The sequence below is a fragment of the Pseudomonas tritici genome, assembly GCF_014268275.3.
Lineage (GTDB): Bacteria > Pseudomonadota > Gammaproteobacteria > Pseudomonadales > Pseudomonadaceae > Aquipseudomonas > Aquipseudomonas tritici.
In genome coordinates, this window is the sequence record NZ_CP077084.1 from 6,190,110 (window position 1) to 6,240,195 (window position 50,086).

General features: G+C 60.8%; 50 protein-coding genes (1 of these 50 running past the window's edge). 23 read left to right on the forward strand and 27 right to left on the reverse strand.

The annotated features are described in order from the left end of the window. On the forward strand, nt 1-24 hold the final stretch of the coding sequence (gene ppx, locus HU722_RS28505) for an exopolyphosphatase (protein ID WP_028618414.1). 1,479 nt of this gene lie to the left of the window's left edge; the window shows 24 of its 1,503 coding nt (coding positions 1,480-1,503); the start codon falls outside the window, past its left edge; the stop codon is at nt 22-24. Between the two features lie 136 nt (nt 25-160). Here the strand turns inward: ppx and ppk1 are convergent, their stop codons facing one another. Both ppk1 and hemB read right to left on the reverse strand, forming a co-directional pair. After that, nucleotides 161-2,383, reverse strand: a complete 2,223-nt coding sequence (ppk1, locus tag HU722_RS28510) for a polyphosphate kinase 1 (protein ID WP_065875421.1) — start codon at nt 2,381-2,383, stop codon at nt 161-163. 18 nt (nt 2,384-2,401) lie between these two features. Then, on the reverse strand, nt 2,402-3,415 hold the full coding sequence (gene hemB / locus HU722_RS28515) for a porphobilinogen synthase (RefSeq protein ID WP_065875422.1): 1,014 nt from the start codon (nt 3,413-3,415) through the stop codon (nt 2,402-2,404). Between the two features lie 207 nt (nt 3,416-3,622). On the opposite strand from hemB, the gene HU722_RS28520 reads away from it, so the two are divergent. Then, nucleotides 3,623-4,258, forward strand: a complete 636-nt coding sequence (locus HU722_RS28520; RefSeq protein ID WP_065875423.1) for a DedA family protein — start codon at nt 3,623-3,625, stop codon at nt 4,256-4,258. Here HU722_RS28520 and HU722_RS28525 read toward each other — a convergent pair. Beyond that, nucleotides 4,239-5,474 (reverse strand): sterol desaturase family protein, encoded by a 1,236-nt coding sequence (locus HU722_RS28525; protein WP_065875424.1) that lies wholly within the window; start codon nt 5,472-5,474, stop codon nt 4,239-4,241. The genes HU722_RS28520 and HU722_RS28525 overlap by 20 nt on opposite strands. A gap of 115 nt (nt 5,475-5,589) precedes the next feature. Here HU722_RS28525 and elbB point away from each other — a divergent pair, with 115 nt between their 5' ends. Then, nucleotides 5,590-6,255, forward strand: coding sequence for an isoprenoid biosynthesis glyoxalase ElbB (gene elbB, locus HU722_RS28530; protein ID WP_065875425.1), 666 nt, complete (start codon nt 5,590-5,592; stop codon nt 6,253-6,255). 173 nt (nt 6,256-6,428) lie between these two features. Here the strand turns inward: elbB and HU722_RS28535 are convergent, their stop codons facing one another. Together HU722_RS28535 and HU722_RS28540 are read right to left on the reverse strand one after the other, a co-directional pair. Continuing rightward, nucleotides 6,429-6,884, reverse strand: coding sequence for a YaiI/YqxD family protein (locus HU722_RS28535; RefSeq protein ID WP_065875426.1), 456 nt, complete (start codon nt 6,882-6,884; stop codon nt 6,429-6,431). 1 nt (nt 6,885) lies between these two features. Continuing rightward, nucleotides 6,886-8,781, reverse strand: a complete 1,896-nt coding sequence (locus tag HU722_RS28540; protein ID WP_065891326.1) for an FTR1 family protein — start codon at nt 8,779-8,781, stop codon at nt 6,886-6,888. Nucleotides 8,782-9,049: 268 nt separating this feature from the next. On the opposite strand from HU722_RS28540, the gene HU722_RS28545 reads away from it, so the two are divergent. The 4 genes from HU722_RS28545 to HU722_RS28560 are packed head-to-tail and all read left to right on the forward strand — an operon-like array spanning nt 9,050 to nt 12,193. After that, nucleotides 9,050-10,444: a COG3014 family protein gene (locus HU722_RS28545; RefSeq protein ID WP_065880237.1), complete on the forward strand. Its 1,395-nt coding sequence runs from the start codon at nt 9,050-9,052 to the stop codon at nt 10,442-10,444. A 10-nt stretch (nt 10,445-10,454) separates the two neighbouring features. Next, the gene (locus HU722_RS28550; protein ID WP_065875429.1) at nt 10,455-10,826 is read left to right on the forward strand and encodes a YcfL family putative periplasmic lipoprotein; all 372 of its coding nucleotides are present in this window, start codon (nt 10,455-10,457) and stop codon (nt 10,824-10,826) included. A 35-nt stretch (nt 10,827-10,861) separates the two neighbouring features. Continuing rightward, on the forward strand, nt 10,862-11,449 hold the full coding sequence (lpoB, locus tag HU722_RS28555; protein ID WP_049710984.1) for a penicillin-binding protein activator LpoB: 588 nt from the start codon (nt 10,862-10,864) through the stop codon (nt 11,447-11,449). Nucleotides 11,450-11,452: 3 nt separating this feature from the next. Continuing rightward, a complete protein-coding gene (locus HU722_RS28560; protein ID WP_065880238.1) occupies nt 11,453-12,193 on the forward strand; it encodes a penicillin-binding protein activator LpoB in 741 nt (246 codons plus the stop codon). A gap of 169 nt (nt 12,194-12,362) precedes the next feature. Here the strand turns inward: HU722_RS28560 and HU722_RS28565 are convergent, their stop codons facing one another. From HU722_RS28565 to HU722_RS28575, 3 genes are all read right to left on the reverse strand, one after another. Then, on the reverse strand, nt 12,363-12,995 hold the full coding sequence (locus HU722_RS28565) for a LysE family transporter (protein ID WP_015886481.1): 633 nt from the start codon (nt 12,993-12,995) through the stop codon (nt 12,363-12,365). A gap of 88 nt (nt 12,996-13,083) precedes the next feature. Continuing rightward, nucleotides 13,084-13,656, reverse strand: a complete 573-nt coding sequence (locus HU722_RS28570) for a mechanosensitive ion channel family protein (protein WP_065875431.1) — start codon at nt 13,654-13,656, stop codon at nt 13,084-13,086. Beyond that, complete coding sequence (locus tag HU722_RS28575; protein ID WP_065875432.1) at nt 13,656-15,566, reverse strand: ATP-binding cassette domain-containing protein; 1,911 nt, start codon at nt 15,564-15,566, stop codon at nt 13,656-13,658. The genes HU722_RS28570 and HU722_RS28575 overlap by 1 nt, the downstream gene beginning before the upstream one ends. A gap of 50 nt (nt 15,567-15,616) precedes the next feature. On the opposite strand from HU722_RS28575, the gene HU722_RS28580 reads away from it, so the two are divergent. Beyond that, nucleotides 15,617-16,084 carry a TIGR02444 family protein gene (locus HU722_RS28580; RefSeq protein WP_065875433.1) on the forward strand — a complete coding sequence of 156 codons (468 nt, stop codon included), beginning with the start codon at nt 15,617-15,619 and terminating at the stop codon, nt 16,082-16,084. Here HU722_RS28580 and HU722_RS28585 read toward each other — a convergent pair. Beyond that, the gene (locus HU722_RS28585) at nt 16,081-17,214 is read right to left on the reverse strand and encodes an AlgP family protein (protein WP_210172770.1); all 1,134 of its coding nucleotides are present in this window, start codon (nt 17,212-17,214) and stop codon (nt 16,081-16,083) included. The genes HU722_RS28580 and HU722_RS28585 overlap by 4 nt on opposite strands. Nucleotides 17,215-17,406: 192 nt before the next feature. Here HU722_RS28585 and HU722_RS28590 point away from each other — a divergent pair, with 192 nt between their 5' ends. Beyond that, nucleotides 17,407-18,084 carry an FKBP-type peptidyl-prolyl cis-trans isomerase gene (locus HU722_RS28590; RefSeq protein ID WP_065891324.1) on the forward strand — a complete coding sequence of 226 codons (678 nt, stop codon included), beginning with the start codon at nt 17,407-17,409 and terminating at the stop codon, nt 18,082-18,084. Nucleotides 18,085-18,137: 53 nt separating this feature from the next. On the opposite strand, the gene HU722_RS28595 is transcribed toward HU722_RS28590, so the two are convergent. The 7 genes from HU722_RS28595 to HU722_RS28625 form a co-directional block, all read right to left on the reverse strand. Then, the gene (locus HU722_RS28595) at nt 18,138-18,596 is read right to left on the reverse strand and encodes an Rsd/AlgQ family anti-sigma factor (RefSeq protein WP_065875437.1); all 459 of its coding nucleotides are present in this window, start codon (nt 18,594-18,596) and stop codon (nt 18,138-18,140) included. Between the two features lie 208 nt (nt 18,597-18,804). Continuing rightward, a complete protein-coding gene (locus HU722_RS28600; RefSeq protein WP_065875438.1) occupies nt 18,805-19,326 on the reverse strand; it encodes a disulfide bond formation protein B in 522 nt (173 codons plus the stop codon). A gap of 237 nt (nt 19,327-19,563) precedes the next feature. After that, nucleotides 19,564-20,805 (reverse strand): heme biosynthesis protein HemY, encoded by a 1,242-nt coding sequence (locus HU722_RS28605; RefSeq protein ID WP_065880240.1) that lies wholly within the window; start codon nt 20,803-20,805, stop codon nt 19,564-19,566. A 5-nt stretch (nt 20,806-20,810) separates the two neighbouring features. Further along, nucleotides 20,811-21,935 carry a uroporphyrinogen-III C-methyltransferase gene (locus HU722_RS28610; protein WP_065891323.1) on the reverse strand — a complete coding sequence of 375 codons (1,125 nt, stop codon included), beginning with the start codon at nt 21,933-21,935 and terminating at the stop codon, nt 20,811-20,813. A 41-nt stretch (nt 21,936-21,976) separates the two neighbouring features. After that, a complete protein-coding gene (locus tag HU722_RS28615; protein WP_065875441.1) occupies nt 21,977-22,726 on the reverse strand; it encodes a uroporphyrinogen-III synthase in 750 nt (249 codons plus the stop codon). Beyond that, nucleotides 22,723-23,664 (reverse strand): hydroxymethylbilane synthase, encoded by a 942-nt coding sequence (gene hemC, locus HU722_RS28620; RefSeq protein WP_065875442.1) that lies wholly within the window; start codon nt 23,662-23,664, stop codon nt 22,723-22,725. The genes HU722_RS28615 and hemC overlap by 4 nt, the downstream gene beginning before the upstream one ends. A gap of 138 nt (nt 23,665-23,802) precedes the next feature. Continuing rightward, nucleotides 23,803-24,549 carry a LytR/AlgR family response regulator transcription factor gene (locus HU722_RS28625; protein ID WP_065875443.1) on the reverse strand — a complete coding sequence of 249 codons (747 nt, stop codon included), beginning with the start codon at nt 24,547-24,549 and terminating at the stop codon, nt 23,803-23,805. 504 nt (nt 24,550-25,053) lie between these two features. Here HU722_RS28625 and argH point away from each other — a divergent pair. Further along, on the forward strand, nt 25,054-26,448 hold the full coding sequence (gene argH / locus HU722_RS28630) for an argininosuccinate lyase (RefSeq protein WP_065875444.1): 1,395 nt from the start codon (nt 25,054-25,056) through the stop codon (nt 26,446-26,448). A gap of 93 nt (nt 26,449-26,541) precedes the next feature. Here argH and HU722_RS28635 read toward each other — a convergent pair whose 3' ends face one another. Then, entirely contained in the window at nt 26,542-27,201 is a 660-nt protein-coding gene (locus HU722_RS28635) for a glutathione S-transferase family protein (RefSeq protein WP_186754427.1), read from the reverse strand. 126 nt (nt 27,202-27,327) lie between these two features. Here HU722_RS28635 and HU722_RS28640 point away from each other — a divergent pair, with 126 nt between their 5' ends. The 3 genes from HU722_RS28640 to HU722_RS28650 all read left to right on the forward strand — a co-directional run bounded on the left by HU722_RS28640 (nt 27,328) and on the right by HU722_RS28650 (nt 30,971). Further along, nucleotides 27,328-27,612: a hypothetical protein gene (locus HU722_RS28640; RefSeq protein ID WP_065875446.1), complete on the forward strand. Its 285-nt coding sequence runs from the start codon at nt 27,328-27,330 to the stop codon at nt 27,610-27,612. Between the two features lie 96 nt (nt 27,613-27,708). Beyond that, nucleotides 27,709-27,963, forward strand: a complete 255-nt coding sequence (locus HU722_RS28645; RefSeq protein ID WP_049710966.1) for a TIGR02647 family protein — start codon at nt 27,709-27,711, stop codon at nt 27,961-27,963. Between the two features lie 167 nt (nt 27,964-28,130). Then, nucleotides 28,131-30,971 carry a class I adenylate cyclase gene (locus HU722_RS28650; RefSeq protein ID WP_065891322.1) on the forward strand — a complete coding sequence of 947 codons (2,841 nt, stop codon included), beginning with the start codon at nt 28,131-28,133 and terminating at the stop codon, nt 30,969-30,971. Nucleotides 30,972-30,983: 12 nt separating this feature from the next. On the opposite strand, the gene rnk is transcribed toward HU722_RS28650, so the two are convergent. The 3 genes from rnk to cyaY all read right to left on the reverse strand — a co-directional run bounded on the left by rnk (nt 30,984) and on the right by cyaY (nt 32,082). After that, the gene (rnk, locus tag HU722_RS28655) at nt 30,984-31,397 is read right to left on the reverse strand and encodes a nucleoside diphosphate kinase regulator (RefSeq protein WP_065880244.1); all 414 of its coding nucleotides are present in this window, start codon (nt 31,395-31,397) and stop codon (nt 30,984-30,986) included. Nucleotides 31,398-31,528: 131 nt separating this feature from the next. Then, nucleotides 31,529-31,747: a DUF1289 domain-containing protein gene (locus tag HU722_RS28660; RefSeq protein WP_082224400.1), complete on the reverse strand. Its 219-nt coding sequence runs from the start codon at nt 31,745-31,747 to the stop codon at nt 31,529-31,531. 2 nt (nt 31,748-31,749) lie between these two features. Continuing rightward, on the reverse strand, nt 31,750-32,082 hold the full coding sequence (gene cyaY / locus HU722_RS28665) for an iron donor protein CyaY (RefSeq protein WP_065875449.1): 333 nt from the start codon (nt 32,080-32,082) through the stop codon (nt 31,750-31,752). 238 nt (nt 32,083-32,320) lie between these two features. Between cyaY and lptM the strand changes: the two genes are divergently transcribed. The 6 genes from lptM to HU722_RS28695 are packed head-to-tail and all read left to right on the forward strand — an operon-like array spanning nt 32,321 to nt 36,903. Next, nucleotides 32,321-32,488 (forward strand): LPS translocon maturation chaperone LptM, encoded by a 168-nt coding sequence (gene lptM / locus HU722_RS28670; protein WP_017845169.1) that lies wholly within the window; start codon nt 32,321-32,323, stop codon nt 32,486-32,488. 9 nt (nt 32,489-32,497) lie between these two features. Continuing rightward, the gene (gene lysA, locus HU722_RS28675) at nt 32,498-33,745 is read left to right on the forward strand and encodes a diaminopimelate decarboxylase (protein WP_065880245.1); all 1,248 of its coding nucleotides are present in this window, start codon (nt 32,498-32,500) and stop codon (nt 33,743-33,745) included. 3 nt (nt 33,746-33,748) lie between these two features. Then, nucleotides 33,749-34,579 (forward strand): diaminopimelate epimerase, encoded by an 831-nt coding sequence (dapF, locus tag HU722_RS28680; RefSeq protein WP_065891321.1) that lies wholly within the window; start codon nt 33,749-33,751, stop codon nt 34,577-34,579. Between the two features lie 13 nt (nt 34,580-34,592). Next, nucleotides 34,593-35,309, forward strand: coding sequence for a DUF484 family protein (locus HU722_RS28685; RefSeq protein WP_065875452.1), 717 nt, complete (start codon nt 34,593-34,595; stop codon nt 35,307-35,309). Between the two features lie 2 nt (nt 35,310-35,311). Further along, nucleotides 35,312-36,211 (forward strand): tyrosine recombinase XerC, encoded by a 900-nt coding sequence (gene xerC, locus HU722_RS28690; protein ID WP_065875453.1) that lies wholly within the window; start codon nt 35,312-35,314, stop codon nt 36,209-36,211. Beyond that, a complete protein-coding gene (locus tag HU722_RS28695) occupies nt 36,208-36,903 on the forward strand; it encodes an HAD family hydrolase (RefSeq protein WP_065880246.1) in 696 nt (231 codons plus the stop codon). The genes xerC and HU722_RS28695 overlap by 4 nt, the downstream gene beginning before the upstream one ends. A 125-nt stretch (nt 36,904-37,028) precedes the next feature. Here the strand turns inward: HU722_RS28695 and sutA are convergent, their stop codons facing one another. The 4 genes from sutA to glnK form a co-directional block, all read right to left on the reverse strand. After that, a complete protein-coding gene (gene sutA / locus HU722_RS28700) occupies nt 37,029-37,361 on the reverse strand; it encodes a dormancy-specific transcriptional regulator SutA (RefSeq protein ID WP_065880247.1) in 333 nt (110 codons plus the stop codon). Nucleotides 37,362-37,464: 103 nt separating this feature from the next. Next, complete coding sequence (locus HU722_RS28705) at nt 37,465-37,890, reverse strand: secondary thiamine-phosphate synthase enzyme YjbQ (RefSeq protein ID WP_049710956.1); 426 nt, start codon at nt 37,888-37,890, stop codon at nt 37,465-37,467. A 211-nt stretch (nt 37,891-38,101) separates the two neighbouring features. Further along, nucleotides 38,102-39,439, reverse strand: a complete 1,338-nt coding sequence (locus tag HU722_RS28710) for an ammonium transporter (RefSeq protein WP_049710955.1) — start codon at nt 39,437-39,439, stop codon at nt 38,102-38,104. Between the two features lie 34 nt (nt 39,440-39,473). Next, nucleotides 39,474-39,812, reverse strand: coding sequence for a P-II family nitrogen regulator (glnK, locus tag HU722_RS28715; RefSeq protein WP_002555808.1), 339 nt, complete (start codon nt 39,810-39,812; stop codon nt 39,474-39,476). 422 nt (nt 39,813-40,234) lie between these two features. On the opposite strand from glnK, the gene HU722_RS28720 reads away from it, so the two are divergent. From HU722_RS28720 to HU722_RS28730, 3 genes are all read left to right on the forward strand, one after another. Beyond that, on the forward strand, nt 40,235-40,495 hold the full coding sequence (locus tag HU722_RS28720; RefSeq protein WP_065880248.1) for an accessory factor UbiK family protein: 261 nt from the start codon (nt 40,235-40,237) through the stop codon (nt 40,493-40,495). 17 nt (nt 40,496-40,512) lie between these two features. Then, nucleotides 40,513-41,793: an MFS transporter gene (locus tag HU722_RS28725; protein ID WP_065891320.1), complete on the forward strand. Its 1,281-nt coding sequence runs from the start codon at nt 40,513-40,515 to the stop codon at nt 41,791-41,793. A gap of 92 nt (nt 41,794-41,885) precedes the next feature. After that, nucleotides 41,886-43,382, forward strand: a complete 1,497-nt coding sequence (locus HU722_RS28730) for a YifB family Mg chelatase-like AAA ATPase (protein ID WP_065875458.1) — start codon at nt 41,886-41,888, stop codon at nt 43,380-43,382. 139 nt (nt 43,383-43,521) lie between these two features. Here HU722_RS28730 and HU722_RS28735 read toward each other — a convergent pair whose 3' ends face one another. After that, nucleotides 43,522-45,498, reverse strand: coding sequence for a methyl-accepting chemotaxis protein (locus tag HU722_RS28735; RefSeq protein WP_065880278.1), 1,977 nt, complete (start codon nt 45,496-45,498; stop codon nt 43,522-43,524). A gap of 176 nt (nt 45,499-45,674) precedes the next feature. After that, nucleotides 45,675-46,595 (reverse strand): LysR substrate-binding domain-containing protein, encoded by a 921-nt coding sequence (locus tag HU722_RS28740; protein ID WP_065875460.1) that lies wholly within the window; start codon nt 46,593-46,595, stop codon nt 45,675-45,677. A gap of 137 nt (nt 46,596-46,732) precedes the next feature. Between HU722_RS28740 and HU722_RS28745 the strand changes: the two genes are divergently transcribed. After that, on the forward strand, nt 46,733-48,136 hold the full coding sequence (locus tag HU722_RS28745; RefSeq protein ID WP_065880279.1) for a NorM family multidrug efflux MATE transporter: 1,404 nt from the start codon (nt 46,733-46,735) through the stop codon (nt 48,134-48,136). A gap of 29 nt (nt 48,137-48,165) precedes the next feature. On the opposite strand, the gene HU722_RS28750 is transcribed toward HU722_RS28745, so the two are convergent. Continuing rightward, nucleotides 48,166-49,830 (reverse strand): putative bifunctional diguanylate cyclase/phosphodiesterase, encoded by a 1,665-nt coding sequence (locus tag HU722_RS28750; RefSeq protein ID WP_065875462.1) that lies wholly within the window; start codon nt 49,828-49,830, stop codon nt 48,166-48,168. Nucleotides 49,831-50,086 lie beyond the last annotated feature (256 nt).

A 50,086-nucleotide genomic window follows, 5' to 3' on the forward strand; every position in this document is an offset into this window, starting at 1 on the left:
GGGTTCAGCCTGAACCTGCGTTAACCCGGCCCAAAGAACACTGCAAAAGCAAATGTGGGAGCGGGCTTGCTCGCGAATGCGGAGTGTCAGTCACTAGATGTACTGACTGATCTACCGCATTCGCGAGCAAGCCCGCTCCCACATTTGGTTTGTGTCGGCTTCAGTTCACCGACAGGATCGGGCTACCCAACTTCTCCAGCAACGTCGCCTGCGCACTGCGCGGGTTCTGGTTGCCGGTCGGCGTGTTGCGAATATAGCGGCCGTCCGACTGCAGGCTCCAGCTGTGGGTGTTGTCGGTGAGGTAGCTTTCCAGCTCCTTCTTGACCCGCATGATCAGCTTCTTGCCTTCCACCGGGAAGCATGTTTCCACACGCTTATCGAGGTTGCGCTCCATCCAGTCGGCACTGGAGAGGAACATCTGTTCTTCGCCACCGTTGAGGAAGTAGAAGACCCGCGTGTGCTCCAGGAAGCGGCCGATGATCGAGCGCACGTGAATGTTGTGCGAAACCCCGACAATGCCAGGACGCAGGCAGCACATGCCGCGCACCACCAGATCGATGCGCACGCCGGACTGGCTGGCCTTGTACAGCGCGCGAATGATCTTCGGATCGGTCAGCGAGTTGAACTTGGCAATGATGTGCGCCGGTTTGCCGTCGAGGGCGAACTGGGTTTCGCGGGCAATCATGTCGAGCATGCCCTTCTTGAGGGTGAACGGCGCGTGCAGCAGCTTCTTCATGCGCAAGGTCTTGCCCATGCCGATCAACTGGCTGAACAACTTGCCGACGTCTTCACACAAGGCATCGTCGGACGTCAGCAGGCTGTAGTCGGTGTAGAGCTTGGCGTTACCGGCGTGGTAGTTACCAGTGCCCAAGTGTGCGTAGCGCACGATCTCACCGGCTTCGCGGCGCAGGATCAGCATCATCTTGGCGTGGGTCTTGAAGCCGACCACACCGTAGATCACCACCGCGCCGGCTGCTTGCAGGCGACTGGCCAATTGCAGGTTGGACTCTTCGTCGAACCGCGCACGCAACTCGATCACCGCCGTGACTTCCTTGCCGTTACGCGCGGCGTCGACCAGGGCGTCGACGATTTCCGAGTTGGCGCCGGAACGGTACAGGGTCTGGCGCACGGCCAACACGTGTGGGTCTTTGGCGGCTTGTCGCAGCAGGTCGACCACTGGCGTGAAGGACTCGAACGGATGCAGCAGCAGGATGTCCTGCTTGCTCACCACGCTGAAGATATTCTCGCTGTTTTGCAGCAATTTCGGGATCTGCGGCGTGAACGGGGTGTATTGCAGTTCCGGATGGCTGTCCAGGCCGGTGATGCTGAACAGGCGTGTCAAGTTCACCGGGCCATTGACCTGGTACAACTCGGATTCGGCCAGGTTGAACTGCTTCAGCAAGTAGTCCGACAGGTGTTTAGGGCAGGTGTCGGCCACTTCCAGGCGCACCGCATCGCCGTAGCGCCGCGAGAACAGCTCGCCGCGCAGGGCACGGGCCAAGTCTTCGACGTCTTCGGAGTCCAGCGCCAGGTCGGCGTTACGGGTCAGGCGGAATTGGTAGCAGCCCTTCACCTTCATGCCCTGGAACAGGTCATCGGCGTGCGCATGGATCATCGACGACAGGAATACATAGTTATCGCCAGCGCCCCCCACCTCTTCCGGTACCTTAATGATCCGTGGCAACAGACGCGGTGCCGGGATGATCGCAAGGCCTGAGTCACGACCGAAGGCGTCGATACCTTCCAGCTCGACAATAAAGTTGAGGCTCTTGTTCACCAGCAACGGGAACGGGTGCGTCGGGTCGAGTCCGATCGGGGTGATGATCGGCGAAATCTCGTCACGGAAATAACGGCGCACCCAGGTTTTGATCTTGGTAGTCCAGTGACGGCGACGGATGAAGCGGACCTGATGTTTTTCCAGTTCCGGCAACAGAATGTCGTTGAGGATCGCATATTGGCGGTCCACATGGCCGTGTACCAGTTCGCTGATCCGCGCCAGTGCCTGATGCGGCTGCAGGCCATCGGCGCCGGCTTGTTCGCGGGCGAACGTGATCTGCTTCTTGAGGCCGGCGACGCGGATCTCGAAGAACTCGTCCAGGTTGCTGGAGAAGATCAACAGGAACTTCAGCCGCTCCAGCAACGGATAGGACTCATCCAGCGCCTGTTCCAGCACGCGGATGTTGAATTGCAGTTGTGACAGCTCGCGGTGGATGTACAGGCTGCTGTCATCCAGGTTGGTCACAGCGACCACCGGGACCGGCGCGGGCGGCTCAGCCACCACGACAGGCACGGCGGGCTCGTGCTCCGGCGGCGTTTCGGTGACTTGTTCAACCACCGGGTGAGCGTCTTTTACGGCAACTTCTGTGAGTCCTTCGGTATTCATCGAGTGTTCCTGTGAGGGCTATTGTTGCTCTCTAAGCAATTGGGCGGCGCGGGCGGCGAAGTAGGTCAGAATGCCATCAGCCCCGGCGCGTTTAAAGGCTGTAAGGGATTCAAGGATCACCCCTTCACTCAGCCATCCATTCTGTATTGCTGCCATGTGCATGGCGTATTCGCCACTGACCTGATACACAAAGGTCGGCACCTTGAATTCTTCTTTGACCCGATAAAGGATGTCCAAGTAGGGCATCCCCGGCTTGACCATCACCATGTCAGCGCCTTCGGCCAAGTCGGCCGCCACTTCGTGCAGGGCTTCATGGCTGTTGGCCGGGTCCATCTGGTACGAAGCCTTGTTGGCCTTGCCCAGGTTAAGCGCCGAGCCCACCGCATCGCGGAACGGGCCGTAATAGGCGCTGGCGTACTTGGCCGAATAGGCCATGATCCGCACGTTGACGTGGCCAGCCAGCTCCAGGGATTCGCGGATCGCCTGGATGCGGCCGTCCATCATGTCCGACGGTGCAACCACCTGGGCACCGGCTGCTGCGTGGGACAGGGCTTGCTTGACCAGGGCATCCACGGTGACGTCATTTTCAACATAGCCGTCCCGGTCAAGAATGCCATCCTGGCCGTGGGTGGTGAACGGGTCCAACGCCACGTCAGTGATCACCCCCAGCTCCGGGAAACGCTCGCGCAGCGCACGCGTGGCACGCTGCGCGATCCCTTCCGGGTTCCAGGCTTCGGCAGCGTCCAGGGACTTGAGTTCAGGAGGCGTGACCGGGAACAGCGCCAGCGCGGGAATCCCCAACTCAACCCAGCCCGCGGCTTCTTCAAGCAGCAGATCAATGCTCAGGCGTTCCACACCTGGCATCGAAGCCACCGCTTCCCGACGATTTTCACCGTCCAGCACAAACACCGGCAGGATCAGATCGTCGGTCGTCAGTACATTTTCACGCACCAGACGACGAGAAAAATCATCACGACGATTGCGACGCAGACGAGTGGCGGGAAACAGGCGATTGGCAGGGGTAAAGCTCACGACAGACTCCTGAGCCCGGGTTCACGGGCGAGCGTTGCAGTTATAAGCGGCCATTATGACGAAGGTATGACAGTTGTGCTTAACGATGCGACCTGTAGTCGCATTCGCGATTTACGTAGGAATTGTTCACTTCGTGACACATCTCGATACTTTCATGAATCTTCGTGAAGGCGTAGGCTGCGCGTTCATTTCGCCAGCACCCAGACCATGCTTCAACAATTTCTGCATGACTTCGGCTACTTTGCCCTCTTCCTAGGCACCTTCTTTGAAGGCGAGACCATTCTTGTTCTCGCAGGCTTCCTGGCGTTCCGTGGGTACATGGATATCAACCTGGTGGTGGTGGTTGCCTTTTTCGGTAGCTACGCCGGCGACCAGCTTTGGTATTACATGGGCCGCAAGCACGGCCGCAAGCTGTTGGCGCGCAAGCCGCGCTGGCAATTGATGGGCGACAAAGCCCTGGAGCATATCCGCAAGCACCCGGATATCTGGGTATTGAGCTTTCGCTTCGTCTACGGGCTGCGCACGGTCATGCCAGTGGCGATTGGTCTTTCCGGCTACCCACCGCTGCGCTACCTCATCCTCAACGGTATTGGTGCCGCGATCTGGGCGGCCGCGTTGGGCGCAGCGGCTTACCATTTCGGCGCCGTGCTGGAAGGCATGCTCGGTAGCGTGAAGAAATATGAGTTATGGGTATTGGGCGCGTTGCTGCTGCTGGGCTTTGGCCTCTGGCTGCGCCGCCGCTTCAAGAACGCCCGTATCGCTCGTCAGGCCTGTGCCGATGAAAAGGCCCGGCTTGCCGCCGAGCCTGCACGGGTTGAAGCGCCTAAGACACCAGTCGAGTAAACCGGCTGCTGCAGCAGTAGAGGCCAATCACGCTGAGCAGGCTGTAACTGAGCAGGCCCAGCCAGCCCAGGTTGCTGGCCGGCCACAGACCGACCAAAGGCGCCAGCCATACCAGCGGCACATTCAGCACCAGCCGTGAAAGCTCGGCCTTGAACGCCCATGGGCGGTTCTCCAAAGCCACACCCAATGTAAACAGCCCCAACGCCATGGCACTCCAACCCAGGATCAGCGCCGCCGTGGGCAAGCCTTCGCCGAAATTCATCAAATAGCTACCAAAGCTCACATACGCCGCGAACTGCAGGGCGATGTAGACCTGTTGGCGCACATCCAGCGCTACCTCGAACTTACGGAACAGGCTCAAGTCATGTTTCGCCAGCGGGTACTTAGCCTTCACGTCCGCCGGGCGCCAGCCGGTGCGCATGAACCAGATGCGCAGCTTGTCCCACCAGCGCTCTGTGCGCCGCGCATCACTCCACAGCTGTGCATAAAACTGCAGGTTAGCCCACAGCGGGTTCCAGCTGGACAACGGCGTGGTCACGCCGAAAATAACCGGCTCGTTGTCGTCTTCTTCCTGGAAGGAGCCGAACAGGCGGTCCCAAATAATGAACACCCCGCCGTAGTTGCGATCCATGTAGAGAGCGTTCTGTGCATGGTGGGCCCGATGATTGGATGGCGTGACGAAAAACCATTCGAACCAGCCGAGTTTGGGCACATGCCGGGTGTGCACCCAGAACTGATACAGCAAGTTAAGGGACGCCACGCTGATAAACACCACCAACGGCACACCGAGTACGGCCAGCGGCAGGTAAAAGATCCAGCTCAGCAGGAAACCGGTACTGGTCTGGCGCAGGGCGGTGCTGAGGTTGTAGTCCTCGCTCTGGTGATGCACCGAGTGCGCGGCCCACAAGATGTTGCGTTCGTGCCCCATGCGATGCAGCCAGTAGTAGCAGAAGTCGTAGAACACAAAGGCGAACACCCAGGTCCAGACGCTGTGGGCCGACAGCTCGATCACCGCGAGGTGCTTGAGGGCGAACGCATAGGTCAACAGCCCCACGCCCTTGGTCAGCAGCCCCGTGGTGGTAGACAGCACACCGGTGCTGAGGCTGTTGATGGCGTCCGCCACCCGGTAGTTACGCTGGCCGCGCCAATGATCGGCGAGCAGCTCCACCACAATCAGGGCGATGAAAAACGGTACCGCGTAAGGCACGAAGTCCATGGTCTGGTCCGGTCTATTTTTGTTACATCAGATTAGGTGCAGCGGCGCGAGATCCCATTGGCAACAGATGACAAATTAGTAGACATTTAACGCCAAGAACCAAGGAGAAATGCCCATGAGCAAAAAGATAGCAGTGATCCTTTCCGGCTGTGGCGTGTACGACGGCGCAGAGATCCAAGAAAGCGTGATCACGCTGCTGCGCCTGGACCAGCGCGGCGCTCAGGTCCAATGCTTTGCCCCGGACATCGCGCAACTGCACGTGATCAACCACCTCACCGGCGAAACGATGCCCGAGTCACGCAATGTGCTGGTGGAGTCGGCGCGGATCGCCCGGGGGGACGTGAAAGACATCCGCGAAGCCAATGCCGAAGACTTCGATGCGCTGATCGTGCCCGGCGGGTTTGGTGCGGCGAAGAACCTGTCGAACTTTGCCGTGGAAGGCGCCGGCTGCAGCGTCAACCCGCAGGTTCTGGAGCTGGCCGAGGCCTTTGCCGAATCGGGCAAGCCCGTGGGACTGATCTGCATCTCCCCGGCCCTGGCGGCGAAAATCTACGGTCCTGGCGTGACCTGCACCATTGGCAACTGTGCCGACACCGCCGCCGCGCTGGACAAGATGGGCGCCACCCACCAGGAGTGTGCGGTGGAAGATATCGTCGAAGACCAGGCGCGCAAGCTGGTGAGCACCCCGGCCTATATGCTCGGCAAGAACATCAGCGAGGTCGCTTCGGGGATCAACAAGCTGGTGGATCGGGTGCTGGAGTTGACCCACGAAAACGACTGACCCGCTTGCCAAACACTTAATGTAGTGAGCGGGCTTGCCCCGCGCTGGGTGGCGAAGCCGCCCCAAACCAGACGACCTGGTTTTATCTGGAACTCTGCGGTGTCTTTATTGGGGCTGCTACGCAGCCCAGCGCGGGCGGTGCGACGATTCGACAAGCCCGCTCACTACACAGATCAGGCTTGGCGCATCAACCGGGTCAGGATTCGGTCCAGGGCATTGGCAAACGCCTGCTTGTCCTTCTCCCCATGGGGCGGTGGTCCCCCGCCCATCTGGCCTTGCTCGCGCAGATCGGTGAACAGATTGCGCACTGCCAGGCGCTCACTCATGTTGGCCGGGCTGAACTCCTTGCCCCGTGGATCGAGGGCCGTGACGCCCTTTTTCACCAAGCGGTCAGCCAGCGGCACATCGCTGCAGATCACCAGTTCACCAGGCTCTGCGTGCTCTACCAGGTAGTCATCCGCCGCATCCGGGCCACTGGGCACCACGATCAGCTTCACACAGGCAAAGCTCGGCTTGATCTGGCTCTGACCGGCCACCAGCACCACTTCGAACTGGCGCTTGAGGGCGAACTTCACCACTTGGTCCTTGGCCGCCCGAGGGCAGGCGTCGGCATCGATCCACACGCGCATGTTATGCCGCCACCCGGCGCTTCTCCGCGATTCGACTGCGGCTATACAGCACCACAATCGCCAGGATCGCTACTGCCTGCGCACTCAGCGAGTAGGCATCGGCGTGAATCCCCAGCCAATCAAAGTCAAAGAATGCCACCGGCCGCGTGCCGAAGATCCCGGCTTCCTGCAACGCCTTCACGCCGTGCCCCGCAAACACCACCGACAGTGCACACAACAGCGCCGCGTTGATTCCGAAGAACAACGCCAACGGCAGCTTCGCCGAACCCCGCAGGATCACCCACGCCAGGCCCACCAGCAGCACCAGCGCCGTGGCGCCACCCGCCAGCACCGCGTTGTGCCCGGCCGGGCCGGCTTGCAGCCACAGGGTTTCGTAGAACAGGATCACCTCGAACAGCTCGCGGTACACCGAGAAGAACGCCAGCATCGCAAAGCCAAAACGCCCGCCACCGCCCACCAGGCTGCTCTTGATGTAATCCTGCCAAGCCGCAGCGTGGCGACGGTCATGCATCCACACGCCGAGCCACAGCACCATCACGCTGGCGAACAGCGCCGTGCAGCCCTCAAGCAATTCGCGCTGGGCGCCGCTCACGTCAATCACGTACGCGGCCAACGCCCAGGTCGCCAAACCCGCCAACAGCGCCAAGCCCCAACCTACGTTGACGCTGCGCACCGCCGACTGCTGGCCGGTGTTACGCAGGAACGCGAGGATCGCGGCCAGCACCAGAATCGCTTCCAGGCCTTCACGCAACAGGATCAACAAACCGGAGATGTAGCTCAATGACCAGCTCAGGCCGTCGCTGCCCAGCAAGCCGGCGGACTCGGTGAGTTTGCCCTTGGCCACGTCCAGACGCTGTTGCACCTGCTCGACCGGCAAACCGTCCTGCAACGACTGCCGGTAGGCCATCAGCGCCTTCTCGGTGTCTTTGCGCACGTTGGCGTCGACGTTGTCCAGGGAGCTTTCTACCAGTTCAAAGCCCTCCAGGTACGCGGCTACCGAGAGATCGTAGGCCTGTTCGTGATCACCGCTGCGGAACGCGGCCAGGCTCTTGTCCAGGGTCGTAGCGGTGTATTCGAGCAGTTGCGCCGGGCCACGCTTGACCTGCGGCGGTTGCGCACGCTGGGCGCGGAACGTCGCGGCGGCAGCCGGGCCATTGGCGGCCAGCACTTCATTGGGGGTCTGGCGAGCCAGGTCAGCGAGATTGAACGGCTGCTCGCTTTTGGCGGCGGCCGGGTCGGCGGTGAAGCCGGCGATGTAAGTGGCCAGGTCCCAGCGTTGGCGATCGTCCAGTTGGTCGGCAAAAGACGGCATGTCAGTGCCTTCCACACCCAGGCCCAGCGTGTTGTAGATCGCGTAGAGACTCAGGCGATCCAGGCGCACGGCGTCACGCAGATTAGCGGGCGGCGGCGTCATGCCAACACTGGCCGGCCCATCACCGGCGCCCGCTGTGCCGTGGCAGACCGAGCAGTGTTGGGCGTAAAGCGGCGCGCCGCGGGTTGGGTCAGGCGTGATCGCCGGTGCCTGGCTGACTTCATAGGCCACCGCCAGTTGAGCCCCCAATTGCCGGGCCTGGCGGGCGACTGTCGGGCCGTCCTGATGAGCGGTTACAGCCGCTAACAGTTCATCAACACCTTTGACCAACGCCACGCGTTCCGGGCGCTGTGGCAACTCTGCCACTAGGCCCTGCAACACCCCGAGAAACTCCAGCTGTTCGCGGTATTCGGGTTCATCGATAACCTTGCCCGCCTCCACCGTCGGAGGATAGTCAGCACCAATGTAGTCCAGCAAATGCAGGGCTTGTGGGGCGCCCTCGGCAGTCGCGGCCAACAGGTTGAAGCTGCACGACATCAACGCCGGCACTATCAGCCAGGCGAGAAAACGGAAGGGGGCAGTCATGAACGAATCTCAAATGGAAATACGAAGTAACACATTGTTAGGGCTTTACGGGTTTGACTCAAGGCGTAAGTGATTTGTCGTTTGTGGGGGCGGAGCGTTTTAGATGCGGGATGGTGGCACTCCAGCCGATTTCACCGGATCAAATAGCCATTGTTTTGCCAGTAATGGTGCCTATAATGCCGCGCCCTGTTAGTGCGAAAGGGAATTTTGTTCCTCGTTTTTATGAGGAATTACCACATCGGTTGATACTTTCAGGGAAGAAGTTTGCATGGCATTTCGCGCCTTACCTTCGCTCGCGCTTGCGGCGGTCACCTTGCTGTCCGGCTGTTCGATGTTCCGCAACTACGACACCGAACTGCAAGCCACCAACCAGCAATTGGCCACCGGCAATGTCGACGCCGCGCTGACCCTGCTGGAAAAGAACAACACCGGCGACGACAAAGACCTGCTCTATTTCTTCGAAAAGGGCGAGTTGCTGCGGGCCAAGGGCGACATGACCGGCAGCCAGACCGCCTGGCGCAGCGCCGACCTGCAAGTCGCCAAGTGGGAGGATTCGGTCAAGTTCGACAGCGCCAGGTATCTCGCCCAGTTCGGCAGTTTCGTTGCCAACGACAAAGTGCGGCGCTACGAAGGCTATGACTACGAAAAGGTCATGCTGACCACGCAGATGGCCCTGAACCTCCTGGCCCTGAACGACTTCGACGGCGCGCGCACCGAAATCAAGAAGACCCATGAACGCGAAGCGGTGATCGCCGACCTGCGGGACAAGGAATACCTCAAGCGCGAGAACGAAGCCCAGCGTGAGGGCGTGACCACCCAGATGAAAGACTTGCGCGGCTACCCGGTGGAAGCCCTGGATGCGCCGGAAGTGGTCGGTCTGAAAAACAGCTACCAGAGTGCGTTCAGTCATTACCTGGCCGGTTTCGTCTACGAAGCCTTGGGCGAAAAAGACCTGGCAGCCCCCGGTTACCGCAAGGCCGCCGAGTTGCGCCCCAATACACCGTTGCTGGAACAGGCGCTGTTGAACCTGGATAAACCCAAGGTCGGCGCCAATGAAACCGACGTGCTGATCGTGGTCCAGAGTGGCCTGGCACCGGCTCGCGATTCGATTCGCCTGCCGCTGCCGATTCCGATCAATGGCAACCTGGTGATCACACCGCTGTCGTTCCCGGTGATCAAGGCGGATACGTCCACCGCGACCTTCGCCCAGATCGGCGTCGACGGCCAGCAACAGAACCTCACCATACTCAACAGCACTACGGCCATGTCCCGCCGCGCACTGCGTGATGACATGCCTGGGATTATCCTGCGCACCACCGTGCGTGCGGTCACCCGTGGCGTGGCGCAAAACAACCTGAACAAGACCAACCCGATGGCGGGCCTGGTGCTGGGTATCGCCTCAGCCGTCACCGAAGGCGCCGACACCCGCACCTGGCGCACCCTGCCGGACATGACCCAGGTGACCCGCCTGCGCCTCAAGCACGGCGAACACCAGGTCAGCCTGCCCAATGCCCTGGGCGGCACGCTGGTAACGGTCAAGGCTGATCAGCGCTATCAAGTGATCACCCTGCGCGTGGTTGGTAACCAAGTGTTCGCGGGCGGCCTGGCCGCCCATGTGGTGCCGAGCACGGCCACCCAGGCCATCGCCCTCAAACAACCTTAAGGAGCACGCTATGCGTCATTTCATCCCTGGCGCCCTGGCGCTGGTCCTGCTTGCCGGTTGCGCCACCCCGCCGCCGCCGGAGCCCGGCAGCGCCGCGAGCAAAATCGTAGTGATGGGCAAGTTCAAGGGCATCGCGGTCGGTGCCATTCGTGTTGCCCGCGAGAACGGCTTTCTCACCGCCAAGGTGCAGTTGAGCAACATCACCAGCAGCAACCAGATGATGTATTACCGCTTTGCCTGGCTGGGCGCCGATGGCTTCCCGGTGGGCGATGAAGAAACCTGGAAGGTGCTGAACCTGTACGCCAACCAGGCGACCTTTCTGCCGGCCATCGCCAACCTGCCCCAGGCGGCGGACTTCCGCCTTGAAGTGAAAACGCCTTGAGCCGTTCACCCTTTTTGCTACTGAGAGATTTCCCCATGTTTGCACGCTTCTCGATCCTCGCCGTAGTTGCCGTATTGGCCAGCGGTTGCTCTAACACTTCGCCGGTACTGGGCGGTAAAAACATCAGCTACGGCGATACCAAGGCCGTAGAACTGGTGACCAACGAGTTCGGCTCCACCGACCTGCAGATGATCGCCGAAAGCATGACCCGCTCCCTGGCCCAGTCCGGCATCCTGCAAGGCCGCCCGGTGGTGCAGGTGTACGACGTGAAGAATAAGACCAGCGAGTACATCGATACCCGCGAGATCACCACGTCGATCAAGACCCAGTTGATGAAGACCGGCACCGCGCGCTTTGCCAGCGACAACACCGACATGCAAAGCCAGGTTGACCAGCTCAAGCTGCAGAACCAGAGCGGCCTGTACAAGAAGTCCACCGTCAGCAAGACCGGCAACATGGTCGCCGCCAAGTACCGCCTGGAAGGCTCCATCAGCTCCATCGTCAAGCGCAGCTCAGACTACAAGGACGTGTTCTACAAGTTCAGCCTGCAACTGATCGACGTCGAGAGCGGCCTGGCCGAATGGATGGACGAAAAAGAAATCCGCAAGACCACGGAGCGCTAAGCAATGCGTGCATGGATCGGCATGATCGGCCTGCTGTGCGCCTTCGGCGCCTCGGCCGCCCCGAAGATCGCGGTGACCGACCTGGCCTACGAGGCGCGGGTCGAGGAATACATTCACCAGGTGTCGGCGAGCAATAACTTCCAGGCCAGCGCTTACCACGCCAGCGGCGCATCGAATTACAGCGAGTACGAAAGCCGTACCAGCTACATCGAACAGACCGAGCTGCGTAAATTCAGCGGTGACATCAAGGGCGAGATCCTCAAGTCCCACCAGTTCCAGCTGGTGCAGGGCACGCCCTACACCGCCGATGCCAAGGGTGACGTCTACGATGTGATCAAGCGCATCAAGGCCGGCCACTTCAAGGGGGCTGACTATGTGCTGTTCGGCACGCTGTCAGACATCGACTTCACCCAGGACATCAACGCCCTGGACCACACCAACAGCTACTCGGCGGTATTGGGCCTGACGCTGGTGGCGGACTTCAGCCTGATCAACACCCGCACCTACGAGATCACCTCGGCATTTACCGCCATGGGTGAAGGCCAGGACACCAAGCTGGTGAGCAGCCGCGATGTGCGTGTGAGCCTGAATCGGCCGCGGGTAGTGAAAGAAGTGTCGAAAGCGCTGGGGGAAGATGTGGCGCGGCAGTTGGCGGAGCAATTGGGTGGCGGGTATCAAGAGCCTGGCCAGCCGGTGTTGCGTAACAACCTGCCGAGGGATGAAGCGCCGAAGATCCTGCGCTGAAACCCGATTTCACAAGCAACACAAAACCAATGTGGGAGCTGGCTTGTCGGGTCGCCGCACCGCTGCGATGCGAGCACCTCGGTGTAACTGATACACCGAGGTGATGCTATCGCAGCGGTGCGGCGACCCGACAAGCCAGCTCCCACATTTTTGATCTGGTTTCTTCAGTTCAAGCCGTTGCGCGATGCAGACTGGCCAGAAAGCCCGCCGCCCCCACAAACAACCCGGCAAACGTACGGTTCATACGCTTCTGCTGCTTAGGCGTGCGCAACAAACGCAACACTTTCGACGCCAGCCCCGTATACCCCGCCATCACCACCATATCGACGCAAATCATCGTCGCACCCAGGATCAGGTACTGGATCAGCAACGGCGCTTGTGGGTTCACAAACTGCGGCAGCACCGCCAGCATGAACACCAGGGCCTTAGGGTTGCTGGCATTGACCAGAAAGCCTCGGAACATCATCGCCATCGGTTTGCCGATCGGGCGCACGGCCGCGTCGTCGGTCATGTCCATGGGCAACGCGCGCCATTGCTTGATGGCCAGGTACACCAGGTACGCCACGCCAAACCATTTGATCACATAGAAGGCCGTGGACGACGTCGCCAGAATGGCACCCAGGCCGCAAGCAACGACGGCAATCTGCATCGCCAGGCCCAGTTGCAGGCCAATGGCGTTCCAGTAACCGCGCAGGAAACCGTATTGCAGGCCGCTGGACATCGAGGCGATGGCGCCAGCGCCAGGGGAAAGGGAGATGATCCAACTGGCCAGGAAAAAGGCCAGCCACGTGTCGAGTGCCATTACACACCTCAGGGGGGAGTTAGCTGTTGTGCCTTAAGCTAACTCCGCCGACCAACGGATGGCTATAGATTTTTACAAGATGTGAACGCTAGCGGTCGCCCGGAAACACGTGGGTACCCGGCCAACGGCGCACCGAGCGCTGGAAGAACAGGCTGTTAGGCACTTGCACCATCGCGCTGTCGGTGCCGGCTTCCGCCACTTCAACCAGTGTGGTGTAGAGCAGATTGATCGCCACGACCCGGCCCTTCACGCCCGGTTTGTCGACGGTATCCACCAGCTCGACAATATCACCCAGGCGAAACGGCCCGACGGTGAAGATCAGAATGGCGCACAGCAGGTTGGACAGCACCGACCACATGGCAAAGAACGCCACGGCGGCGACCGCGACAAACCCGGAAAGCGCCGTCCACAATACGGTGGCAGAGACACCCAGGCGGCCCAGCACAAAGATCAGCGCACTGCCCATGATCAACCAGCGCAAACCACCGCGCAGCGGCATCAGCAGTTGCGGGGGGAACGGGTAGCGCTCACCCAGGCGAGTCAGGCCTTTGGCCACAAAACGCTGGGCCAGGTAGCCGGCCAGCAGGATCAGCAGGATTTGCACGCCGATCCATACGGGCTCGACCCATTGCGCCGGTAACGGCAGATGCAACGCTTCCATCAGGACAGCGCCTCCAGCTCCGCTTGCAGGGTTTCCAGCAGCTCGAGAGCTTCCATCCAGGTTTCCTCCAACTGCCCTTCGCGCACCTTGAGTTTGGCCTGTTCAGCCAGCAGGTCACGCAACTCGTCCTTGCGGGCGGCCTCGTAAACGGCGCTGTCGCCCAGGCTGGTTTCGATCTTGGCCAGACGCTCGTGCACCTTGCCCAGCTCGGCTTCCAGCTTGTCGGCTTCACGCTTGTGCGGCGCCAACTGCTGACGCAGTGCAGCGGCGGCCTGACGCTGGGCTTTCTTGTCGGTCTTGTCCGGGTTGACGGGCGTATTGCTGACCGGCGCGTTGCGCAGGCGGTAATCCGTCAGCCAGCGCGCGTAATCATCCAGGTCGCCGTCAAACTCTTCGACTTTGCCATCGGCCACCAGCAGGAAGTTGTCGGTGGTGCTCTTGAGCAAGTGACGATCGTGAGACACCACCAGTACCGCACCGCTGAACTCCTGCAGGGCCATGGTCAGCGCCAGGCGCATTTCCAGGTCCAGGTGGTTGGTCGGTTCGTCGAGCAGCAGCAGGTTCGGACGATCCCAGGCGATCAACGCCAGGGCCAGTCGGGCTTTTTCGCCGCCGGAAAAATTCAGCACCGGCTCGTCGATGCGCGCACCCCGGAAGTCGAAACCACCCAGGAAGTCGCGCAGGGTCTGTTCGCGCTCGGTCGGCGCCAGACGCTGCAAGTGCAGCAACGGGCTGGCTTTGGAGTCCAGGGAATCCAGCTGATGCTGGGCGAAGTAGCCCACCACCGTGTTCTCGCCACGGGTCAAGCGACCGGCCAGGGGCTCAAGCTCACCCGAGAGGTTCTTGATCAGCGTCGACTTGCCCGCACCGTTAGGGCCGAGCAAACCGATGCGCGCACCTGGCGTGAGCTGCAGCTTCACTTTTTCCAGGATGGTTTTGTCGCCATAACCCAGGCGAGCATCTGAAAGATCCAGCAACGGGCTGGATATCTTCACCGACTCGCGGAACACAAAGTCGAACGGCGAATCGACATGGGCCGCCGACAGCTCTTCCATGCGCTCCAGGGCCTTGATCCGGCTCTGGGCCTGGCGGGCCTTGGTGGCCTGGGCCTTGAACCGGGCGATGTAGCTTTCCATGTGCGCACGCTGCGCCTGCTGCTTCTCGAACGCCTGTTGTTGCTGGGCCAGGCGTTCGGCGCGGGCGCGCTCGAATGCGGTATAGCCGCCACGGTACAGGGTGATTTTCTTCTGTTCGACGTGGGCGATGTTGTCGACCACGGCGTCGAGGAAATCGCGGTCGTGGGAAATCAGCAGCAACGTGCCCTGGTAATTCTTGAGGAAGTCTTCCAGCCACAAGATCGCATCAAGGTCCAAGTGGTTGGTCGGTTCATCGAGCAGCAACAGGTCCGAGGGGCACATCAGCGCCTGGGCCAGGTTCAGGCGCATGCGCCAGCCACCGGAGAAGTCAGCGACCGGGCGGTCCATCTGTTCGTTGGTGAAACCAAGGCCGGCGAGCATTTTGCGGGCGCGGGCGTCGGCGGTGTAGCCGTCGGCACTGTCGAGTTCCGAGTGCAGGCGCGCCTGGGCGGCGCCGTCCTGGGCTTTCTCGGCCTCGGCGAGGTCGTGTTGCACCTGGCGCAGGCGCAGGTCGCCATCGAGCACGTAGTCGATCGCGATGCGGTCCAGGGTGTCGATCTCCTGGCGCATGTGGGCGATGCGCCAGTCGGCCGGCAGCAAGCAGTCCCCGGAATCCGGGGTCAGCTCGCCCAGCAACAGGGCGAACAACGTGGATTTGCCGGCGCCATTGGCACCGATCAAGCCGGCTTTGTGACCGGCGTGCAGGGTCAGCTCGGCGTCTTCGAGAAGACGTTGCGGGCCACGCTGTAATGTTAGGCTTTGAAGTCGGATCATAATGGCGGCGGAGTCTACCAGCTTCGTTGCCCGCTGGCTTGGGTGTGAATATGTGCGCTGACCTATGGAGCTTTGCCCTCTCGACTTACGCCCGCCCGGGCGTCGAAGCTGCTTGCCTGCGTTTACAGGAGCAAGGGGCGGATGTGTGCCTATTGCTCTGTGGCGCGTGGCTGGAACAGCGCGCTGTGGCCGTGACGGCCGAACGCATCCAGGCGCTGAAACAGATCGCCGAACCTTGGCAGGCGCACGTGATTGAGCCGTTACGACGGGTGCGCATGCAATGGCGTGCGATGGCGCAGCAGGACGAGGATTTGGCGGGGTTACGTGAACGGGTCAAAGCCCTGGAGCTGGAGGCCGAACGACAATTGCTCGCGCGCCTGGAAACGCTGGCGCGAATGTGGCCGACGGATGAGGCGATGGGTCATCAACAGTGGCTGGAAGGACTGGCGGCCGAGGATGCCGCCAACCTTGACCACGACGCGCTGCAGCAGCTGCGCGTCGTGGTCACCAGCACTTAGGAAGCGCTGGTTGGGGTGGTGCTTGGCGCTACCGGGGCAGGCGTGTTGGTGGCCGGTGCAGTTGGAGCGCTCGACGCTGCCGGGGCAGCAGCAGATGTTGCTGGCTTGGCCGGTGCTGGTTTTGCGGCAGCTGGTTTGGCAACGGCTGGCTTGGCTGCAGGTTTGGCAGTTGGCTTAGCGGCTGGTTTTGCAGCAGCAGGTTTGGCGGCTGGCTTCGCGGCTGGTTTTGCAGCAGCGGTTTTAGCAGCTGGCTTCGCGGCCGGTTTTGCAGCAGCCGGTTTTGCAGCTGGCTTGGCGGCTGGTTTTGCAGCAGCGGTTTTAGCAACTGGCTTGGCGGCTGGTTTTGCAGTGGCGGTTTTAGCAGCTGGCTTCGCGGCCGGCTTTGCAGCAGCGGTTTTAGCAACTGGCTTCGCGGCTGGCTTTGCAGCAGCGGTTTTAGCAGCTGGCTTCGCGGCTGGCTTTGCAGCAGCGGTTTTAGCAGCTGGCTTCGCGGCTGGCTTTGCAGCAGCAGTTTTAGCAGCTGGCTTCGCGGCTGGCTTTGCAGCAGCGGTTTTAGCAGCTGGCTTCGCGGCTGGCTTTGCAGCAGCAGTTTTAGCAGCTGGCTTGGCGGCCGGTTTAGCAGCAGCGGTTTTGGCAGCTGGCTTCGCGGCTGCTTTAGCAGGTGCCTTGGAGGCAGCAGCTTTGCTTGCAGGCTTCTTCGCCGCGCTTACTGCAACAGCTTTTGCAGGCGTACGGGCGCCCAACGCCTTAGCTACAGCTTCCTTCACACGACCAACGCCCTGGGCCAGTTTCAGGCTTTCCTGGGCATCTTTTTTGAGTTGGGAAATGTAGGTGCGGGTTTCAGCTTGGCGATCCTTGAGGGCGTCGAGCAGGTCCTCAAGTTCTTTGACAGCGTCTTTGGCTTTGGCTTGAGCCTTGGCCTTGCCGGCAGTGGCGGCATCTTGCAGTTTGGTGCGGGATTTGTGCAGCTTTTCTTGCGCTTTACCGCGTTGTTTTTCCAGCTTGGCGAGCAGTTTTTCTGCATCGGCCAAGGCTTGGGAACAAGCGCTTTCCAGATGCTCGAGCAAACTGCCCGAGAGTTGTTGGAGTAAATGCAACGGGGTATTAACAGGCTTCTGTTTGGCCGACATGGTTTACCTCCTGGCTGACTTGGGTGCGGCTCATACTAGCCCTCTGCTCTTACCGCCGCTAGGGCATGTTGACAGTATCGTTTGACTTGCGTTGCACCGTACGAAAATTCTTATCGTTATAACGGAAGTACGCGGCACTTTTTACCCTCTCACACTGGCATAATCCGTCGCACTTTCGGCGGGAGACCACCCATGTCGCGTTACCTTTTTCTTGTGCTTGGCCTGGCGATTTCGGTGGCCAATGCGAGCGAGCAATCACCGTCCAAAACCACTGACCAAAATCAGCATGACCTCGCCTACAGCCTGGGCGCAAGCCTCGGTGAACGCCTGCGCCAGGAGGTCCCTGACCTGCAGATCCAGGCGTTGATCGACGGCCTAAAGCAAGCCTATCAAGGCAAGCCGCTGGCGCTGGACAACGCACGTATCGAACAGATTCTTGCCCAGCACGAAGCACAAAATGCAGCCGAAGCACAGGGACCTCAAAGCGAAAAAGCCCTGGCGGCCGAACAACAATTTTTGAGCAAAGAAAAAGCCGTAAAAGGCGTGCGCGAATTGGCGGATGGAATCCTGCTCACCGAACTCACTCCCGGCACGGGTGGAAAGCCCAAGGCCAGCGACCAGGTTGAAGTGAAATACATGGGGCGATTACCCGATGGGACAGTGTTCGACCAGAGCACGCAACCTCAATGGTTTCGTCTGGACAGTGTGATCAGCGGCTGGAGCAGCGCGTTGCAACAAATGCCCGTGGGTGCGAAATGGCGATTGGTGATTCCATCGGCCCAGGCTTATGGCGCCGACGGTGCCGGCGAGTTGATCCCGCCTTATACACCGCTGGTATTCGAGATCGAGTTGCTCGGTACCCGTCCTTGACCCCATAAAAAACGGCGCGCCATGCGCACCGTCTTTCGTACCGCTGTCGAGGGTCAGGCCTGGGTAGCAGGCTCTTCTTTGTGAGCGTTGTGCAGCACTTCGATCAGGCAATCTTCCAACTCGAATCGCTCGTGCAGCAACGCGCCCAACTCTTTGAATTTTTCAGCAACACAGTTTCCGGCATCACACAGGTCGGTAAATGCCAGCAGCTTCTCGGTGATGACATCGATGCGCGGGTAAATGGTCTCAGCCAGGTCCAGGCCACGCTGATCATCGAAGGCTTCAGCCTCCTTGGTCAGTTGATCGAAGACACCAAAATGGCCAGCCGACAAGTAGTCCACCAATACCGCGCAGAAGTCCTGCAACGGCTCACGGTTCTCAGCCAGTGCCTCGGGCTTGGCGCCCAGCGCATCAAAGGACAGAACCAGTTCGTGACGCGCCTTCAGCCAATTGTCGATCAGCTTGTGCACCCCACCCCAGCGTTCCTGAGCATTCTGACAACTTTCCAGCATGATGATCTCTCTTCCCTATAGGGGCGCTGCCGCCTGGTGCCCGCGCAACACTTCAAGGATAAAGCGGCGCCGGACAAGGCCACATCTGACAAACGGTTTCAATAACACGTGCGGGCCAGATTATGCCCGCATGACTATGGCTTCAAGGTACGCAGGACAGAAAGTTCATACAAGTGTTTAATCCCGCTCTCCAAACTGCGACGGGCTTTCAGCGCCTCGCCGGGCGCGAACACTGGCTCAAAAACAGCCGTGAGAACTGCATGATGCCCAGGATCAACATCCCGATGAAGAACAGCAGGCTCCACTCGGGAAGGCTCAAATCAAACAGCGTCCAGTTGGTTTCCACGCAGTCGACAGTGCCTTTGAACGTCAACTGCAGGGCCTGCCAAAACGATAGGTTTTCGATCATGTAGTGCAGGCTGGGCCAGCAATCGGCAGCCTCATCCGGCGCGGCATTTTGCAGCAGCACCTGGCGCACGGCGGTAAGGGCGCCGAGCAAGGCACAGCCCATGCTTGCCAGCCCATACAGGCAGATAACGGAACGCTTGGGGTTATGGAGGGCGGCGACCAGGTTGATCAATGTGAAAGCGGCCAGGAACCCCCTTTGCATCTGGCATAGGAAACACGGACGCAACGAGACACCGAACTCGAGGTAAAAGGACGCACCCAACGTCAGCGTACCCGCCAGGAACGCGAGGAAAAACAAGGAGCGTGAAGGGGCCAAAGACATGCTTTATCCGCATCGCGAAAGATAGGTCGCTACGGTAGAGGAAAGCCCTGACCGCTTTCAATACATGCCAGAGCAGACGATTCCGCGAGAAGGTAAGGACTTTCCGTCAGAAGATGGAAGACCTTGGGCAATCGAGCGTCGGACTTTGCCGCCGAACGCTTGCCCCCCAGTCTTTTCGAGCTAACGAAAGGTTGGCTGTCAGATACGTCTGAGCCAACCCTTGCCAACTGTCCTACTTCAAACCCGAGCCGGGACAGGTAGCGGAGACGCCAGTAAACGGTTATCCAGCAGTCCAAGTCCCTCTTGAAACAGCTGGTTACTACGCTCGGTGTCACCCAGTTGGGCCAACAAGCGGGCGAGCTCGGCACAGGCCTCGGGATTACGCTGCACTTGAAGGCTGCTCTCCAGATAATCCCGCGCCTTGCCCCACAGGCTGTTTTGCAGGCACAGGCGGCCCAACGTCAGCAGCAGGCTGGCATCACCCGGGTGGTCCTTGAGCCAGCCCTCGGCAAACTTCAACTGCCGAGCTGGATCACTGCCACGCAGCAAGCCGTATAGTCGGATCAGGTGGCTGTCGTAGACACGCTTGATGGCGCCACGCAGCGCTTCCTCGGCCTTGGCATCGGCGCCCAATTGGCGCAGTTGCTCGGCGTAAGCCAGAACCAGTTGCGGCTCTTGGCGCTGGGCTGAAGTGAGTTGCTGCCAGGCCCGCTCAAGGGACTGCAAACCGGCTTCGCCCTGCTCTTCTCGCTGGGCAGCCAGGCTCAGGTTCTCACCCCAGGCACGGCGTTCAAGCTCAGCCAATTCGCTGGCAGGCAGGACTTTATCCTTGCGCAGCTCCGGCAACAGGCGGATCACCGACGACCAATCGCCCCGCTGCTGATGCAGGCGCTGCAATTGACGCAAGACCTGGCCGTTATGCGGGTGACGCTCGTGCATCGCCTGCAAGGTGGTGAGTGCACCGTCGGTATCGCCGCGGTCCAGTTGCAGTTGCGCATGGCTCAAGGCAACTGCCAGCTCGGCCTGGGGCTGACGCTCCAGCGCTCTCTCCAGCAAGCCGTCGGACTCTTCATAACGACCCTGCTCATTCGCAGCGCGCGCGGCGCCGAGGTAGTACAGCAATGGCTGGCGCTCGGCTTCGGCGGCGCGATGCAGGTGGCGCTCGGCACTGGCCCAGCGGCCCTCGGCGAGGTCCATCTGGCCTTGCTCGATGGCGATCTGCACGCGGCGGCTGCGGTTACGCCGCGACCACGGGTTGACCACGCCACCGGAGGTGGTGACCAGGCTCAAGAGCACACGGATCAGGTAGATCACCAAACCAATGGCAAACACCGCCACCACCGTCGCCCACAAGCTCGACTCGTAGTGCAGCACATGAGGGTAAGTAATCAACACATAGCCGGTGTGTTTCGAAATGCCCACAGCCAGCGCCAGCGCGATTGCAATCGCCAGCACCAGGATCACATAGAAACGTTTCATCGGCTCTACTCCTGCTTCGCCGACGTAGCCGCCGGTGTGGCCGCTGCCTTGGCTTCGTCAGCAGACAGATGACGACGCTCAAGATACGCCTGCACAGCAGCCAGGCTCGCGGCCAGGTCCGGCGTCACCACCGACACCGTCTTGGGCTCAAGTTCGGCGATACGCGCGAGCATCGCCTTGCTCTGCGGGTTGTCCTGGTTAAAGTTATCCTGCAACACGCTACGCGCCTCGCCGAGGGAGCGGCTGTACACAGCCGACTCCCCGTTGAGCGCCGCCCATTGCGCCTGCTCCAGGGCCAGGCTCAAGGCCAGGCGCACTTGGTTCAGGCCTTGGCCGGCCAGCAGTGGGCGAATGTTGTCATCCGGGTTGAAGTCGATGCGGAAGTAACGGGAAATCTGCTCCCACCATTGGCGCCAACGGCTGTCGGTATCCGTGGTCGGACGCCCCTCGGAAGCAGGCTCGGTCAGTTGATACTCCGGAGCAATGGCCGCCAGCTGCACGACTTGGTCACGCAAGGCCGCCAATTGCAGGTACAGCCCAGTGCGATCCGGCTGCTCGGTGCTGCGCAGCGCTGCAAGGCTCTTGGCCAACTGCTCACGGGAGGCGTAGGAACCTGGATCGCTTTGCTCGCGAAGAATCTCGTCGGCGCCCTGCACCAGCGCTTGGGCGCTATTGATATCTTGCAAGGCAGACAGACGCAGGCTCGCCAGGCGAATCAAGTGTTCAGCCTCGGCCAAACGCCAGTCCTTGCGGCTGGATCCCAACACGGTCTCAAGGCGCTGGCTCAGGCGCTGCTGATCGCCCTGCAACTGGGCCACCAGACGACGGCGCTCCTCCAGCTCATCCGCACCCGGCAACTGCGCCAGCCGCGCGGCCAGTTGTTGCTGGCTCTGCTTGAGAGACTGGGATTGGTCATCGAGGGTCTGCACTTGGCCCAGCTGTTGCTGGCTGCTGGCTTGCAGGGCGCGGACCTGCCAGATCCCCCAACCGCCGGCGGCAACACCGGCGGCGCCGAGCAGCAAGGCGACGACTGCCAGGCCATTGCCACGGCGCGGCGCGGTGACCGGTGACTCAACCGGCGCACCAAGTGCGGGTTGGGCTTCATCTTTAGGCAAGGCTGTTTCGCTCACGTATCCGTCCTTTGCGTTTCAGAGAGTGACTACGGCATGCCTCATAGGGCAACGCTGCGTAACGCCACTAACAAAGCCGCGGCACTCGCACCGCGGCAATCCACAACTTTTTCTGCGCCAGCGCCCCGCGCCATCTCGAAGACTCGCGGGCTCGGCACGAACAACGGCAGCTGTGCCACCTGTGGCCAATCGGCTCCGGCCAAGGCGTGCAGGTGCAAAAAACCCTGCCCACTGCTGACCACCAGGCCGTTCAAGCGTTCCAACTGGATGCGTTGCATCAGTACCCCGGCGTCGTAGGCCGGAAGGAAACGGCGATACAATTCCAGATAGTCGACACTAGCACCACTCGCACGCAAACGCTCCGCCAGCAGCTCGCGACCGCCCTCGCCCCGCAGGATTAACACGCGTGCATCCGGGCGAGCGATAGCCTCGCGCAACGCAGGCAATTGAAGCAAGGCCTCGCTGTCATCGCCAGTAGGGGGATAGTGAACGTTGAGGCCGTGTTCGGCCAGTACCTGCGCAGTGGCTGCGCCGACGCTGAACCACGGCAGTCGCGGCCATGCTCGATCCAGCTGTCGCACGGCCAAGCGCGCGGCGGGCTTACTGACGACAATCACCGCACAATAGCGGCCCAGGTCGCGCAAGACTGCCAGCTGTTCAGGTGTAACGGGAAGCGGCTCGATGTCCAACAACGGTAGGCTGCTGCTGAAAATGCCGGCGCCGGCCAACGTCCCCGCCAGGGCCAACGACTCCTCGGCAGGCCGCGTCAGCAGCACACGCCATTCGGTCACTGCGGACCGGCCTCGCCGTAGATTTTTTGCAGGATGGCACCGGCGCCTTTGTCCAACAGCTCTTCGGCCACCTGGATGCCCAGTGCCGTCGCGTCACGCTGCGGGCCGCGCACCTCGGCCGTCAGCAAGGTGCCACCTTCCGGGTCCCCTACCAGGCCGCGCAACCACAGGTTTTCACCTTCGAGCACGGCGTAGCAGGCGATTGGCACCTGGCAGCCACCGTTGAGGTGCTTGTTCAGGGCACGCTCGGCCGTGACGCGCACTTCGGTGTCGTGGTGATCCAGGGGTTTGAGCAGGGCGTGGATTTCACTGTCGGCGGTACGACACTCGATGCCAACGGCGCCTTGCCCACCTGCGGGCAGGCTGTCCTCGACGCTGATGGCCGAGGTGATACGGTCTTCGAAACCCAGGCGGATCAGGCCCGCCGCTGCGAGGATGATCGCGTCATATTCGCCGGCGTCCAGCTTCGCCAGGCGGGTGTTGACGTTGCCACGCAGAAATCGGATCTGCAGGTCCGGGCGGCGGGTCAGCAGCTGTGCCTGGCGGCGCAGGCTCGAAGTGCCGACGATGCTGCCCAGGGGCAATGCTTCCAGGGACGCGTAAGTGTTGGAAACGAAAGCATCGCGCGGGTCTTCGCGTTCGCAGATGCAAAACAGACCCAGGCCTTCAGGGAAGTCCATGGGCACGTCTTTCATCGAATGCACGGCGATGTCGGCTTCGTTCTCCAGCAGCGCTGTTTCCAGTTCCTTGACGAACAAACCCTTGCCGCCGATCTTCGACAGAGGCGAGTCGAGCAGCTTATCGCCACGACTGACCATAGGCACCAGGGACACCTTGAGGCCAGGGTGGGCCAGCTCCAGGCGTGCTTTGACGTATTCGGCCTGCCACAAGGCCAGGGCGCTTTTACGGGTGGCGATGCGGATTTCGCGAGAGGACATGGATCAATCCGTACTGAAAAGATATGACGGATAATAACAGCTCAGGGAAATACGCTTTGATTTGAATCAGCAAGTGCGGGGCCTCCCTGGCCGCGACGCACCGGGATAAGGAATGCAGGCCTCGCCACAGACGCTGGGCTAAAGCTGCTGCATCATCTTGCGCACGCCGGCAACATGCCTTCGGCTGACGATCAACGCATCGCCGTTAAGGCCTTTCAGGAATAGCTGAAAATGACCCAGGGGCGTGCGTTGCAGGCGTTCAATTCGCTCGCGGGCCACCAGCGCGTTGCGGTGGATACGCACGAAGCGGTCGCCGAACTCATCCTCAAGCGCCTTGAGCGGCTCATCAAGCAACACTTCGCCGCCTTGGTGGCGCAAGGTCACATACTTGTGATCGGCAATAAAATAGACCACCTCGCCCAGAGGGATCAGTTCAATGCCTTTGCGTGTACGGGCACTGATATGGCTGCGTGGCCCATTACCACTTTGAGCGGCTGGCTGAGTGAGCGCGGCGAGCTGTATGCGGGTTGGGCGCTCGGCCTTTTTCAGGGCTTTGAGCAATGCTTCGCCCGCCACCGGTTTGATGAGAAAGCTGACTCCGCTGTCTTCCAGCGTCTGCGCAGAAAACTCTTCGCCCGTTGCACAGAACACTACGGCCGGTGGGGACTCTCGCTCGCTCAGTCGGGCGGCAACTTGCAGGCCGTCAAGGCCCGGCATACGGATATCGAGCAACACCACGTCAGGCTTGAGGCTGTCGATCAGCGTCAACGCCTCTTCGCCCGTGGTGGCGCTCGGCTCTAATACTGCATAACCCTCGAGTTCACTGACCAGACGGCTCAGTCGCTCGCGGGCTTGGGGTTCGTCATCAACGATCAGGACATTCATATTGCGCTGGATTCCTGCGTGAGTCTCGCACAAGGATAGCGTAGACAGGTGCGGTGACTTGCGTCACAGCGATCCACGCTAAGACTAGCGCGAGCGGCAAAAAGTGCCCTGAGAGTGGCACCCATATTTACCCGGACCTGTTCAATAGCGCCCAAGACCTGCTGCCTTAGGGCATCGTCGTAGGGTTTGCTGATACACAATCGAATACCCCCCCTTTCTAATGGATAGTCTGGGCTATGACCGCATCACCCGACTTTGGTGCATTCACACACTATCAGTCCAACTGTAGACGCTCGCTGAGACGACATTGCTGAATCGACAAATATCGTTTCAATAAGCCCCTGTACCCAGTCTCGTCCCGGACGCGGTCGGCGGCAAGGCACTTAGCCATCGTTTGCATAAATAAAAATGCCGACGACCCGCAGCCCCGCCTCCACGGGCAACCCTGTTATCATCGCCGGCACAACTCCATGCCTCTTTATTAAGCAGATCACGAGCGAATCCATGAGCACCGACAAGACCAACCAGTCCTGGGGCGGCCGCTTCAGTGAACCCGTCGACGCCTTCGTCGCCCGCTTCACCGCCTCCGTCACCTTCGACCAGCGCCTGTACCGCCACGACATCATGGGCTCCATCGCCCACGCGACGATGCTGGCCAAGGTCGGCGTGCTGACCGACGCCGAGCGCGACAGCATCATCGACGGCCTGACCACCATTCGTGGTGAGATCGAAGCTGGCACGTTCGACTGGCGCGTCGACTTGGAAGACGTGCACATGAATATCGAGGCGCGCCTCACCGACCGCATCGGTGTGACCGGTAAGAAGCTGCACACCGGGCGCAGCCGTAACGACCAGGTGGCCACCGATATTCGCCTGTGGCTGCGTGATGAAATCGACCTGATCCTGTCCGAAATCACTCGCCTGCAGAAAGGTTTGCTGGAACAGGCCGAGCGCGAATCAGACACCATCATGCCGGGCTTCACTCACCTGCAGACCGCCCAGCCTGTGACCTTTGGCCACCACCTGCTGGCCTGGTTCGAAATGCTCAGCCGCGACTACGAGCGCCTGGTGGATTGCCGCAAGCGCGCCAACCGCATGCCCTTGGGCAGCGCCGCGCTGGCTGGCACCACCTACCCGATCGACCGCGAATACACCGCGCAGCTGCTGGGCTTCGATGCCGTCGGTGGCAACTCGTTGGATGGTGTGTCAGACCGTGACTTCGCCATTGAATTCTGCGCCGCGGCCAGCATCGCGATGATGCACCTGTCGCGCTTCTCGGAAGAGCTGGTGCTGTGGACCAGCGCGCAGTTCCAGTTCATCGACCTGCCGGACCGCTTCTGCACCGGCAGCTCGATCATGCCGCAAAAGAAAAACCCCGACGTGCCAGAACTGGTACGTGGCAAAAGCGGCCGTGTATTCGGCGCGCTGATGGGCCTGCTGACCCTGATGAAAGGCCAACCCCTGGCCTACAACAAGGACAACCAGGAAGACAAAGAACCGCTGTTCGACGCCGCCGACACCCTGCGTGACTCGCTGCGCGCGTTTGCCGACATGATCCCGGCGATCAAGCCCAAGCACGCGATCATGCGTGAAGCGGCACTGCGCGGGTTCTCCACCGCGACCGACCTGGCGGACTACCTGGTGCGCCGTGGCCTGCCGTTCCGCGACTGCCACGAAATCGTCGGCCACGCCGTGAAATATGGCGTGGACACCGGCAAGGACCTGGCGGAAATGAGCCTGGAAGAACTGCGCACGTTCAGCGACCAGATCGAACAGGATGTGTTTGCCGTGCTGACCCTGGAAGGCTCGGTGAATGCCCGTAATCACATCGGCGGTACTGCGCCGGCGCAGGTGAAGGCAGCTGTCGTGCGCGGCCAGGCCCTCCTCGCCAGCCGATAAAAGCATCGCAGGCAAGCCAGCTCCCACAGGAAATCGCATTCCAAGGTGGGAGCCGGGCTTGCCCGCGATAGCGTCCTGCCAGACGCCAAAGGTCTATTTTTTGGCAGCGATCATCGCCATAAACGCCGGCATTGCGGCCTCCCTGTCCGCTGCCACTTTCTGAGCGTTGGGCATGGCATGCAACCTTTCCAGCAACGCCTTGGCCGCCGGCATCTCTGCCAGCAAATCCATTCCAAACAGCTTCTCGCCCACCGCACAGGCGAGGTTCACGCTGTACATGAAATACAAATCCGCAATCGTGAAACGCTCCCCTGCCACAAACGGCGCGAACTTGCCGTGCCTGCCCAGCGCACTCAAGCCCAACAGCAATTCGGCCTTGGACTTCTCCTTGATCGCCTCCGGCACCGGCATACCAAAAAACGCCTCGGCAAAACACGCCCGCGCGGGCAGTTCGATGTACAACTCGATTTCCCGGCATAGCGCCAGCACCTGTGCACGCTGGAACAGCTCGGCCGGCAGCAGTGCAGGCCCTTCCTGGGTGTGCTCGATGTATTCGAGAATCACACTGGTCTCGTTGATAAAACCCTGTTTAACGCCCAGCACCGGCACTTTGCCACGTGGGCTGACTGCCAGGGCTTCGGGGGTTTGTCCGGCATAAAAAGGCACCTCTTCGAAAGCTAGCTCTTTCTCTAACAGCGCCAGCTTGACCATGTTGTAGTAGTTGCTGACCGAGAATCCGTAGAGTTTGAGCATTGCGGTTGCCTCCGAGCCGGGAATGGGGTTGGCTGCATGCGTTATAGCTCCCCGTGCCGGGCCTTGCCAGCAGCATCACCGGCTTGAATGGGGGTAGACTGGCGCCCTTTCCCAGAGGAGCCTGCCATGAGCGAGCCGACCGATATCGACAACGACGAAGAAGAATTCACTGAAACCACCCTGATCGAAGCAATCGAAAACCAGATCGAGAGCGAAAACCCACCCGCCGCCAAGGCAACTTTCAACAAGCTGACCCTGGTGGGTTATGAGCGTGAAGAAATCCTGCAACTGATGGCCCACGTGCTCGCTGTCGAGATAGATGCGCTACTGGAAGAGGACCGTGCTTTCAATACCGAATGGTATGAAACTGCACTGCGTGCACTGCCGGAATTGCCGCCCGAAAAGCAATAAATCCAACACGCAGCAACACACTGGACAGTTCGGCAAAGTGCGTTCACCTTATGGCCTGCTAGCCTCTAATAAATTCTTAGAAAGTCTGGAGTCCTTATGTCGTTTACCCCTGAGTTGGTTGCCGAACTGGAAATCCTTGTACTCTTCAGCCTGGATAGCACCCAGGAAGGTCTGAAAGTCCATCAGACCGCTGCCCCTACTGCCATCGCCGCTGCCAAGCGCCTGTTCGAGAAAGGACTGATCGATCAGAAAGACGGGGGCTACCTGACCCCACTTGGCCGGGATGCCGCAGAACAAGCCAAAACCCTGCTGACCATCCTGACCACCGTCACCGCCAAAGAAGCCGCCTGATACCTGATACGCCCATGGAGTCCGCCACTTGCGGATTCCGCGGGTGTTGCTGCGCAAGTGCGAAAATTCTGACGTCAAAAACCATTTCCCGCTAAACCTCCTACGCTACTGGCTGTAAACTCCTACATGGCCGCCCACGTCGGGCTCTGCGAGCCACCGACTTCGACATGACCCGCACCCATGAAATCCGCCCCGACCTGGACGAAGGCATCGACCGCAAGGTGCTGGCCCAACTGCGCGCGCGGTTCATGGCCCTCAACGAAGGCCGCATGGCGCGCGCCATCGAGGGACTGACCCCACGCCAGCAAAGCGTGTTGACCCTATTGCCGCTGTTTTTCCACGTCAACCATCCACTGCTGCCGGGCTATGTGTCGGGCAGTACGCCGGCCGGATTATCCAACTTTGAGCCCGACACCCAAGCCCTGACAGAAGCCCAGCGCCTCACCCGTTCGTTCTCCTACAAACCACGTCACGGCAACCCGCCACGTCCGATTCACGGACTGTTTTTGATGGGCAGCCTCGGCACCCTGGCCCAGGCCGACCAGAGCGATATGGACGTGTGGGTCTGCCACGCGGCGGACCTCAGCGAAAATGAACTGGCTGAACTGCGCAAGAAATGCCAACTGTTGGAAGCCTGGGCGCTGACCATGGGCGCAGAGGCCCACTTTTTCCTGATCGAGCCGACACGCTTTGTGCTCGGCGAGCGCGACACCCAGCTCAGCTCGGAAGACTGCGGCACCACCCAGCATTACCTGCTGCTGGACGAGTTCTACCGCACCGCCATCTGGCTGGCCGGGCGTACGCCAATCTGGTGGCTGGTGCCGGTGTATGAAGAACCCCGCTACGCCGAGTTCACCCACACGCTGATTTCCAAGCGCTTTATCCGCGCCGATGAAACCCTCGATCTTGGCCATCTGGCACGGATTCCCCCAGGTGAATTCATCGGTGCCGGGCTGTGGCAATTGTTCAAAGGCATCGAGTCACCCTACAAATCGGTGCTCAAACTGCTGCTGATCGAGGTCTACGCCAGCGAACACCCTAACGTGCAGTGCCTGAGCCTGCGCTTCAAGCGGGCGGTGTTCGCCAACCAGATGGACCTGGACGAGCTGGACCCGTACATCGTGGTGTACCGCCGCATCGAGGAATACCTCAAGGCCCGAAACGAGCCCGAGCGCCTGGAACTGGTGCGGCGTGCGCTGTACCTGAAGGTCAACTGCAAGCTCACCGCCGGTCAACGTAGCACCAGTTGGCAGCGCTTGCTGCTCGAACGCCTGGCACATGAGTGGGACTGGGACCAACGCCAACTGGCGCTGCTGGACAGCCGCAGCCAGTGGAAAGTGCGCCAAGTCGCCTCCGAGCGTCGCGCCTTGGTCAACGAACTGAATTACAGCTACCGCTTCCTGACCCAGTTCGCCCGCACCGAGCAGACCGTCAGCCTGATCAACAAGCGTGACATCAATGTGCTGGGCAGGCGCCTGTACGCCGCCTTTGAACGCAAGGCCGGCAAAGTCGAGTTCATAAACCCCGGCATCGCCCCGGACTTGGCCGAAGACACCTTGACCCTGGTGCAATCGCCCAACCGCAAGGAGCCCGGTCAGCACCACTGGGGTTTGTACAACGGCAACCTCACTGCACTGGAATGGGAACACTTCGCGCCGATCAAGCGCAGCCGTGACCTGTTGGAGATGCTCACCTGGTGCCACCGCAACGGCGTGATCGACAGCAGCACCCGCCTGGCCTTGCACCCCGGCACCAGCGACATGACTGAGTTCGAGTTGTTCAACCTGCTGGGCAGCTTGCAACAGACCGTCGCCCTGCCCCTGGCCAGCGTTGATGAAGAGCGCCTGCTGCGTTCGGCGGTGCCCGAGGAAGTGTTGCTGCTGATCAACGTTGGCGTTGATCCGCTCAAGCACCACCGCGACCTGAATATCCTGATGACCACCGAGCGCACCGACTCCCTGAGTTATGCCGGCGTGCGCGACAACCTGGTGCTGACCCTGGACCAGGTCACGCTCAATAGCTGGAACGAAGTGATGGTCAGCCGCTACGACGGCCCCCACGCACTGCTCGACTGCCTGCGCGACTACCTCAACCAGTTGCCGCCGGACCACCTGCCACGGCTACGAGTGCGCTGCTTCTGTCACAACCGTGCGCAGTTCATTGCCCAACGCGTGGAAGAAATCTTCGACACTGCGCAGCACCTGCTGCTGGGTCAGTCCAATCATCGCTACCTGCTGCAAGTGCAGCAGCACTATCACGTGATGGAGTTGATGCCAGGCCAAGCCACCCACGTTTCCCTGGCGACCCAGGAGGCGCTGATCGCCTACCTCAGCGAAGAACTTGCCAGCTACAGCCCGCTGCACCTGGATGCCATGGCCTTGGAAGAGCACGACCTGGCGCTGCTGCTGCCGATGGGCATGCCCGATTGCGTGCAGGTGTTCTATCGGGTCAGCGAAGGCTCTGCCGAATTGTATGTGCTGGATGAGTTCAACGCACTCTGGCAACAACGTCTGCCGTTTCATGATGAGCAGAGCTTGCTGGCGCCGTTGCAGCGCTTTTTGCAGTCGATTATTTATCGACGGGATGCGTTGTCGCCATTGGACCAGCAAGAACCGCTGGGGGCCGTGCAAGTCATGTATTACCAGCTATTGCCCTCCGGCAGCGGTCGCGCACGGAGCATCGAGCCTCGACCAGCACCGGTGAATCTGGCAAACAAACCGTTTTATGACGTGCAGGCAATTATCGGCAAGGCCGCGCCGGGCCAGGTGGGCATCACCCTGTATTGCAATCAGCGGGAGTTTTCCGAACTGGAGTTTGGCGACCAGCTGTTTGCAGTGGTCGCCCAGCAAATCGTCGGGCAACGCCAGGAAACAGAGCGTTACCGCTGTTACATCACCGATCTGGACCTGTCCGGCCTGCTCGGTGATGTACAAAGCCCGAGCAACCTTTACTTGCGTTACAAGGCCGAACTGGAGCTGTCGCTCAATGAGGCGCTGAGCCAGATTTAGAGCGACTCTGTTTTAAAGAGAGAAAGGGCCGCCGTCTTCGGGCTGACCTTCCACACTGAGCAATTCCAGCTTGAGGGTCTTGCCGCCGGGGGCCGGCCAGTCGATATGCTGGCCCACTTGCAGGCCGAGCAACGCACTGCCCATCGGCGCCAGGATCGAAATCTTGCCTTCGTCGGCGTTGGCGTCCTTGGGATAAACCAAGGTCAGGTGATAGTCCTTGCCGCTGCCTTGCTCGCGGCAATGCACGCTGGAGTTCATGGTCACGACACTTGCAGGCACTTCATCGTGGCCAACCACGTCTTCGGCGCGGTCGAGTTCGTGTTGCAACGCTTCGACACCGGGAAACTCGTCGCCCAAGCGGTCGATCAGTTGCTCCAGACGCTGCACGTCAAGACGGGTGAGGATGATGGACGGTGCGGTGGTCATGATTCAGGCAGACTCCTTTTTTCTGCACAAAAAAGCAAAACCCCGCCAGGAAAAGGCGGGGTTCTCACGGGCCTCGATGAGTTGAGGCGTACCCGGACACTACCACAGCGTCACAAATAAACAAGACGGCCTCAGGCGTGGGCCCGGCGCTGCTCAGCCTCGGCACAGATCACTCGGCGCCGCGCGTCGTCGGCAGAGCGCCATTCGCGGATATCTTCCACGTGTCGGAAGCAACCGAGGCAGACTTTCTGCTCGTCCAGGCGACACAAACTGATACAAGGTGACGGCACCGCCGGGCTGACATTGCTGAACAGCGGTTTCGGCGGGCGTACGGGGGCTGGCTGGCTCACTATCAGATCTCGTCGAAATCCAGATCGGCACCGGCTTGTTCCAAGACCAGGCGCGCGAGCATTTCGCTGAGCAGCTCATCGCTGCTATCGCACTGCCAGTTATTGTCTTCTTCGTTGAAGTCGAAGTGAAAGCCACCGGAACGCGCGGCCAGCCAAAGCTGGCGCAGCGGCTCCTGGCGACTGAAGATCAACTGGGAGCCATTCTCAAACTTGACGGTCAGCACGCCGGCCGAGTTTTCCAGGTCCACGTCCAGGCCGCTGTCGTCGAAAATATCTTCCAACTTCTCCTGGGTCGAATCCACTAGGTCGTGAAAACGGGCTTCGGTCAAACTCATTGTGGCAACCTCAAAAGTGTCTGGTTTTGCTCAAGCGCCGCACGATACGGGCGAGCCCCGCCGATTGCAAAGGATACCGATTTCAACACGATTGACGGCGTGAAATATCCTCAAACAGCGTAGTGCGCTTCCCGACTATCTCGGCAAACCCCCGCCAGACGGGTATTCCGGCGCATAGGCAAGCTGGCGGGTGGTCGGTATACTCGGGCGCAATTAATGCATATTCAAGGATTTCGCCATGAAGCGCCTGATCTCTTCCCTTGCTGCGCTCGTCGCGGTCGCTTGCCTCGTTAGTGCCTGTGGTCAAAAAGGCCCGCTGTACCTGCCCGATGACAGCAAAGACCCGAATGAACAGGCGCAATCGTCGCAGAAACCAGCCAAAGCGCATAAGCACGACACCTACTAAGGGAACCCCATGGACGCTTTTAACTACCGGGACGGCGAGCTGTTCGCGGAAGGCGTGGCGTTGTCCGCGATTGCCGAGCGCTTTGGTACCCCGACCTATGTGTACTCCCGTGCGCATATCGAAGCCCAGTACCGCTCTTTCACCGACCCACTGAACGGCGTGCCGCACCTGGTGTGCTACGCGGTCAAGGCCAACTCCAACCTGGGTGTACTGAATGTCCTGGCGCGCCTGGGCGCTGGTTTCGACATCGTGTCCCGTGGCGAGCTGGAACGCGTACTGGCTGCCGGTGGCAAGGCTGACAAGATCGTCTTCTCCGGCGTCGGCAAGAGCCGCGAAGACATGCGCCGCGCCCTCGAAGTCGGTGTGCATTGCTTCAACGTCGAATCCACCGACGAGCTGGAGCGCCTGCAAGTCGTGGCCGCCGAGATGGGCGTTCGCGCGCCGATCTCCCTGCGCGTCAACCCGGACGTTGACGCCGGCACCCACCCGTACATTTCCACCGGTCTCAAAGAGAACAAGTTCGGCATCGCCATTGCCGACGCCGAAGACGTATACATCCGCGCCGCGCAGTTGCCGAACCTGGAAGTATTGGGCGTCGACTGCCATATCGGCTCGCAACTGACCAGCCTGCCTCCATTCCTCGATGCGCTCGACCGCCTGCTGGCGCTGACCGACCGCCTCGGCGAGTGCGGCATCTACCTGCAACACATCGACCTGGGGGGTGGTGTGGGCGTGCAGTATCGCGACGAGGAGCCGCCGCTGATCGCCGATTACATCCAGGCTGTGCGCGAGCGCACTGAAGGCCGCGGCCTGACCCTGATGTTCGAGCCGGGCCGTTATATCGTCGCCAACGCAGGCGTGCTGCTGACCCAGGTCGAGTACCTCAAGCACACCGAGTACAAGGACTTCGCCATCGTCGATGCGGCGATGAACGACCTGATCCGCCCGGCGCTGTACCAGGCCTGGATGAATGTCACCGCCGTGACGCCTCGCGCAAGCGAAGCCCGCGCCTATGACATTGTCGGCCCGATCTGCGAAACCGGCGACTTCCTGGCCAAGGATCGTCAGCTTGCGCTGGAGGAAGGCGATCTGCTGGCCGTGCATTCGGCCGGTGCCTACGGGTTTGTCATGAGTTCCAACTACAACACCCGCGGGCGTGCCGCCGAGGTGCTGGTGGACGGTGAACAAGCGATTGAAGTGCGTCGCCGCGAGACGGTAGCCGAGTTGTATGCTGGCGAAAGCCTGCTGCCGGAGTAAGCCATGCTGCTGCGTTTTACCAAGATGCACGGGCTGGGCAATGATTTCATGGTCCTCGACCTGGTCAGCCAGCACGCGCACATCCTGCCCAAACACGCTAAACAGTGGGGCGACCGTCATACCGGTATTGGTTTCGACCAATTGCTGCTGGTGGAAGCACCGACCAACCCGGAAGTGGATTTCCGTTACCGGATTTTCAACTCCGACGGTTCCGAAGTGGAACAGTGCGGCAATGGTGCGCGCTGCTTCGCGCGCTTTGTGCTGGACAAGCGCCTGACCGCCAAGCGGCAGATCCGCGTTGAGACCAAGAGCGGCGTGATCGAGCTGGACATCCGCAGCGACGGCCAGATCAGCGTCAACATGGGCGCGCCACGCCTGGTGCCAGCGGACATTCCGTTCCAGGCCACCGAACAAGCCTCCAGCTATGCCGTTGAGGTCGACGGTAAGATCGTCGACCTGGCCGCCGTGTCCATGGGCAACCCCCATGCCGTCCTGCGGGTCAACGACATCAACAATGCGTCCGTGCATGAATTGGGGCCGAAGATCGAACACCACCCGCGCTTTCCGGCACGGGTCAATGTGGGCTTCCTGCAGGTGATCGACCGTTCCCGCGCGCAATTGCGTGTGTGGGAACGCGGCGCCGGCGAAACCCAGGCCTGCGGCACCGGTGCTTGCGCCGCTGCCGTGGCCGCGATTAGCCAGGGGTGGATGGATTCGCCGCTGTTGATCGACCTGCCCGGTGGACGGTTGTCCATCGAGTGGGCAGGCCCTGGCCACCCGGTGATGATGACCGGGCCGGCCTCGCGCGTATACGAAGGACAGGTCCGTCTATGAGTGAGCCAAGCCAATGACCGATAAGCCTCAAGTACCCGCACACGCTATCCCGAGCGACAGCCTGGAGGCCGCTGCCGTCGCGGCGTACCTTGAGGCGAATCCGGACTTCTTTGTCGAACACGAAGAACTGCTGCCGGCCCTGCGCATCCCCCACCAGCGCGGCGACACCGTGTCGCTGGTGGAGCGGCAGATGAAGATCCTGCGCGAGCGCAATATCGAAATGCGCCATAAGCTTTCGCACCTGATGGACGTCGCCCGCGACAACGACCGCCTGTTCGACAAGACTCGCCGTCTTATTCTTACGCTGATGGACGCCACCAGCCTGGAAGAAACGGTGATCGCCGTGGAAGACAGCCTTCGCCAGGACTTCCAGGTGCCCTTTGTCAGCCTGATCCTGTTCAGCGACAACCCGATGCCGGTAGGTCGTTGGGTCAGCGGCAGCGAAGCACAAACGGCGATTGGCGGCCTGCTCTCCGAAGGCAAGACGATCAGCGGCACCTTGCGCGAGCATGAGCTGGACTTCCTGTTTGGCGCCGAACAGCGCCAGCAGATCGGCTCCACCGCCGTGGTCGCCCTCAGCCATCAAGGCTTGCACGGCGTGCTGGCGATCGCCAGTCGCGACCCTCAGCACTACAAGAGCTCAGTAGGCACGCTGTTTTTGACCTACATCGCCGAAGTGCTGGGCCGCGTCTTGCCGCGCTTCACCACCGCCCTGCGCGCGGTGCGCTAGCGATGGAACGGCAACTGGACGCTTACTGCGCTCACCTGCGCAACGAGCGCCAGGTGTCGCCCCATACCTTGGAAGCCTACCGACGGGACTTGAACAAGGTCTTGGCGTACTGCGAAAAACAACAGATCAGCAGCTGGAAGGCCTTGGATATCCAGAGCCTGCGCAGCCTGGTCGCGCGCCTGCACCAGGCGGGCCAATCTTCGCGCAGCCTGTCGCGCCTGCTCTCGGCGGTCCGCGGGCTTTATCATTATCTGAACCGTGAAGGCCTGTGCGACCACGACCCGGCCAATGGCCTGTCGCCGCCCAAGGGCGAGCGGCGCCTGCCCAAGACCCTGGACACCGACCGCGCCCTGCAACTGCTCGAGGGTGCCGTCGAGGATGACTTCCTGGCCCATCGCGACCAGGCGATCCTTGAGCTGTTCTATTCATCAGGCTTGCGTCTCTCGGAGCTGACCGGCCTGAACCTGGATCAACTCGACCTCGCGGACGGCCTGGTGCAAGTGCTCGGCAAGGGCAGTAAGACCCGAGTGCTGCCCGTAGGCCGCAAAGCGCGGGAGGCCTTGCAGTTGTGGCTACCGCTACGTCTATTGACCAACCCGGCGGACGACGCGGTGTTTGTCAGCCAGCAAGGCCGCCGCCTGGGGCCACGGGCGATTCAAGTGCGGGTCAAGGCGGCGGGTGAGCGCGAATTGGGGCAAAACCTGCACCCACACATGCTGCGACACTCCTTTGCCAGCCATATGCTGGAATCGTCTCAAGACTTGCGCGCAGTTCAAGAGCTGCTCGGCCACTCTGACATCAAGACCACGCAGATCTACACCCATCTGGATTTCCAACACTTGGCAACCGTGTACGACAGCGCCCATCCAAGGGCCAAACGCATCAAGGGCGGCGACTCATGAGTATCAAGCTGATCACCTTCGACCTGGACGACACACTCTGGGACAACGTACCCGTCATCATCAGCGCCGAAGCGTCGATGCGTGAATGGCTGGTCACCCACGCGTCCAAGGTCGGCGACCTGCCTCTGGAGCATTTCGCCACTCTGCGCCAACAGGTGCTGGAGCGTCATCCTGAGCTGAAACACCGTATCAGCCTGCTGCGCCACCGGGTGTTGATGCATGCATTTGAAGAGGCCGGTTATCCACAGCCTGAGGCCAGGGAGATGGCGGACGTGTGTTTCGAAGCATTCATCCATGCGCGGCACCAGATCACCCCATTCCCCGAAGCCGAGCCGATGCTGCAAGCGCTACGCCAGCACTTTCTGCTGGGGGTGATCACCAACGGCAACGCCGATGTGCAGCGGGTGGGCCTGGCGGATTATTTCCACTTTGCGCTGCGTGCCGAAGACATAGGCATCGCCAAGCCGGATGCGCGATTGTTTCAGGAAGCGTTGCAGCGCGGTGGCGTGGACGCCAGCGCAGCGGTGCATATTGGCGATCATCCAGGGGATGACATTGCCGGGGCACAGCAGGCGGGGCTTCGGGCGGTGTGGTTCAATCCGGCGGGCAAGGCTTGGGAGGGGGAAAAACGCCCGGATGCGCAGATTCGAAGCCTGACGGAGTTGCCAGCATTGCTGGGTAGCTGGAACTAACACCGAACCCAATGTGGAGCTGGCTTGCCTGCTCCCACAGAGTATTACGGCAGACCGCGAATTTTGTTCCACCCATGAAAAACCCGCAGCGACGGCGGGCTTTTCACGCAAGCATGCAATTGACCTTAGATAGGCCGGCTGCCGTACTTGTTATCAGGCTTCTTCGGCGGGTCTGCCACCACGTTAGCCTCGACTTCGACCACTTTGCCGCCTTTAGCGAGGAATTCTTCCATCGCACGGGCCAGGGCGTCGCGCTCTTTGTTCTTGGCTTCAACGCTTGGCAATTCATCTACCGACACAGCTGCCTTGGCTTTGCCTTTGACTGCTTTGACAGGTGCGTCATCGCCAGCGTCATCACCTTCGTCAGCAACGTCTTCGACCGCCGCTTCAAGACCTTCCTCGGTCTCGTCGTCGTCACCTACTTCGAGTTCGTCGTTTTCCAGATCATCGTCGCTCATGTTCTACCTCATGACTTGCGAAAAGCAGATTAGTTATAGCCCAGCTTCACCCTCTGTCGACGGCTGCCGGAAAAAAATCAACATCCACCGGATAACCAGTGGCTTACGCCCCATCACCGTGCAAGGTGGCGAGGACTTTACGAGCACCGCCATGATCACGGTGCTCGCCCAGATAAACACCTTGCCAGGTCCCTATCGCCAAGCGGCCGGCCTGCACCGGCAAACTCAGCTGGCAGCCCAGGAGACTGGCCTTGAAATGCGCCGGCAGGTCATCCGGACCTTCGTCGTTGTGTTCGAACCCTGCACGCCCTTGCGGCACCAGCGAGTTGAAAAAACGTTCGAAGTCACGGCGAACCGCCGGGTCGGCATTCTCGTTGATGGTCAACGAGGCCGAGGTGTGCTGCAGCCACAAATGCAACAAGCCCACGCGACAGGCCTTCAATTCAGGCAAGCCGGCCAGCAACTCATCGGTCACCAGGTGAAAGCCCCGGGGCTTGGCCCGCAGGGTAATCAAGGTCTGTTGCCACATACAGTTCTCCGCCCATCGGCGCGCATTCTAGCGCGCTCTGGGAAAAAACAAAGTGCCGAATACGCCTACATGCCTGTAAGACATTGGCACGCTGAAAAGCGCCGTGTGCATCCCATCACAAACGCTGCTTAAAAACCGGTACAGCTTGGTATGACTGACAAACGCCAGGCAAAAAAATGCCCGGCAAGCCGGGCATCTTTTTTTCGCGTAATTACAAGTTGTAACCGCGCTCGTTGTGTTGCGCCAGGTCGAGGCCGACAGCCTCTTCCTCTTCGGTGACACGCAGGCCCATGACCATGTCCAGCACCTTGAGGATGATGTAGGTCACGATAGCCGTGTAGATCACGGTGAAACCTACGCCTTTGCACTGGATCCAGACCTGTGCAGCCACGTCAGTCACAGTGCCGAAGCCGCCCAGTGCCGGGGCTGCAAACACACCGGTGAGGATCGCACCGACGATACCGCCGATACCGTGCACGCCGAACGCGTCCAGGGAGTCGTCGTAGCCCAGCTTGCGCTTAAGGCTGGTGGCGCAGAAGAAGCAGATCACACCGGCGACCAGACCGATCACCAGGGCGCCCATCGGGCCGACGGTGCCGGCAGCCGGGGTCACTGCAACCAAGCCAGCCACTACGCCCGAGGCGATACCCAGTGCGCTTGGCTTACCGTGAGTGATCCACTCAGCGAACATCCAGCCCAGCGCCGCAGCAGCGGTAGCGATCTGGGTAACCAGCATCGCCATGCCGGCGGTGCCGTTGGCGGCAGCAGCGGAACCGGCGTTGAAGCCGAACCAGCCCACCCACAGCATGGCCGCGCCGATCAGGGTGTAACCCAGGTTGTGCGGTGCCATTGGGGTGGTCGGGAAGCCTTTGCGCTTGCCGAGCACGATGCACGCTACCAGGCCAGCCACACCGGCGTTGATGTGCACCACGGTGCCGCCAGCGAAGTCCAGCACGCCCCAGTCCCACAACAGGCCACCGTTACCGCTCCAGACCATGTGCGCGATTGGCGCATAGACCAGGGTGAACCAGATAGCCATGAAGATCAGCATCGCGGAGAACTTCATGCGCTCGGCGAAGGCACCGACGATCAGCGCCGGGGTGATGATGGCGAAGGTCATCTGGAAGGTGATGAACACCGCTTCAGGGAACAGTGCCGCAGGCCCGGTGATGCTGGCCGGGGTAACGCCCGCCAGGAACGCCTTGCCCATGCCGCCGAAGAAGGAGTTGAAGTTGACGACGCCCTGCTCCATCCCAGTCGTATCAAACGCGATGCTGTAGCCGTAGACGACCCACAGGATGCTGATCAGGCCGGTGATAGCAAAGCACTGCATCATCACGGAAAGAATGTTTTTGGAGCGCACCATGCCGCCGTAGAACAGCGCCAGGCCGGGAATGGTCATGAACAGCACCAGCGCGGTGGACGTGAGCATCCACGCGGTGTCGCCGGAATTGAGGACTGGAGCCGCCACTTCGTCTGCCGCCATGGCCAGGCTTGGCATTACGATGGACAACAGGGCTCCGAGCCCTGCGAATTTACGCAGAGTCATATTGTTTTCTCCTGGGGCGTTGGGGTTTGGCGGCTTAGATTGCGTCGGTATCGGTTTCGCCGGTACGGATGCGAATAGCCTGTTCCAGATTGACCACGAAGATCTTGCCGTCACCGATCTTGCCGGTGTTGGCGGCCTTGGTTATCGCCTCGATAACCCGGTCAAGATCCTTGTCGTCAATGGCGACATCAATCTTCACCTTTGGCAGGAAATCGACCACGTATTCCGCGCCGCGATACAGCTCGGTGTGACCCTTCTGCCGACCGAAGCCTTTGACCTCAGTAACGGTAATGCCCTGCACGCCGATCTCGGACAACGACTCGCGTACATCGTCCAACTTGAACGGCTTGATGATGGCAGTGACTAGCTTCATGAAAACTCTCTCCCGAATTGGTGGACTTGCCCCAGGAAAACAAACCCGTCTCAAGTCTAAGCGCAGTGCCTGGCTTTGTAACGCGTCGTCGCCTCGGCATTTGCCTCTGCGACGCCAGCAAACCACTGGTGACGAAACCTGTACCCCTGATCCGTCGGCGCACTGCATTCGTCACAGCGACTGCATCAGTGCATGGGTCATGATCGTCTAAGCAGAAACCTTGCCAGCTCCGTAAAAATCACTGAAATCAGTCCTTTGCCCACTTATGCCCACCTGCGGGACCTAATGGCGGCGGCAATGCGCACAAAAACAGTGCGCCAGCGCCCAACCCTCTGCGCGAAAAGCGTGCGTGCGCCGCCATGAAAAAGACTATAGACGCTGCGTGATACACTGCCGGCCAACAGTTTTCCGGAATATTTCCCATGCTCGCGCCCAAAGACCTCCTCGACGCCCTGAGCGGCCACGCCTCCCGCCTGTTCAACGGTGATACCCCGCTGCCTCGCAATGAGATCGAAAGCCAATTCAAGGCATTGCTGCAAAGCGGCTTCAGCAAACTTGATCTGGTCAGCCGGGAAGAGTTCGATAGCCAGATGGTGGTGCTTGCCCGCACGCGTGCGCGATTGGAGACCCTGGAGGCTAAAGTCGCGGAGTTGGAAGCACGGTTGACGCCAGCGGGCGATTAACCGGCATCAAACCCTCCATGTGGGGCTTGCCCGCCCTTGACCGGCGCCTGCTGAAAATACAATTCAGCTTTTTGCTGGTGGTGCTGGGTGGACGCTGCAACCAGCTGGCTGTAGCGTGGTGGGCCTTGCAGGAAACCGGTTCCGCCCTCGCCTTCGCCAACATGATCGCCTGTTCAATCGCGGCGGAAGTGCTCGCCCGGCCACTGCTGGGATGGCTGGGTGACAAGTACAACAAGATTCTGATCCTCAAGCTGGCCTCCCTGACAAGCGTGCTGACCGCGTTGCTGATGGTTGTGCTGTCCGCTACGCAGTTGTTCAACCCGTGGAGTGTCGGCGCCCTGATGCTGGTCGGCAGTGCCGTCGCCGGCGTGCGCGACCCGCTGCAATCGTCGATTATTCCGTTGTTCGCAGGCGCCGATCAGGTCTCACTCGCCGTTCGCACCAAAAGCATGCTGTCGTCCATTGCCAACTTGCTTGGCCCCGTCATTGCCAGCGCGCTGATTTTCGGTTTTGGAACCACGCTGACTTTTACCGTCGACTGTTTTGCGATGCTGGGAGCGGCACTGTTGGTTGCAACGGTCCCAAGCCAGCTCGGCGCCAGTGCTCCGGATGAACAAGCGCCAACCTCCAACGGCTTCAGAATGATTTATTCGGGATTCAAGGCGGTCTATGGCGTGAAAGTCGAGTTCTACCTCGCCCTCGTGGCGATGCTCGTCAATTTTGCCCTCTTTCCGTTCTTTACCATCCTGCTGCCGTTGTATGTGAAGACGGTTATCCAGTACCCGGTGACCTACCTCGGCCTGCTGGATGCGTGTTTCGGCCTGGGCATTTTGGCGGGCAGCTACAAGATCGTCGGCTGGCTGGGCGAGCGTGTGCCCCGTGACCTCTGTGTCGCTGCGGGGTTTGCACTGTTGGGGGGCAATATGTGGCTGGCCGGTACGCTCTCGTCGATGTTCGTGGTACCGCTGGCGTTTTTCTGCGGCGGGGTCGGGCTGATGCTGATCAACATTCCGACCTCTGCCGTCAGGTTGCTGGCGACACCCAAGCAGCATCGCAATCGGATCTTTGCCACCGTGTCCTTCCTCTCCGCAGCCGCCAGCCCGCTGGGCAGTTTTGCCATGAACGGCCTGATCGCTCACCTCGGTGTCGCACTGACCATCACGTCACTGGGTGCGATGGTGCTGGGGTTATCGCTGCTGGTGTTCCTGATTCCCGATTTCCGCACCTTCATGCGCTCCCCCGACACACAACTCAGCAATGCTTATCTGGATAAATATCCCGACGCCTTTGCGCGTTGATACGTCCTGTAAAAGTCTGATCCCTTACCCCCGCCATCCCTCGTCTACCCTTGAAAAACCGCAGGAAGCGGCCTCCCATTCAAGGAACGAGCATGTCCCTCGCGATCGTCCACAGCCGCGCCCAGATCGGCGTCGAAGCCCCCGCCGTCACCGTTGAAGTGCATATGGCCAATGGTTTGCCGTCCCTGACGCTGGTGGGCCTGCCGGAAACGGCGGTCAAGGAAAGCAAGGACCGCGTGCGCAGCGCCATCCTCAACTCCGCCCTGCAATACCCGGCCCGGCGCATCACCCTCAACCTCGCGCCCGCCGACCTGCCCAAGGACGGCGGGCGCTTTGATCTGGCGATTGCCTTGGGCATCCTGGCGGCCAGTGTGCAGGTGCCGGCGTTGATGTTGGATGATGTGGAATGCCTGGGCGAGTTGGCGCTGTCCGGTGAAGTCCGGGCCGTGAAAGGCGTGTTGCCGGCGGCGCTCGCGGCGCGCAAGGCCGGGCGTACCGTGATAGTGCCCAGGGCGAATGCCGAAGAGGCGTGCCTGGCGTCGGGGTTGAAAGTGATCGCAGTGGATCACTTGCTTCAGGTGGTTGCGCACCTGAATGGGCACCAGCCGATTGAGCCGTACAAGTCCGACGGATTGCTGTATTTGAATAAGCCTTACCCGGACCTGAGTGAAGTACAGGGCCAGTTGGCGGCCAAGCGGGCGTTACTGATAGCGGCGGCGGGGGCGCATAACCTGCTGTTCAGCGGTCCGCCTGGTACCGGTAAAACGTTGCTCGCCAGTCGCCTTCCAGGGTTGCTGCCGCCCTTGAGTGAGCAGGAAGCCTTGGAGGTGGCAGCGATTCAATCCGTGGTCAGCCTGGCCCCGCTGAGTCATTGGCCGCATCGGCCATTTCGCCAGCCCCATCACTCGGCTTCAGGCCCGGCGTTGGTGGGCGGCGGGTCGAAGCCGCAACCGGGGGAGATCACCCTGGCTCACCACGGGGTGCTGTTCCTGGACGAGTTGCCGGAGTTTGATCGCAAGGTGCTGGAGGTGCTGCGAGAGCCATTGGAGTCTGGCCATATCGTGATTTCCCGCGCTCGCGACCGCGTGAGTTTCCCGGCGCGTTTTCAACTTGTGGCCGCCATGAACCCCTGCCCTTGCGGCTACTTGGGCGAACCCAGCGGGCGTTGTCGTTGTACGCCGGAGCAGATTCAACGCTACCGCAACAAACTCTCCGGGCCATTGCTGGATCGGATTGACTTGCACCTGACGGTGGCACGGGAAACGACTGCGCTGAACCCAATCCACCAAGCTGGCGACACAACGGCTCATGCATCGGCGCGGGTCGCCCAGGCCCGAGAGCATCAGCAAAAACGCCAGGGGTGTGCCAACGCGTTTCTTGATCTGCCTGGGCTACGCAAGCATTGCAAGCTGACCAAGGTCGATGAGGGCTGGCTGGAGACCGCCTGCGAACGACTGACACTCTCGCTGCGCGCGGCCCACCGGCTGTTGAAGGTTGCGCGCACGTTGGCCGACATCGAACAGACCGACGCCATTTCCCGCGATCATCTGAAAGAAGCCCTGCAATACCGGCCGGCAGCGATCACTTGAGCCTGGCACAGTGCCAAAATGTGGGCGCTGGCTTGCCTGCGTTAACATCACCTCGGTACATCCGAAAACCAGAGGTGCCTGCATCGCGGGCAAGCCCGGCTCCCACACGAGCCAGGTCCCACAATTGACCTGCGGAGTTTCAGCGGAACCGATCCACCTCATGCCGCAAACCCGCCGCCAGCGTCTCCAGTTCCTTGGCGGTAATTGCCAGGTTCGACACCACTTCACGCTGCTCGCTGTTGGCCAGCGCAATGCTTTGCAAGTTGCTGCTAAGCAAGGTCGCGGTGCTGCTCTGTTCCTGGGTGGCCGTGGTGATCGCAGCGAACTGCTCACCGGCCGAGCGGCTTTGCTCATCGATACGCGCCAGGGCCGAAGCCACGTCGGCGTTACGCGACAGACCTTCCTGCATCAGCACGTTACCGTGCTCCATGGTGCTGATGGCATTGCCGGTTTCTTGCTGGATACTTTGGATCATCCCAGAGATTTCGTCCGTAGCCTCTCGGGTGCGCGACGCCAGGTTGCGTACTTCATCGGCGACCACGGCAAAACCACGCCCTTGCTCACCGGCCCGTGCGGCCTCGATAGCCGCGTTGAGTGCCAGCAGGTTGGTCTGATCGGCGATCGACGTAATCACCCCGACGATCCCCCCAATTTCCTGGGAGCGCTGGCCCAGGGTGTTGATCACCGTGGCCGTGCTGTTGAGGGCCGTGGCGATGTGCTCCAGGGACGACGACGCCTCTTGCATCGAGTTACGGCCGATGCGGGTTTGCTGAGCGTTTTCCTGGGCCAGGCGCTCGGTGGCACCCATGTTGTCAGCGATGTTCAGCGAGGTGGCGCTGAACTCTTCTACCGCGCCGGCCATGCTGGTGATCTCGCCGGACTGCTGCTCCATGCCTTCATAGGCACCACCGGACAAACCGGACAACGCCTGGGCGCGGCTGTTGACCTCTCCAGCGGCGTTACGGATGTGCGAGACCATGGTCGACAGCGCTTCACCCATCTGGTTGAAACTGCGCGCCAGCTGGCCGATTTCATCATGGCTGGACACATTCAGGCGTGCGCTCAAATCACCCGCGCCCAAGGCTTCGGCCTGGCGCACCAAGTCGCCCAGTGGCGCCAGTTTGCTGCGCAGCAGCCAGACGGTTGCACCCACTGCCAGCAGCATCGCCAGCACGCTGCCAATCACCAGCCGGATGCCGACATCCCACGTCACCGAGCGAATCTCCGCTTTGGGCATGCTCGCAATCACGGCCCACGGCCCGCCTTCGAAGGGTACCGACACGCTGTAGAAGTCTTCATTTTTGTCAGCCCAAAAACGGCCAACACTGGGCGCCTTAGCCAGGTCCAACATAACGGGCACCGCTTGATCCGGCGCCTGCACGCCAGCCGGCGGCACCAACCAGCGCTTCTGCTCATCCAGCAACGCCAGGGAACCGGTCTTACCGATACGGAAGCGTTTGAGGTTCTCGAACTGCGCGTTCTGGGCGTCAGTATAGTCAAAGCCGATGAACAGCACCGCGATGACTTTGCCGCTGGTGTCGCGCACCGGGCTGTATTGCGTCATGTAGGAACGATCGAACAACACCGCTCGGCCGATGTAGGTCTGGCCACTGGATACACGCGGATAGGCCGGCCCATTGCGGTCAAGCACAGTGCCAATAGCGCGATTGCCATCCTGCTTGGTCAGGGAAGTGCTGACACGGATGAAGTCGTCGCCGCTGCGCACAAATACCGTGGCCACGCCACCGGACATCTGCTTGAACTCGTCCACTTCCTGGAAGTTGTTGTTCAGGAGATCGCTGCCCAGGAAGAGGCTCGGGGTCTGTACGCCGGCGACCGCGACTGGTTGATCGGCCCGTACGCTCAAGCCGGCACTGAAGCGCTTCTCGAACAGCCCGGTCAGGCGCTCGGTGCTCTCACGCAGCGTGCTGTGGAACGTGTTGAGTTGGTCGGCGAGCAGCCGCGCTTCACTGGCCAGGTGTTCCTCGCGGGTATCGAGGTTGGCTGAGTCGAGGGAGCGCAGGGCAAAGACAGTGCTGCCACCAATGGCGACAGCCAGAATCAAGGCTAAAGCGATACCTAACTGTGAGGCTATCCGGGCGCGAGGTTGAGACATGAAGGCTCCTGGCCGAGGCCAGGATCATCCTGATCTCATAGCGCTGCTCGGCAAATTATCTGGTGGGGAACGTTGTGCACGAAGTTTCCAACACACCTACTTCGGCAGGTCGAGACAATACTTGAGCGATCTACAGGGGTATCGCGCAAACGATTGCACGAACGGTTTGCCATCCCTCAATCGAGGCATTCGACCCGGGGCAACTCCATCGCCTTGACTTCCGCCTGCAGAAACTCCGCCAAGCGCCGCAAACGCTCGCCACCGGGACGGGTTTTCGGCCACACCAGGTAGTAATTTTCGCCACTGGCCACGGCGGTTGGCCAGGGCAAACTCAACCGCCCCTGGGCCACGTCTTCGGCCACCATCAGCAAGTCGCCCATCGACACACCATAACCCCGTGCGGCGGCGATCATGCCCAGCTCGAGGGTATCGAATACCTGGCCGCCCTTGAGCGACACTTCGGATGACAACCTCATGCGCTCCAACCAGTAACGCCAGTCACGACGATCTGGCGTCGGATGCAGCAGCTCGGTGGCTGCCAGCCGTGCCACATCCCAAGGGCCGTCGTTCAGCAGGTTGGGGGCGCCGACCGGTATCAGCATTTCGGCAAACAGGTAACACGCCTCCCAATCTGCCGGGAAGTGGCCATTACTCAGCAATACCGCGCAATCGAACGGCTCCTGATTGAAATCCACTTCGTCGATGTTCATCCAGGCGCTGGTCAATTGCACTTCGTTGCCCGGCTGCAATGCGCGGAAGCGACTGAGCCGCGCCAACAGCCAACGCATGGTCAGGGTCGACGGTGCCTTCATGCGCAGGATGTCATCTTCGGCGTTCAGGGTATGGCAGGCCCGTTCCAGCGCGGCGAAACCTTCTCGGACACCGGGCAATAGCAGGCGCGCGGCTTCGGTGAGTTGCAAGGTGCGCCCACTGCGCTGGAACAGGCGGCAGGCGAAATGCTCTTCTAATGTGCGGATATGTCGGCTCACTGCACTTTGCGTAATCGAAAGCTCCTCTGCCGCGCGGGTAAAGGAGTTGTGCCGGGACGCGGCTTCAAATGCGCGCAACGCATAAAGCGGAGGAAGACGACGCGACATATGGAAACCTCCTACAGAACAATGCAGCACCCTACCATGAGTTTTAGTCATGCGAACGATCGCATTTATCCCTTTGTGCAACGGTCGGAGAGCGCCGAGAATCAACCCTTCCCCACCCCTCTGACTTTTCGAGCGTGATGATCATGCAGCATCCGGCACGTACCGAACTCTGGGCCATTCTGCGGCTGTCAGGGCCGTTGATTGCCTCACAGTTGGCGCACATGCTGATGGTGCTGACCGACACCCTGATGATGGCCCGCCTGAGCCCCGAAGCCCTGGCCGGTGGCGGCCTGGGTGCGGCGAGCTATTCGTTCGTGTCGATTTTCTGCATCGGCGTGATCGCCGCCGTGGGTACGCTGGTGGCTATTCGTCACGGCGCGGGCGATATCGAAGGCGCCACTCGGCTGACCCAGGCCGGGCTATGGCTGGCTTGGCTGATGGCTTTGGCGGCCGGCCTGTTGCTGTGGAACCTCAAACCGCTGTTGCTATTGTTTGGCCAGACCGAAACCAATGTGCACTCCGCCGGGCAATTCCTGACGATTTTGCCGTTCGCCCTGCCCGGCTTCCTGAGCTTCATGGCCCTGCGCGGCTTCACCAGCGCGATAGGCAAGGCGACGCCGGTAATGGTGATCAGCCTCGGCGGTGCGGTGGCCAACTACCTGCTCAACCACGCGCTGATCGAAGGCATGTTTGGCCTGCCGAAGCTCGGCCTGATGGGCATCGGGCTGGTCACGGCCATCGTCGCCAACGGGATGGCACTGGCGTTGATGTGGTACATCTCCCACAACCGCACCTACGCGGCGTACCCGCTGAGCAACGGCCTGCTACGTCTCAACACCCGATACCTGCGCGAATTGTGGCGCCTGGGCCTGCCGATTGGGGGCACCTACGCGGTGGAAGTCGGGCTGTTTGCCTTTGCGGCGCTGTGCATGGGCACCATGGGCAGCACGCAATTGGCAGCGCATCAGATCGCGCTGCAGATCGTCTCGGTGGCGTTCATGGTGCCGGCGGGGATGTCCTACGCGATCACCATGCGCATCGGCCAGCACTACGGTGCCGGTCAGTTGTTGCAGGCGCGTATGGCCGGTCGCGTCGGGATCAGCTTTGGTGCTGCCGTGATGTTGGGATTTGCGCTGGTGTTCTGGCTATTCTCCGACCCGCTGATCGGGCTGTTCCTCGACCATAACGACCCGGCGTTTCACGACGTGATCGTGCTGGCCGTCAGCCTGTTGGCCGTCGCGGCCTGGTTCGAGTTGTTCGATGGCGTACAAACCATCGCCATGGGCTGTATCCGCGGGTTGAAAGATGCCAAGACCACCTTCCTGGTCGGCCTAGGCTGCTACTGGCTGATCGGTGCGCCTTCGGCCTGGCTGATGGCCTTCACCCTGGGCTGGGGGCCGACCGGCGTGTGGTGGGGTTTGGCGCTGGGCCTGGCGTGTGCGGCGGTCAGCCTGACATGGGCGTTTGAAGTGAAGATGAAGCGGATGATTCGGCGGGAGCCGGAGGTTCGCACTGGATTCCAGGCGATGCAGCCTGACTAGAAATCCCACATTTGGATTGGGTTTACCGCTCAACCCAGCAAAGCCTGCTGTCCCTTGCCAAACGTCAGGTAATCCACTAACTCCGGTAATGGCAGTGGCTTGCTGATCAGGTAACCCTGCGCCTGGTCACACCCAAACAGCCTCAACAACGCTAGCTGCTCAGGCGTTTCCACCCCCTCGGCAACCACTTCCAGGTTGAGGTTGTGGGCCAGGTTGATCATGGCGTGCACCAGTTTGCGGTTTTCTTCACGCTCTTCCATCCCACCGACAAAGCTCTTGTCGATCTTCAACAAGGCAATCGGCAGGCTGTTGAGGTGCACGAACGATGAGAAACCGGTGCCGAAATCGTCCAGGGAAAACCGCACGCCAAGGCGACCCAGCGCATCCATGGTCTGCTTGACCAAGTCACTGCGACGCATCACCGCCGTTTCGGTCAGCTCGAACTCCAACCATTGCGCTTCCACACCACGCTCGGAAATCAGCCGGCTGAGGGTCGAAAGCAACTGGCTGTCCTGAAACTGGCGAAACGACAGATTGACCGCCATGTGCAGCGGCGGCAGGCCGCGTTCACGCAGGTCCTGCATGTCGCGCAGGGCTCGGGAAATCACCCAGTAGCCCAGCGGCACGATCAAACCGCTTTGCTCGGCCAACGGTACGAATTCACTCGGCGGCAACAGGCCCCGCTCGCCATGACGCCAGCGCACCAGGGCTTCCAGGCCAACGATGTGCCCGTCGTCCAGGTCCAGGCGCGGCTGGTAATGCAGCTCCAGTTCATCACGACGCAAGGCGCGGCGCAGCTCGCTTTCCAGGTCGGCCAGGCTGCGCGCGTTGCGGTTGATGCGTTCGTTGAAGATATGAAAGGTGCAGCCCTGGGTGCTCTTGGCTTGCTGCATGGCGATATGGGCGTGCCACATCAGCGGGTCGGCACCGGCGCGAGCCCGAGCATGCGCCACACCCAGGCTGCAACCGATCAGCAGGCTTTCGCCATCCACCCAGTAGGGTTCGGCCATGACTTCAGTGATGCGCTCGGCCATCCACTCGGCACGCTGGGGTGCACGGCGGGTGTCGATCAGCAGGGCGAATTCGTCGCTGCCCAGGCGCGCCAATTGGTCTCCGACCTCAAGCTGGCTCTTGAGCCGTGAGACCACTTGCAGGATCAGCCGGTCGCCAGCCTGGTGCCCGAGGGCATCGTTGGCGTGCCGGAAGTTGTCGAGGTCCAGGTGACCGAGGGCCAGGCCGCGCCCCTCATTCTCGGCCAGCCGCGCGGCCAGCAGGGTCTGGAAGCCCTGGCGGTTGGCAATGCCGGTGAGCGGGTCCTGTTCGGCCAGGCGCTGCAAGGTATTTTCCAGCAGCCCGCGCTCGCGAACGTGGCGCAGGCAGCGGCGCAGTGTATCGGCGTCCAATACATCACTGACCAGCCAATCGCTGACGCCAAGGGGCGACACCAGGGGCTCTTGCTCCAGCAGTAACACGCACGGCAGGCTGCAGCGGCCAGGGCCGGGTTGCAGGCTGGGCGTGGTCAATAGCACGGCGCTGTGGTCGTCATCGAACAAACGACTCACGGACTCCCAGTTTGGCGCGCTGATCAGCACAGCCCCATCGCCCATCGGCGCCAGGCACTCGCGCAATAACGCTGCCCACGCGGGCTCATCGGCCAGCAGCAGCAAACGCAAGGGTTCGACAGGCGTAGACAAGCTAGCTCCCTAGACTCTGCAATATTTCGTTGGCGGCGGGCATTATGACGTGCGCCCTTAGAATCACCAATGATAGGGGTTATCAAACACTCAAAATGTAAACATTAGTCTCAAACAACCCCCACATCCTGCGGCAAAGTATCAAAACCGGCAAATTTAGATCGAGTGGTACGTCACACTGTCGTTCTGACAGGGCAGAATCCTGCCAGCCTGTTAAAATGCCCGCCCTTTTGAATAACGACTCCCTGAATTCCGT

Excerpts from the sequence above, each read along its gene's own strand:
- HU722_RS28685 (WP_065875452.1), top strand. The coding sequence starts at position 34,593 with ATGACCGATAAGCCTCAAGTACCCGCACACGCTATCCCGAGCGACAGC.
- lptM (WP_017845169.1), top strand. The coding sequence starts at position 32,321 with ATGAAGCGCCTGATCTCTTCCCTTGCTGCGCTCGTCGCGGTCGCTTGC.
- HU722_RS28595 (WP_065875437.1), bottom strand. The coding sequence starts at position 18,596 with ATGCTGGAAAGTTGTCAGAATGCTCAGGAACGCTGGGGTGGGGTGCAC.
- HU722_RS28695 (WP_065880246.1), top strand. The coding sequence starts at position 36,208 with ATGAGTATCAAGCTGATCACCTTCGACCTGGACGACACACTCTGGGAC.
- HU722_RS28650 (WP_065891322.1), top strand. The coding sequence starts at position 28,131 with ATGACCCGCACCCATGAAATCCGCCCCGACCTGGACGAAGGCATCGAC.
- HU722_RS28560 (WP_065880238.1), top strand. The coding sequence starts at position 11,453 with ATGCGTGCATGGATCGGCATGATCGGCCTGCTGTGCGCCTTCGGCGCC.
- xerC (WP_065875453.1), top strand. The coding sequence starts at position 35,312 with ATGGAACGGCAACTGGACGCTTACTGCGCTCACCTGCGCAACGAGCGC.
- HU722_RS28550 (WP_065875429.1), top strand. The coding sequence starts at position 10,455 with ATGCGTCATTTCATCCCTGGCGCCCTGGCGCTGGTCCTGCTTGCCGGT.
- HU722_RS28635 (WP_186754427.1), bottom strand. The coding sequence starts at position 27,201 with ATGCTCAAACTCTACGGATTCTCGGTCAGCAACTACTACAACATGGTC.
- glnK (WP_002555808.1), bottom strand. The coding sequence starts at position 39,812 with ATGAAGCTAGTCACTGCCATCATCAAGCCGTTCAAGTTGGACGATGTA.
- ppk1 (WP_065875421.1), bottom strand. The coding sequence starts at position 2,383 with ATGAATACCGAAGGACTCACAGAAGTTGCCGTAAAAGACGCTCACCCG.
- HU722_RS28640 (WP_065875446.1), top strand. The coding sequence starts at position 27,328 with ATGAGCGAGCCGACCGATATCGACAACGACGAAGAAGAATTCACTGAA.
- HU722_RS28725 (WP_065891320.1), top strand. The coding sequence starts at position 40,513 with ATGTGGGGCTTGCCCGCCCTTGACCGGCGCCTGCTGAAAATACAATTC.
- lysA (WP_065880245.1), top strand. The coding sequence starts at position 32,498 with ATGGACGCTTTTAACTACCGGGACGGCGAGCTGTTCGCGGAAGGCGTG.
- rnk (WP_065880244.1), bottom strand. The coding sequence starts at position 31,397 with ATGACCACCGCACCGTCCATCATCCTCACCCGTCTTGACGTGCAGCGT.
- HU722_RS28535 (WP_065875426.1), bottom strand. The coding sequence starts at position 6,884 with ATGCGCGTGTGGATCGATGCCGACGCCTGCCCTCGGGCGGCCAAGGAC.
- HU722_RS28705 (WP_049710956.1), bottom strand. The coding sequence starts at position 37,890 with ATGTGGCAACAGACCTTGATTACCCTGCGGGCCAAGCCCCGGGGCTTT.
- hemC (WP_065875442.1), bottom strand. The coding sequence starts at position 23,664 with ATGTCCTCTCGCGAAATCCGCATCGCCACCCGTAAAAGCGCCCTGGCC.
- HU722_RS28525 (WP_065875424.1), bottom strand. The coding sequence starts at position 5,474 with ATGGACTTCGTGCCTTACGCGGTACCGTTTTTCATCGCCCTGATTGTG.
- HU722_RS28720 (WP_065880248.1), top strand. The coding sequence starts at position 40,235 with ATGCTCGCGCCCAAAGACCTCCTCGACGCCCTGAGCGGCCACGCCTCC.
- HU722_RS28565 (WP_015886481.1), bottom strand. The coding sequence starts at position 12,995 with ATGGCACTCGACACGTGGCTGGCCTTTTTCCTGGCCAGTTGGATCATC.
- HU722_RS28575 (WP_065875432.1), bottom strand. The coding sequence starts at position 15,566 with ATGATCCGACTTCAAAGCCTAACATTACAGCGTGGCCCGCAACGTCTT.
- HU722_RS28645 (WP_049710966.1), top strand. The coding sequence starts at position 27,709 with ATGTCGTTTACCCCTGAGTTGGTTGCCGAACTGGAAATCCTTGTACTC.
- HU722_RS28545 (WP_065880237.1), top strand. The coding sequence starts at position 9,050 with ATGGCATTTCGCGCCTTACCTTCGCTCGCGCTTGCGGCGGTCACCTTG.
- HU722_RS28520 (WP_065875423.1), top strand. The coding sequence starts at position 3,623 with ATGCTTCAACAATTTCTGCATGACTTCGGCTACTTTGCCCTCTTCCTA.
- sutA (WP_065880247.1), bottom strand. The coding sequence starts at position 37,361 with ATGAGCGACGATGATCTGGAAAACGACGAACTCGAAGTAGGTGACGAC.
- HU722_RS28710 (WP_049710955.1), bottom strand. The coding sequence starts at position 39,439 with ATGACTCTGCGTAAATTCGCAGGGCTCGGAGCCCTGTTGTCCATCGTA.
- HU722_RS28570 (WP_065875431.1), bottom strand. The coding sequence starts at position 13,656 with ATGGAAGCGTTGCATCTGCCGTTACCGGCGCAATGGGTCGAGCCCGTA.
- lpoB (WP_049710984.1), top strand. The coding sequence starts at position 10,862 with ATGTTTGCACGCTTCTCGATCCTCGCCGTAGTTGCCGTATTGGCCAGC.
- HU722_RS28580 (WP_065875433.1), top strand. The coding sequence starts at position 15,617 with ATGTGCGCTGACCTATGGAGCTTTGCCCTCTCGACTTACGCCCGCCCG.
- HU722_RS28740 (WP_065875460.1), bottom strand. The coding sequence starts at position 46,595 with ATGTCGCGTCGTCTTCCTCCGCTTTATGCGTTGCGCGCATTTGAAGCC.
- HU722_RS28600 (WP_065875438.1), bottom strand. The coding sequence starts at position 19,326 with ATGTCTTTGGCCCCTTCACGCTCCTTGTTTTTCCTCGCGTTCCTGGCG.
- dapF (WP_065891321.1), top strand. The coding sequence starts at position 33,749 with ATGCTGCTGCGTTTTACCAAGATGCACGGGCTGGGCAATGATTTCATG.
- HU722_RS28585 (WP_210172770.1), bottom strand. The coding sequence starts at position 17,214 with ATGTCGGCCAAACAGAAGCCTGTTAATACCCCGTTGCATTTACTCCAA.
- HU722_RS28745 (WP_065880279.1), top strand. The coding sequence starts at position 46,733 with ATGATCATGCAGCATCCGGCACGTACCGAACTCTGGGCCATTCTGCGG.
- HU722_RS28540 (WP_065891326.1), bottom strand. The coding sequence starts at position 8,781 with ATGACTGCCCCCTTCCGTTTTCTCGCCTGGCTGATAGTGCCGGCGTTG.
- HU722_RS28605 (WP_065880240.1), bottom strand. The coding sequence starts at position 20,805 with ATGAAACGTTTCTATGTGATCCTGGTGCTGGCGATTGCAATCGCGCTG.
- elbB (WP_065875425.1), top strand. The coding sequence starts at position 5,590 with ATGAGCAAAAAGATAGCAGTGATCCTTTCCGGCTGTGGCGTGTACGAC.
- HU722_RS28735 (WP_065880278.1), bottom strand. The coding sequence starts at position 45,498 with ATGTCTCAACCTCGCGCCCGGATAGCCTCACAGTTAGGTATCGCTTTA.
- argH (WP_065875444.1), top strand. The coding sequence starts at position 25,054 with ATGAGCACCGACAAGACCAACCAGTCCTGGGGCGGCCGCTTCAGTGAA.
- cyaY (WP_065875449.1), bottom strand. The coding sequence starts at position 32,082 with ATGAGTTTGACCGAAGCCCGTTTTCACGACCTAGTGGATTCGACCCAG.
- HU722_RS28625 (WP_065875443.1), bottom strand. The coding sequence starts at position 24,549 with ATGAATGTCCTGATCGTTGATGACGAACCCCAAGCCCGCGAGCGACTG.
- HU722_RS28730 (WP_065875458.1), top strand. The coding sequence starts at position 41,886 with ATGTCCCTCGCGATCGTCCACAGCCGCGCCCAGATCGGCGTCGAAGCC.
- HU722_RS28590 (WP_065891324.1), top strand. The coding sequence starts at position 17,407 with ATGTCGCGTTACCTTTTTCTTGTGCTTGGCCTGGCGATTTCGGTGGCC.